48 protein-coding genes, 1 other RNA gene and 2 pseudogenes (1 of these 51 running past the window's edge) are annotated in these 57,671 nt (G+C 40.1%); 25 read left to right on the top strand and 26 right to left on the bottom strand.

All coding sequences use genetic code 11. From position 1 onward, the window contains the following. The 3 genes from JWG41_RS17280 to fusA all read right to left on the bottom strand — a co-directional run. Window positions 1-1,177, bottom strand: partial view of an amidohydrolase family protein gene (locus JWG41_RS17280; RefSeq protein WP_205271060.1) — the 5' portion only. It extends 53 nt beyond the left edge of the window; the window shows 1,177 of its 1,230 coding nt (coding positions 1-1,177); the start codon lies at window positions 1,175-1,177; its stop codon lies off the left edge, out of view. Further along, window positions 1,177-1,815, bottom strand: a complete 639-nt coding sequence (locus JWG41_RS17275; RefSeq protein WP_205271059.1) for an LIC_10271 family cell wall hydrolase — start codon at window positions 1,813-1,815, stop codon at window positions 1,177-1,179. The genes JWG41_RS17280 and JWG41_RS17275 overlap by 1 nt, the downstream gene beginning before the upstream one ends. Window positions 1,816-1,917: 102 nt before the next feature. Continuing rightward, on the bottom strand, window positions 1,918-4,038 hold the full coding sequence (gene fusA / locus JWG41_RS17270) for an elongation factor G (RefSeq protein ID WP_205271058.1): 2,121 nt from the start codon (window positions 4,036-4,038) through the stop codon (window positions 1,918-1,920). Window positions 4,039-4,164: 126 nt separating this feature from the next. On the opposite strand from fusA, the gene JWG41_RS17265 reads away from it, so the two are divergent. The 5 genes from JWG41_RS17265 to JWG41_RS17245 are packed head-to-tail and all read left to right on the top strand — an operon-like array spanning window position 4,165 to window position 8,973. Further along, window positions 4,165-5,691 carry a TrkH family potassium uptake protein gene (locus JWG41_RS17265; protein ID WP_205271057.1) on the top strand — a complete coding sequence of 509 codons (1,527 nt, stop codon included), beginning with the start codon at window positions 4,165-4,167 and terminating at the stop codon, window positions 5,689-5,691. A gap of 54 nt (window positions 5,692-5,745) precedes the next feature. Further along, on the top strand, window positions 5,746-6,771 hold the full coding sequence (locus JWG41_RS17260) for a hypothetical protein (protein WP_332461310.1): 1,026 nt from the start codon (window positions 5,746-5,748) through the stop codon (window positions 6,769-6,771). Next, window positions 6,768-7,667 (top strand): decaprenyl-phosphate phosphoribosyltransferase, encoded by a 900-nt coding sequence (locus JWG41_RS17255; RefSeq protein ID WP_205271055.1) that lies wholly within the window; start codon window positions 6,768-6,770, stop codon window positions 7,665-7,667. Before JWG41_RS17260 ends, JWG41_RS17255 begins: the two co-directional genes overlap by 4 nt. Before the next feature lie 5 nt (window positions 7,668-7,672). Beyond that, window positions 7,673-8,182 (top strand): TlpA family protein disulfide reductase, encoded by a 510-nt coding sequence (locus JWG41_RS17250; RefSeq protein WP_205271054.1) that lies wholly within the window; start codon window positions 7,673-7,675, stop codon window positions 8,180-8,182. A gap of 17 nt (window positions 8,183-8,199) precedes the next feature. Next, window positions 8,200-8,973, top strand: a complete 774-nt coding sequence (locus JWG41_RS17245; protein ID WP_205271053.1) for a hypothetical protein — start codon at window positions 8,200-8,202, stop codon at window positions 8,971-8,973. Between the two features lie 9 nt (window positions 8,974-8,982). Here the strand turns inward: JWG41_RS17245 and JWG41_RS17240 are convergent, their stop codons facing one another. Then, window positions 8,983-9,846 (bottom strand): hypothetical protein, encoded by an 864-nt coding sequence (locus JWG41_RS17240; protein ID WP_205271052.1) that lies wholly within the window; start codon window positions 9,844-9,846, stop codon window positions 8,983-8,985. Window positions 9,847-9,904: 58 nt separating this feature from the next. Here JWG41_RS17240 and JWG41_RS17235 point away from each other — a divergent pair, with 58 nt between their 5' ends. The 5 genes from JWG41_RS17235 to hemH all read left to right on the top strand — a co-directional run bounded on the left by JWG41_RS17235 (window position 9,905) and on the right by hemH (window position 15,375). Next, window positions 9,905-10,453, top strand: a complete 549-nt coding sequence (locus JWG41_RS17235; protein WP_205271051.1) for a polyhydroxyalkanoate synthesis regulator DNA-binding domain-containing protein — start codon at window positions 9,905-9,907, stop codon at window positions 10,451-10,453. A gap of 202 nt (window positions 10,454-10,655) precedes the next feature. After that, a complete protein-coding gene (locus JWG41_RS17230) occupies window positions 10,656-11,372 on the top strand; it encodes a HEAT repeat domain-containing protein (RefSeq protein WP_205271130.1) in 717 nt (238 codons plus the stop codon). Between the two features lie 66 nt (window positions 11,373-11,438). Further along, on the top strand, window positions 11,439-12,353 hold the full coding sequence (cysK, locus tag JWG41_RS17225; protein ID WP_002972008.1) for a cysteine synthase A: 915 nt from the start codon (window positions 11,439-11,441) through the stop codon (window positions 12,351-12,353). A 57-nt stretch (window positions 12,354-12,410) separates the two neighbouring features. Continuing rightward, entirely contained in the window at window positions 12,411-14,300 is a 1,890-nt protein-coding gene (gene topA / locus JWG41_RS17220; protein WP_408611788.1) for a type I DNA topoisomerase, read from the top strand. Then, window positions 14,290-15,375, top strand: coding sequence for a ferrochelatase (hemH, locus tag JWG41_RS17215; RefSeq protein ID WP_205271050.1), 1,086 nt, complete (start codon window positions 14,290-14,292; stop codon window positions 15,373-15,375). Before topA ends, hemH begins: the two co-directional genes overlap by 11 nt. Here hemH and JWG41_RS17210 read toward each other — a convergent pair. Genes JWG41_RS17210 through JWG41_RS17180 form a run of 7 tightly spaced genes read right to left on the bottom strand, consistent with a single transcriptional unit; the run spans window position 15,349 to window position 23,564 of the window. Next, a complete protein-coding gene (locus JWG41_RS17210) occupies window positions 15,349-16,560 on the bottom strand; it encodes a protoporphyrinogen/coproporphyrinogen oxidase (protein WP_205271049.1) in 1,212 nt (403 codons plus the stop codon). The genes hemH and JWG41_RS17210 overlap by 27 nt on opposite strands. Further along, window positions 16,557-17,897, bottom strand: coding sequence for an oxygen-independent coproporphyrinogen III oxidase (hemN, locus tag JWG41_RS17205; RefSeq protein WP_205271048.1), 1,341 nt, complete (start codon window positions 17,895-17,897; stop codon window positions 16,557-16,559). Before hemN ends, JWG41_RS17210 begins: the two co-directional genes overlap by 4 nt. Beyond that, window positions 17,894-18,937, bottom strand: coding sequence for a uroporphyrinogen decarboxylase family protein (locus tag JWG41_RS17200; RefSeq protein WP_205271047.1), 1,044 nt, complete (start codon window positions 18,935-18,937; stop codon window positions 17,894-17,896). Before JWG41_RS17200 ends, hemN begins: the two co-directional genes overlap by 4 nt. Continuing rightward, window positions 18,934-20,217, bottom strand: coding sequence for a glutamate-1-semialdehyde 2,1-aminomutase (gene hemL, locus JWG41_RS17195; protein WP_205271046.1), 1,284 nt, complete (start codon window positions 20,215-20,217; stop codon window positions 18,934-18,936). Before hemL ends, JWG41_RS17200 begins: the two co-directional genes overlap by 4 nt. Further along, entirely contained in the window at window positions 20,214-21,167 is a 954-nt protein-coding gene (gene hemB / locus JWG41_RS17190) for a porphobilinogen synthase (protein WP_205271045.1), read from the bottom strand. Before hemB ends, hemL begins: the two co-directional genes overlap by 4 nt. After that, complete coding sequence (locus tag JWG41_RS17185) at window positions 21,164-22,699, bottom strand: type 2 periplasmic-binding domain-containing protein (RefSeq protein ID WP_205271044.1); 1,536 nt, start codon at window positions 22,697-22,699, stop codon at window positions 21,164-21,166. Before JWG41_RS17185 ends, hemB begins: the two co-directional genes overlap by 4 nt. Next, window positions 22,692-23,564 (bottom strand): NAD(P)-binding domain-containing protein, encoded by an 873-nt coding sequence (locus JWG41_RS17180; RefSeq protein ID WP_205271043.1) that lies wholly within the window; start codon window positions 23,562-23,564, stop codon window positions 22,692-22,694. Before JWG41_RS17180 ends, JWG41_RS17185 begins: the two co-directional genes overlap by 8 nt. A 109-nt stretch (window positions 23,565-23,673) precedes the next feature. Between JWG41_RS17180 and msrB the strand changes: the two genes are divergently transcribed. Both msrB and JWG41_RS17170 read left to right on the top strand, forming a co-directional pair. Further along, window positions 23,674-24,054 carry a peptide-methionine (R)-S-oxide reductase MsrB gene (gene msrB, locus JWG41_RS17175; RefSeq protein ID WP_205271042.1) on the top strand — a complete coding sequence of 127 codons (381 nt, stop codon included), beginning with the start codon at window positions 23,674-23,676 and terminating at the stop codon, window positions 24,052-24,054. Window positions 24,055-24,191: 137 nt separating this feature from the next. Then, the gene (locus JWG41_RS17170; protein ID WP_205271041.1) at window positions 24,192-24,404 is read left to right on the top strand and encodes a hypothetical protein; all 213 of its coding nucleotides are present in this window, start codon (window positions 24,192-24,194) and stop codon (window positions 24,402-24,404) included. A 103-nt stretch (window positions 24,405-24,507) separates the two neighbouring features. Here the strand turns inward: JWG41_RS17170 and JWG41_RS17165 are convergent, their stop codons facing one another. Beyond that, complete coding sequence (locus JWG41_RS17165; RefSeq protein WP_205271040.1) at window positions 24,508-24,957, bottom strand: LEPBI_I1174 family sigma 54-regulated protein; 450 nt, start codon at window positions 24,955-24,957, stop codon at window positions 24,508-24,510. 104 nt (window positions 24,958-25,061) lie between these two features. Between JWG41_RS17165 and rnpB the strand changes: the two genes are divergently transcribed. After that, window positions 25,062-25,411: RNase P RNA component class A (rnpB, locus tag JWG41_RS17160), an RNA gene on the top strand. Between the two features lie 1,151 nt (window positions 25,412-26,562). Here the strand turns inward: rnpB and JWG41_RS21300 are convergent. Further along, window positions 26,563-26,952: pseudogene (locus tag JWG41_RS21300) on the bottom strand (nuclease-related domain-containing protein); the annotation flags it as partial. A 43-nt stretch (window positions 26,953-26,995) separates the two neighbouring features. Between JWG41_RS21300 and JWG41_RS17150 the strand changes: the two are divergent. Further along, a complete protein-coding gene (locus JWG41_RS17150; RefSeq protein ID WP_205271039.1) occupies window positions 26,996-27,601 on the top strand; it encodes an LBF_1134 family protein in 606 nt (201 codons plus the stop codon). Here the strand turns inward: JWG41_RS17150 and JWG41_RS17145 are convergent. Together JWG41_RS17145 and cobA are read right to left on the bottom strand one after the other, a co-directional pair. Further along, window positions 27,598-28,191 (bottom strand): precorrin-2 dehydrogenase/sirohydrochlorin ferrochelatase family protein, encoded by a 594-nt coding sequence (locus tag JWG41_RS17145; protein ID WP_205271038.1) that lies wholly within the window; start codon window positions 28,189-28,191, stop codon window positions 27,598-27,600. The two genes, JWG41_RS17150 and JWG41_RS17145, sit on opposite strands and share 4 nt — an antisense overlap. Continuing rightward, window positions 28,188-28,973, bottom strand: a complete 786-nt coding sequence (gene cobA / locus JWG41_RS17140; RefSeq protein WP_205271037.1) for a uroporphyrinogen-III C-methyltransferase — start codon at window positions 28,971-28,973, stop codon at window positions 28,188-28,190. Before cobA ends, JWG41_RS17145 begins: the two co-directional genes overlap by 4 nt. 165 nt (window positions 28,974-29,138) lie before the next feature. Here cobA and JWG41_RS17135 point away from each other — a divergent pair, with 165 nt between their 5' ends. Continuing rightward, complete coding sequence (locus JWG41_RS17135; protein ID WP_205271036.1) at window positions 29,139-30,899, top strand: diflavin oxidoreductase; 1,761 nt, start codon at window positions 29,139-29,141, stop codon at window positions 30,897-30,899. A gap of 7 nt (window positions 30,900-30,906) precedes the next feature. Further along, window positions 30,907-32,574, top strand: a complete 1,668-nt coding sequence (locus JWG41_RS17130; protein ID WP_205271035.1) for an NADPH-dependent assimilatory sulfite reductase hemoprotein subunit — start codon at window positions 30,907-30,909, stop codon at window positions 32,572-32,574. On the opposite strand, the gene JWG41_RS17125 is transcribed toward JWG41_RS17130, so the two are convergent. The 9 genes from JWG41_RS17125 to JWG41_RS17085 form a co-directional block, all read right to left on the bottom strand. Then, a complete protein-coding gene (locus JWG41_RS17125) occupies window positions 32,571-33,479 on the bottom strand; it encodes a bile acid:sodium symporter family protein (protein ID WP_205271034.1) in 909 nt (302 codons plus the stop codon). The genes JWG41_RS17130 and JWG41_RS17125 overlap by 4 nt on opposite strands. 1 nt (window position 33,480) lies before the next feature. After that, the gene (locus tag JWG41_RS17120) at window positions 33,481-34,551 is read right to left on the bottom strand and encodes a TauD/TfdA family dioxygenase (protein ID WP_205271033.1); all 1,071 of its coding nucleotides are present in this window, start codon (window positions 34,549-34,551) and stop codon (window positions 33,481-33,483) included. A gap of 68 nt (window positions 34,552-34,619) precedes the next feature. After that, on the bottom strand, window positions 34,620-35,852 hold the full coding sequence (locus JWG41_RS17115) for a sulfate adenylyltransferase subunit 1 (protein WP_205271032.1): 1,233 nt from the start codon (window positions 35,850-35,852) through the stop codon (window positions 34,620-34,622). Next, a complete protein-coding gene (cysD, locus tag JWG41_RS17110) occupies window positions 35,852-36,760 on the bottom strand; it encodes a sulfate adenylyltransferase subunit CysD (protein ID WP_205271031.1) in 909 nt (302 codons plus the stop codon). The genes JWG41_RS17115 and cysD overlap by 1 nt, the downstream gene beginning before the upstream one ends. 7 nt (window positions 36,761-36,767) lie before the next feature. Next, the gene (locus tag JWG41_RS17105) at window positions 36,768-37,493 is read right to left on the bottom strand and encodes a phosphoadenylyl-sulfate reductase (protein ID WP_205271030.1); all 726 of its coding nucleotides are present in this window, start codon (window positions 37,491-37,493) and stop codon (window positions 36,768-36,770) included. Between the two features lie 67 nt (window positions 37,494-37,560). Beyond that, window positions 37,561-38,625 (bottom strand): sulfate/molybdate ABC transporter ATP-binding protein, encoded by a 1,065-nt coding sequence (locus JWG41_RS17100; RefSeq protein WP_205271029.1) that lies wholly within the window; start codon window positions 38,623-38,625, stop codon window positions 37,561-37,563. Continuing rightward, window positions 38,615-39,430: a sulfate ABC transporter permease subunit CysW gene (gene cysW, locus JWG41_RS17095; protein WP_205271028.1), complete on the bottom strand. Its 816-nt coding sequence runs from the start codon at window positions 39,428-39,430 to the stop codon at window positions 38,615-38,617. The genes JWG41_RS17100 and cysW overlap by 11 nt, the downstream gene beginning before the upstream one ends. Continuing rightward, window positions 39,427-40,254 (bottom strand): sulfate ABC transporter permease subunit CysT, encoded by an 828-nt coding sequence (cysT, locus tag JWG41_RS17090; RefSeq protein WP_205271027.1) that lies wholly within the window; start codon window positions 40,252-40,254, stop codon window positions 39,427-39,429. Before cysT ends, cysW begins: the two co-directional genes overlap by 4 nt. Before the next feature lie 3 nt (window positions 40,255-40,257). Next, window positions 40,258-41,295: a sulfate ABC transporter substrate-binding protein gene (locus JWG41_RS17085; RefSeq protein WP_205271026.1), complete on the bottom strand. Its 1,038-nt coding sequence runs from the start codon at window positions 41,293-41,295 to the stop codon at window positions 40,258-40,260. A gap of 178 nt (window positions 41,296-41,473) precedes the next feature. Between JWG41_RS17085 and JWG41_RS17080 the strand changes: the two genes are divergently transcribed. The 6 genes and pseudogenes from JWG41_RS17080 (at window position 41,474) to JWG41_RS17055 (ending at window position 50,628) form a co-directional block, all read left to right on the top strand. After that, entirely contained in the window at window positions 41,474-43,111 is a 1,638-nt protein-coding gene (locus JWG41_RS17080) for a flagellar hook-length control protein FliK (protein ID WP_205271025.1), read from the top strand. A 34-nt stretch (window positions 43,112-43,145) separates the two neighbouring features. Further along, a pseudogene (locus JWG41_RS17075) lies at window positions 43,146-43,700 on the top strand (flagellar hook capping FlgD N-terminal domain-containing protein); the annotation flags it as partial. A 68-nt stretch (window positions 43,701-43,768) separates the two neighbouring features. Then, window positions 43,769-45,163, top strand: a complete 1,395-nt coding sequence (gene flgE / locus JWG41_RS17070) for a flagellar hook protein FlgE (RefSeq protein WP_205271023.1) — start codon at window positions 43,769-43,771, stop codon at window positions 45,161-45,163. A 97-nt stretch (window positions 45,164-45,260) separates the two neighbouring features. Further along, window positions 45,261-47,606, top strand: coding sequence for a tetratricopeptide repeat protein (locus JWG41_RS17065; protein WP_205271022.1), 2,346 nt, complete (start codon window positions 45,261-45,263; stop codon window positions 47,604-47,606). Continuing rightward, a complete protein-coding gene (locus tag JWG41_RS17060) occupies window positions 47,603-48,598 on the top strand; it encodes a hypothetical protein (protein WP_205271021.1) in 996 nt (331 codons plus the stop codon). The genes JWG41_RS17065 and JWG41_RS17060 overlap by 4 nt, the downstream gene beginning before the upstream one ends. Before the next feature lie 56 nt (window positions 48,599-48,654). Further along, window positions 48,655-50,628: an HD domain-containing phosphohydrolase gene (locus JWG41_RS17055; RefSeq protein ID WP_205271020.1), complete on the top strand. Its 1,974-nt coding sequence runs from the start codon at window positions 48,655-48,657 to the stop codon at window positions 50,626-50,628. Between the two features lie 58 nt (window positions 50,629-50,686). Here the strand turns inward: JWG41_RS17055 and murD are convergent, their stop codons facing one another. After that, window positions 50,687-52,081 carry a UDP-N-acetylmuramoyl-L-alanine--D-glutamate ligase gene (gene murD / locus JWG41_RS17050; RefSeq protein WP_205271019.1) on the bottom strand — a complete coding sequence of 465 codons (1,395 nt, stop codon included), beginning with the start codon at window positions 52,079-52,081 and terminating at the stop codon, window positions 50,687-50,689. Window positions 52,082-52,141: 60 nt separating this feature from the next. Between murD and JWG41_RS17045 the strand changes: the two genes are divergently transcribed. From JWG41_RS17045 to JWG41_RS17035, 3 genes are all read left to right on the top strand, one after another. Then, the gene (locus tag JWG41_RS17045; RefSeq protein WP_205271018.1) at window positions 52,142-52,474 is read left to right on the top strand and encodes an STAS domain-containing protein; all 333 of its coding nucleotides are present in this window, start codon (window positions 52,142-52,144) and stop codon (window positions 52,472-52,474) included. Window positions 52,475-52,534: 60 nt separating this feature from the next. Then, window positions 52,535-53,242 (top strand): beta/alpha barrel domain-containing protein, encoded by a 708-nt coding sequence (locus tag JWG41_RS17040; protein ID WP_232374078.1) that lies wholly within the window; start codon window positions 52,535-52,537, stop codon window positions 53,240-53,242. Window positions 53,243-53,378: 136 nt separating this feature from the next. Continuing rightward, window positions 53,379-55,061 carry a sensor histidine kinase gene (locus JWG41_RS17035; protein ID WP_205271016.1) on the top strand — a complete coding sequence of 561 codons (1,683 nt, stop codon included), beginning with the start codon at window positions 53,379-53,381 and terminating at the stop codon, window positions 55,059-55,061. On the opposite strand, the gene JWG41_RS17030 is transcribed toward JWG41_RS17035, so the two are convergent. After that, window positions 55,062-57,278 (bottom strand): ATP-binding protein, encoded by a 2,217-nt coding sequence (locus JWG41_RS17030; RefSeq protein WP_205271015.1) that lies wholly within the window; start codon window positions 57,276-57,278, stop codon window positions 55,062-55,064. Between the last annotated feature and the right edge of the window lie 393 nt (window positions 57,279-57,671).

The following is a 57,671-nucleotide window of genomic DNA, read 5'->3' as shown; positions in this document are numbered from 1 at the left end:
CTTGTTTCAAGAGTTTTTTTGGTGAACCAGCTACCAATTTAGTTTTACCATCAATGGATAATTCTTCTGTTTCTAAACCGAAATGGAGAAAGAGTGACTTGTATTCTATGGACCCATAAATGGGATACCCATCAATCACAACTAGATCAATGTGTTTCCAGGATAGTTCTGATACATTGACTTCGTTTGCATTTTTATCGTCGTTTACTATAAGTAAATCGGCAGAAAGGCCAGGCATCAGTGCATCAGGATTTCCTAATCTAAATGCTTTTCTTGGATTTTCTGTAATCATTTTGAGTAATGTGGATTCTTCTAATTCTTCCCCATACAATCCGAAGTAGATGGACTTTGCTGTTTTTAATTCCTCAAGTAAATGAACAGATCCGCTGGGAGAATAATCCGTCCCCAAACATACGTTAACTCCCATATCTAAAAAGAGTTTGATATTAGTTGTTTTTCCAAAGATATGAAGATTCGAGGTAGGGCACCATACAACGGAGGCACCTTTATCTAGGATTTTTTCGACTTCTTTTTGTCCAAAGGGTAAACAGTGAACGAGTACAGAATGTTCGCCAAGGGCATCCATTTTTTCCAGAACGCGAAGGGATTGTTTTGAATCATCATCAACTCCTTCTGCCAGATGGGTTACAAAGGGGAGTCCTGCATGTTCGGCCATTCGGTATTCTAAGGCCGGCCCTTCACCCCAACCCAAACTATAATTTCCTACGGAGTGAGCGATCGTATAATCAGAAATCAGTTTTACAGGTAAAATTCCTCGGAATGGATTTTGTACATGATGGGGGATATGATCAAAGACCGTTGTGACACCAGCAAAAAGATTTTTATAACCACCCAGATAGTATAGAACTTCTGGATCGATTTGTTGGCGTTCGGCAAAAACCCCAGAACTTTTATAAAGATTATCATAAGACAACCAGGACTGGTGTTTTTCTGTACCTCCCACTTTGGGTAAGTAACTTGCGAGTAGGTGGTCATGGGAATTGATAAAACCAGGATAGAGTTTTTTCCCTTGGAGAGAGATTGTTAGATTTTCACTACTCGGTGTGATCTTCGGTTCAATGGCAGAAATTTTTTCGCCGTTCACAAGGAGATCATTTGTTTCTAACTTCCCGTTTCTATATACCGAACCGGATTGGAAGAGGATGGAATTTGCCATTAGATGCCTCTCTCCAAAATTCGTTCGGGATTCAAACTGAGTTTTTGTTTGTTCATTTGGAAGTAGAGGCCTTTGTCTTTGGTTAAAATTCCCAATCTATCTTTTGATTTCACTTGTTGGCCTTCTGTCACTTGGATTCTTTCCAAGTTTCCATATACGGAATACAATCCGTTTTGGTGTTCTAAAATCACAAAGTTTTCATACCCATCCATATAATCTACATGCACCACTTTTCCGGGAAGGCTTGCTCTGACGAGAGAGGAGACACCTCTTTGGAATTGGATTCCTTTGTGCGGGTCATAGGTGAGTTCGGAAAATTTTTTTGCGATCCTTTCTCTTTGCACCAAAGGATGAGCTGGTTTTTCCGGGAGAACTGATTCCGGGATCACGGTTATCTTTTCCTCTCCCTTAGGAATCCGAAGAACTTCCCTTTCGTATAAATTTTCTTTGGTGGTGCGGCCATTTAACTTGGCTAAGGTTTCGGGGGCTATTTTGAATTTTCTAGCAATTCCAAACCAGGAATCACCTTTCGTGACCCGGTAGGAGGAGGGGATTTCTTGTTTTGGCGTTTGTTTGGAGTGAAGCGGAAATAGGAGAAGGAATCCCCAAAAAAATAGAATGTATCGAAGACTTCGCATCCGGTAACCCTTCTAAATGTATCGACATGTCTCAAGGAGAGGGCAATAAAAAAGGCGGGTGAACCCGCCTTTTCCAAAATCCAAGGACTGAACGAAGAGTGATTATTCTTCGTCGGACGACTTGTTGACTTTGTATTTCTTCATGAGCTCGTCCGCTACGTTTCTTGGAACAGGAGCATACTTGGCAAATTCCATTGCAAACTCTGCTTTTCCTTGAGTAGAGGAACGAAGCACTGTGGAGTAACCGAACATATCAGCAAGAGGAACTTCCGCTTCGATCTTCGCATAACCGTTTTCTTCGGTTGTGTTTAGGATCATACCACGTCTTTGGTTGACTGATGCAAGGATCGCTCCTTGGAATTCAGTAGGACCTTCTACTTCCACTCTCATGATAGGCTCGAGAATGATCGGAGCTGCTTTACCGAATCCTTGGCGGAAACCGTAACGAGCACCAATTTGGAATGCCATATCTGATGAATCCACATCATGGTAAGCACCGTCATTGATCACACAACGAACTCCAATGATAGGGAATCCAATGAGGGATCCTCTTTCTAAACAAGAACGGAAACCTTTATCACAAGATCCGATGTATTCGCGAGGGATGGATCCACCCACGATTTTATCTACGAATTCGTAATTTTTGCCTTCTTCTTGTGGGATTGGTTCGATAAAACCAGCCACACGAGAGAACTGACCTTGACCACCCGTTTGTTTTTTGTGGGTATAATCAAATTCTGCAGATTTAGTAATCGTTTCACGATACGCAACCTGTGGTGCCCCAGTGACGAGATCCACACCATATTCACGTTTCATACGTTCGATATAAACTTCTAAGTGAAGTTCCCCCATCCCTTTGATGATGGTTTGACCAGACTCTTTATCGATTTCTGTTTGAAAGGTAGGATCTTCCTTAGTGAAACGGTTGAGTGCCTTCGCAAGGTTTGGAAGTTGTTTTGATTCTTTACATTCAATCGTAAGGGAGATTACTGGGTTTGGAACAAACATGGACTCCAAAGTCACTTTTGCTTTTCCATCAGTGAAAGTATCCCCGGAAGCACAATCAATACCGAATAGAGCTACGATATCTCCAGCTTCTGCTTTCGAAATATCTTCCATATCGTTTGAGTGCATACGAACGAGACGTCCAATGTTATGGCGTTTGTTGTTAGAAGAGTTGTAGATCGTCATACCTTTTTCGAGTCTACCTTGGTAAACACGAACATAAGTTAACTGACCATAACGACCATCTTCAAGTTTGAATGCGAGACAAACCAATGGTTTTTCTGGATCTGATTCTAAACTGAATTCGTTTTCTTCGTTTCCGATTTCTTTAGCTTTGTTATCAACATCATAAGGAGAAGCAAGGTAATCTGCAACTCCGTCCAGAAGTCTTTGAACTCCTTTGTTTTTGAAAGCAGAACCCATAAATACAGGAACAAATTTAAGAGCTAGAACGCCGCGACGGATTGCTTCTTTCACACGTGCTTCAGAAGGAGTTCCTTCTAATAACTCTTCAGTAAGTTCATCACTGAAAAGTGAAACTGCATCAAGAAGAGCTTCGCGTTTTTCGTTTGCTTGGTCTTTTAATTCATCAGGGATATCGGTGATTCTGATGTCTTGACCGTTTGGACCTTCGAAGTAATAAGCTTTCATTTCGACAAGGTCAACAATCCCTTTCAGATCATTTTCCAAACCGATAGGAAGTTGAACCGCATGTGCATTTAGGAAAAGTTTTTCACGAAGTTGTTCGATGACTCTCCAAGGGTTAGCACCTGTACGGTCTAGTTTATTGATAAAAGCAACACGTGGAACGTTGTAACGTTTCATCTGACGGTCAACAGTGATGGATTGTGACTGAACGCCCGCAACCCCACAAAGAACCATAATCGCAGAGTCAAGGACACGCAAAGAACGTTCTACTTCAATCGTGAAGTCAACGTGGCCCGGAGTATCGATGATGTTGATGGAGATGTCTTTCCAAGTAGCATAAGTTGCTGCTGATTGGATAGTGATCCCTCTTTCTCTTTCGAGATCCATACTGTCCATAGTAGCACCCACACCGTCTTTACCACGAACTTCGTGAATGGCATGGATTTTGTTCGTATAAAATAAAATACGTTCGGTAAGTGTTGTCTTTCCAGAGTCAATGTGTGCAGAGATTCCGATGTTACGGATTCTGTCCAATTTAGGGTCGCGTTTTGTTTCTGTCGCAGAGGTCATATTTTCCTCAAAATAATGGTTAAAGTTGAATTGATTCTACCAAAATCTGAAATGGACGGCGTTTGTAAAGTACTTGGGATTTTTGGTCAAAGGGAAAATCCTGGAGAAAGTAGAGATTAGGGGAATATGCCACTAGCACGTTTCAGTCGATTTTTTCGAACATTGTCTTTTGCCCGAGTGGTCTGTCTCGGTTTTTTTGCCGCCATCCTTGTCGGCTCCATTGCTCTCTATGTTTCGGAAGAAGGAGAACTCTCTTATGTGGATAGTTTTTATCTTTCTGCCTCCTCTATTTGTGTGACAGGGCTTTCTCCGGTTCCCCTTTCCGGACTCAATCCATCCACCCATTGGATTATGCTTTTTCTCATCCAACTTGGTGGTCTTGGAATCATCAGTTTTACGGTAATCGTCGGATTTCTCATTACCCAAGGAATTTCCAGGAACGCTCGTTTTAAGGCCTTTGTGGGTGCCGCCATTGATACCCAGGCCGAAACCGAATCGCTTGATACCAATGAAGTGAATCGGATGTTACTCTCCATTATCAATATTTCCTTTTCTCTTGAGATTTTAGGTGCGATTGGACTTTACCTTCATATGCCGGATGGAGTGGAAGGGGGAAACACTCGTTGGTTTTTTTCCCTCTTTACGGCTGTCTCTTCCTTTAACAACGCTGGTTTTTCCGTCACGGATGATTTGAGTGCCTTACGTTTGGATCCCTTTTCATTGTACATTGTTTCCGGTCTTGTGATTTTTGGAGGGATTGGATTTCCCGTGATCATTCTTTTGGAAAAGTTTCTTCTTACTGTTTTTGTTCGGATTGCCTACCGAATTGAAGTGATGGCAGAAACTCTGATGATGGAAAAGGCATTAAAAACAGGAAATGTTCCCAGGCTTTTATTACTTCCGGCCCAGGTTTCTGCGTTTTTAGAAAATCGTATCGGAGATTATAACAAACATTTGCGGGGGGAAACCACAAGGATCCAATCCAAAGTCCTTGTTTATGGATCTTCTGCCTTGTTACTGTTTGGTTTTATTGGGATTTATTTTTTAGAAAGATCAAACCCACATACCTTTCATGGAATGGCTCTTGTTGATAAAATCTCCAATGCCTTTTTTATGTCTGTCTGTTCTCGTACTGCCGGGTTTTCTACTATGGATCTTGGCCACCTAAATGATGCCACTGTGATCATCATTACCGTTCTTATGTTTATTGGTGGGGGTCCACAAGGTACTGCAGGTGGTATTAAGATCACCACCTTTGTATTGTTACTTGCCTATTTGAAAAACGTGATCCAACCCTCAAAACCGGTCATGTTATTTGGAGAAATAGTATCCAAAAATTCGGTCGCCGTTGCCATTCGTGTTTACTTTCTTGCCACCATTGCTTTGGCGTTTATCTTTATATTTCTTGGAATTTTGGACCAAAACCAACATTCTTTGCATGTCATTTTCTTTGAACTCATCTCTTCTTTTTCCACAGTTGGTTTTAGTTTGAATCTTACTTCCCAACTGGGCGATGTCGAAAAGTTGTTTTATGCCGCAGTGATGTATGTGGGTCGGGTGGGAATTTTCACTGTTCTCATTGCTGCCACCGGTCACTCAGGGGTTCCTAAAATGGGAACCATTGACGATGGTGTGAAAATCCAAGTCGGTTAGAATGGACATAAAAATCAGTTTTAGTATTTTGAGGATAGGGAAGAGTTGGTATTTGTGAAATTACGCATTCGGGATTTATTGTTTTTGCCTTGGATGGCGCCGGTTTTAACCCCTCCGGAACTGGAATTTGAGAAACAAAAAGATTCTCGAAAAAAAGCCCTATTTCAAATAGATTCCCGATTGGAATCCGTTGAACTTCTTTTGACAAACGAAAAATGGGAAGATGCAAAACTTCTATTTCGCCAACTCGCTTATGATTTAGTTAATTTTCAATTATTAAGAACAGGGCAGAAAGAGATTCCCGTTGGGGGAAACCTTGCTGGTTTTTCCATTCCAGAGTCGGAAAAAAAATCGAAGCCATTCCGGTTTTTAGAATCATGGGAAAGACTTTCGGAACTCAATGGAAAGGAACTGGACGAAATTTTAACTTTTGCGATTGATACTTATGAATTTCTTTTGAAAGAGTCTAAAAAAGAATTTAACTCGCGTTTAACGACACCTCTCGATACCTTTCGTTGGTTTCGAAAGGTTCGCATCGGAATCATCGGTATTGTATTCTCTTTTAGTATTATTGGTTATATCTATTACCAATACAAATTTCCAGTATTGAAAGACCAAACCATCAAATTGTATACCTTCAAAAGTAAGGAAAAACCGGAAACTTCAGAATCAAGGGTTATTGCATTGCCTGTCTTAAAAAAAGACATTGGTAATTGGGTGGATTATGAATTTCCTCTTAATGAATCTATGTCTTTCTTTGGTGGACTTAGGATTGATCCTTTAGAGCAGAGAGGAATTCGTTTTGTTTTGGATCAAATCAGCGTTTTTGATTCCAAAGGAAAAGAAATTTATTCTAAAAAAATAGTAGTGAGTCCTAATTTGTTGCCAGAAGACTACCAAGATTTTTTGAAAATTGTGGATATCAAAACTGCCGGCAAACAATCACCAGGTGAAACTGTGGAAATGATCACAACAGGATCCGATCCTCAAATCCAATTGGTTTTCCCAACCATAAAGGATGCAAAATCGATTAAATTGAAAATGAAATACATTGAAGCCTATAAAGTGAAGAAAAAATGATCTACCTATATCTCAAATTAATGCGAGTTCCCCAGTGGGTGAAAAACGTAATCCTGTTTGCAGGGTTGATTTTTTCTAAAAAAATCTTTGAACTTCCTTCGTTAACAAAAGTTTGTTTGGCTTTTATTTGTTTTTCCCTAGTTGCCAGTTGCCAATATGTGTTTAACGATTTTTTAGACCAAAAAGAAGACGCAACTCACCCAGAGAAAAAAAATAGACCACTAGCGAGTGGGGAACTCGATTCAGGGATTGCTTTGGCGATTACCGGTGTGATTTTACCTGTGGCACTCATTGGTGCGTACAAATTGTCTCCAGTTTTCTTTTACCTTACTATCTTTTACCTCCTTTTCAATATGTTGTATAGCAAAGTCCTGAAACATATTGTGATTCTGGATGTGATGAGTATCTCCATTGGATTTGTTTTACGTGCCATTGCAGGTGCTGTTGTCATCGGAGTGGAATTTTCTCATTGGTTATTACTTTGTACTTTTATGTTGGCTCTCTTTTGGGGATTTTCCAAACGTAGGGGAGAGATCAATATCCTAAAAACCGATGCGGGCAAACATAGAAAGATCTTAGAAGAGTATTCGATTGAGTTTTTGGATTTGATGATGGCTGTTGTTGCGACACTCACTCTTGTGAGTTATGTGATGTATACGGTAAGTCCGGAAACAGCAAAAAGTTTAGGAACTCCTTATATGGTCTATACAGTTCCCATTGTTGTCTATGCTATCTTTCGTTCGTTATACATCATCTATATCAAGAACATGGGTCATAACCCGACCAAAGCCATCCTCACAGATGTGAGTGTTCTTGTTTCTGGGTTTATTTGGTTAGCTCTCATCTTATTTTTGATGTTTGGGAACTTATCCGGTCAACCACCAGTCTTACATTAGAGACTATGAAAATCTGGAAGCAGTTACCGTATGGATGGAAGGTGGTCTTCGCCTTTGTTTTCTTTTTTTCGACCACCCTTTGTTTTGCTTACTTTAAGGGAAGGGACACACGTCCCGGGGTTCCGATTGAAATCTTGGCCACCACTCCCACAGAAGCCAATTCCTGGAAAGGCCACCCGAAAGTGGTATATTTTTGGGCCACTTGGTGCACCATCTGTAAGGCCTATGCTCCCATTCTCGAAGCCAATTTAACCTTTTTACCCAAGTCCACCATCTTCCTTTCTGTCCTCGAAGCCGAGGATTCGGAAGAAACCAAAGAAATTATGGCAAAGCTAACCCCCGATGCCAAACATCCCATCTATTCTGCCGACTACCGAATTTTAAAAGAATGGCGAATTTCTGCCTACCCCACGACGGTTTTTCTAAATGCTGAGGGTAGGGTTGTATTTTCTGATACAGGAATCTTAAGTCCGATTGGATTTTGGCTCCGTACTTTTCTTTTGCGCTTTTTCTAATCTGTCGATGATATAACATGGATTCTTCCTTTAAACCCAAACCGCTTTTGAACAAGTCGGAACTCCGACAAATCAAACGCAGTAAAACTCGGGTCGAAGGAAAGAAGGTCATCACCGATGACGTAAAAAAACTCAAGTCCCTCAAAGTTACACCGGAACTGAGTTTCCAGGAGTCCATCGATTACTACAAAGAACCCATCTGGATCGAATACTACATTCCTAAAGAATCTCGCTTTGCTTTCGAAACCAAATATCTTTTTATCTTACTTGTAGATCCAAAAATCACAAACGATCCAAGCGACGCGGAAAGAAAACGTGCCTCTGCCAATCGTGAAATTGTAGATGTCTTTGCTTATATGGAATCCCATCCCGAAGCCATAAGACTGATTGAAGACTCGTATCATTCTACGATTTCGATGCATGAAACAGTCCATCATATCTTCAAAGCCTATAAAGAAACAGGGGCAACAGAAGATTTAAAAACGGCCTGTTATTTGACAGAAGCACTATTGAAATACGAACCTACCATTGCAGGTCTTACTTACTTTCGCGACTATGTGATTTATAACTTAAATTTTTTCATTCGCACTTTGAATCGTTTGAAGATTGAATTTGCCTTGGAAGATGCGACTGTATCGCTACTTATCAAACGCCGAAATGAACTTTGGGAATTAGAACATAAAGAAGAAGACGAAGATTTTGATTTACTCGCAGCTCTCTTTTTTGAACAGGCTTTCCCGAACCGAGGAGCCGGTGAACTTTCTAGTGATGATATGTTGCTCTTTGAATGAGTTTGTTTGTTACAAAAACCAATCAAATAAATTTAATAGATTTTGAATTTGTGGGAAGGATTGTTTTTTCTTTAAGATTGTAGTTTCTGTTAACTGCATGGCGATGGGAATTTGTTTTTCTTGGAAAGTAAAACTGAGTTTGGATACGGAATTTGAAGTTTCCTTCCAGCCATGGAACTCTTTTGATTCTTCGGAAAGTGGAAAAGAATGAAGTAAAACATTCCAAAAATCGGACTGGGAAACAAGAACTTCAGAGATGGTTCCAATCCCTGTTTTTAAATCCCTATAGAGATGTTCCTTCATAAAGTCTTTGATTCCAATGGATAAAAACTGTTTTTCTCTTTTGAGTTTGGAAAGTTCCGGAATTACCGTTCTTGGATCTAAGACATCCCAATCCAAAATGAGAAAATGACAAGGCCCTGTTTGGATTCTTTTAAAAAGAAATTCCATACTTCCTTCTGTGAAAACCGTTTGGCCCATTGCTTTTAGAAATACTGACAGATGTTTGTCGAATATGGGGTTTTTTGTGTAAACCACCCATGTCAATTTTGACAATCCTAAAGGATTTGTTGGTAGAGTATTGATTTCGGAATATGGTTTTTCCCAAAGTAGGGAGACACCAATGTTTTTATAAATTTCTTTTTCTTCTTTTGTAAAACTACCGCATAATATGGGTTCAATGCTCCAATCTAGTAATTCTTTTGTAATCTCTGGACTTGGTTTGGAGAAAAGATGAATGGAATCCGGATGGTCTTTCCAAGTTTTCTGTGTACATTCTTTTACGACGAATCCCTGTACTTGTAACCATGCGGTGATCAGATTTTTTTCCGCGTCGGGAACTTGTGTCAAAACAGCACCGAATAGAGAGTCCATTACGATTGTATTTTAGTTGACCCCCTAGGCTTGAAAGTCATTTTAAAAAGCATCTCCGATGAAGCTCCTCAAGCGATACGCCAACCGTAGGCTCTATGATCCAGAAACCAGTTCCACCATCACTTTAGAAGATGTGGCCAAGATGATCATTGGAGGAGAAGAAATCAAAGTCCAAGACAATATGACGGGAGAAGACATCACTCCTAAAATTTTAGGACAGACCTTTCTCAAAGTCAGCTTGGGGCAAAGAAACGAAGATTTTTCTAACTTTATGTTAACCTCTCTGATCAGAGAAACGGGACGGGATGTTTCGGGACTTTTCGAACGTTTGATTCTTGGAGGGATTGGTGCCAACTACCTGACCTCGGAACGATTGGAGAAAATTGTCACTTCCATGGTACAACTTGGGGAATTGCAGGAAGCAGACTTTAGCAATTATCGCGAAGATCTCCTGCGCAAAATGGCTTCTAGGGCCAGCGAGAAAAAGGAACAAATCCAAAGGGATTTGGAAAAATTCAGCCAGTCCATTTTGGAAGAAGACAAAGCCACCCTCGGCGATCTTTCCGAAAAATTAAAAGAAGTCGCAGAAAAATTAAAAGAAAATTAACAGAAATCGGTTAGAATGGCCACCCCGTGAGGTCGTTTAGAATGATTCGAATATTTAGCCGGTATTTCATTTTCCTTTTGCTGTTTTTGCGGAGAGTGAAGAGCGATTTTTTGAGATCCAACGTGCACGTCTTTCCTCTTCCAATCTAATGGAAGTTCGGGATGCAATAGACCAACTTACCTTCGTTAAATCTAATCAAGGAATCCGGGATATCATTTCCGCTATGGAAGGATCTCCCAATTTTCCAACAAGCCCTGGAAATGCACCGGCTGTAAAATTTTATGCAGCCAAGGCTTTGGGAATCAAAGGAGAGAAACTTGCGATTCCTCATTTGATCAAAACCTACCAAAAGGAATCTGCCAATATTTTAGAACACAATCCTCCGAAAACGAGGACCTGGAAGGATGGTGTGGCCGATAGCACTTCCCTTTCGAGTCCTTACTTCTATGAGGATGGAGAAATTCCGATGGCACTTGCTTGTGGAGAGATTTTGCGGGCTTTGGGTTCTTTGCCTTTAACTTCCGAATCGGAATCCACTATCAAATCGGCTCTCGTTAGTCCCAATTTTTATTTGCGAAGTTCTGCTGCCGATGCCCTCTATCTTTCTCGTAAAAAAGAGTCTTTGCCTAGTTTGGTTGAGGCACTTGGTAAGGAATCAGTTCCGTATGCAAAAATTTCCATTCTATCTGCGGTAGTGGGACTCGAACGATTGCCCAATCAAAACTACAAAGCCGTTTTGGAATCATTGACAGACAAAGACCCACAAGTCCGGGCCAAAGCTTCCGATGCCCTCCGCCGATTGGACTTTCGGATTTCGGCACCTTACTTAGAAAAGGTGATTCAGTCTGAAAATGATTCTAAAGTTTTAACACAAATGAAATCTGATTACCAATTTCTCATTTCTCTTCATACTCCGTAAGTTTTCTTAATTTTCATTGTGGACAAATCCGCTTTTTCTCCTAAAATGTGACAGAGCGGAGAAATTATGAAAATAAATAGCATTCTAGAAGCCATCGGAAATACACCTCACGTACGATTGTCGCGACTTTTTGGAACTGATCATGAAGTTTATATGAAACTCGAAAGACAAAATCCTGGTGGATCCATCAAAGACCGGATTGCTCTTGCAATGATCGAAGAAGCTGAGAAATCAGGAAAATTAAAAAAGGATTCTTTTATCGTCGAACCAACTTCAGGGAATACTGGAATTGGTCTTGCTATGGTAGCAGCTGTTAAAGGGTATGCTATCACTCTGGTGATGCCAGAACATATGTCTGTGGAAAGAAGACGGATTATGGCAGCTTACGGTGCTAAGTTTGAACTCACACCAAGGGAAAAAGGGATGCCGGGTGCTATTGCCAAAGCACAAGAAATTGTTGCTGCCAATCCTAACGCATGGATGCCACAACAGTTCGAAAACGAAGCGAACATTGCTGTTCATAGAGAAAAAACTGCGGAAGAAATTGCAAAAGATTTTCCAGAAGGTTTGGACTACATCATTACTGGAGTGGGTACAGGTGGTCATATCACTGGATGTGCGGAAAATCTAAAGAAGAGATTTCCTAAACTCAAAGTATTTGCTGTAGAACCAGAAGGATCTCCTGTTCTTAGCGGTGGAAAACCTGGTCCTCACCCATTACAGGGAATTGGAGCGGGATTCATTCCTAAAAACTGTAAAACAGAACTTTTGGATGGAATCATCACTGTGGGTAAAGACGAAGCCTTCACTATGGCTGTTCTTGCTGCAAAAAAAGAAGGAATCTTTATTGGAACTTCTTCCGGTGCAAGCCTTGCTGCCGTTTCTAAAAAACTAAAAGAAATTCCTGCAGGTTCTAAGGTTCTTACTTTCTGTTATGATACAGGAGAAAGATATTTATCTGTTGAAGGTTTGTTCGTTTAGAAGGATCTACAGATCACCAAACTATTAATAGTCGAATCACCGACAAAAGCAACAACAATCGCATCCTATTTAAGTGGGGACTGGGTTGTTGTTGCTACCAAAGGTCATATCAAAGACCTTCCTCCCAAATCTTATGGGGTGGATTTTCAAAATCACTTCGAACCTGAATACGAATGGTTAAAAGGAAAAAAAACAGTTTTTTCCGCGATAAAAGCCAAAGCTAAAGCCGCTTCTATCATCTACATTGCCAGTGACCCCGATCGGGAAGGTGAAATTATCGCCAAACACTGTTATGACGAATTAATCAAATTAAAAAAACCAATCTTTCGTCTTCGACTGAAAGAGATCTCCAAAGAAGAAGTGAACCACCAGATCCAATTGAAAGCTGGCCTTGATTTGGCTGCAATTGAATCACAAATTGCACGAAGGGTGGTGGATCGTATTTTTGGATTCGAAGTTTCTCCCGATTTATGGAAACAACTCAAAATTTCCTCTTTGTCTGCGGGGCGTGTTCAGTCCACCGTCTTACATTGGATTTGCGCAAGAGAATTGGAAATTCAAAATTTCTCCAAAGAAATCTACTACCAACTCAAACTAGGTGGTTCTGTTTCTGGGATGGATGTGGTTTTGGACCACCAAACTAAGGATAAATTAGATTCTAAATCAATACAAAGTCTCCTTTCGGAAATAGAAATTCTACCGGAACCCACTCGGTTAAAAGACATTTCCTTGTCCCAAATCAAAAAGAAAAATATCAAACGAAATCCTCCTCTAGCATTTTCTACCGCTAGTTTGCAAGAGACCAGTTTCCGTGTTTTAGGTTTTGATTCCAAAAAAACAATGAAACTGGCCCAAATGCTTTTTGAGGGAAAACGGATCGGTTCTGGGGAAAGGGTGGGGCTTATCACTTATATGCGAACCGACAGCACTCGTGTATCGGACGGAAAACGCGCATTAGGTGAGAAATATCTGAAAGCTAACTTTCCTGGTTTGGTTTCAGCGGGAAGAGTCACACCCAAAAAACAAAAAAAGTTTTCCCAAGATGCCCATGAAGCCTTGATTCCCACGAATCCAGCTTTTACTCCCGATTCGGTTGCCTCCTATTTGTCTCTTGATGAGAGAAAACTTTACCAACTCATTTGGGAACGATTTCTTGTATCACTCATGAAGCCGGAATTGGGTGAGGAAACGGTTTATGAATTCCAAAAAGGTAATCAGATCTTTCTTTATAAAAACGAATTTATTACCGATCCTGGGTTCAAGGGATTTGGAAAATCGGAAAAGAAAAAAATACAAAAGAGACTGGATTGGAAAATTGGAGATCTTTTTTTATATGAGTCTTATTCGGTCGAAGAGAAACAAACAGAACCTCCTGTCCGTTACACGCAAGGAAAGTTGGTGCAAAAAATGGAAGATACCGGTGTGGGTAGACCTTCCACTTATGGAACCATTCTTGAAACTTTAAAAACTAGAAAGTACATTGTAGAATACCATAAGTCCATTGGACCTACGGCCCTTGGAATGAAAGTCAATGATTATCTTTTCTTAAACTTCCATGATATGATTGGAGAGTCTTTTACAAAAGATTTGGAAGAAAAATTAGACCAAGTCACAAAGGATAAAGAATCGCGGATCACTCTCATTCAAAATTTTTATGAAGGTTTGGTTCGTATCTTACGAAGTCCAAGAAAAAAAACAAGTTCTGCTTTACCTGGTTCTCCAAAAAACGAAAAAGAAGGGAGCGCAAAAGTTTCACCTAATCTTAAGTTGGTGGCTGGGGCAAAATCAAAATCTCCTTCTGGTCCAATCGAATCAAATTTGAGCCAAGCAAATATTTGCCCTACCTGTAAGGAAGGTGTGGTGAAAACCAAACTCGGTAAAAAAGGAAAAACCATTTATTTTTGTTCCCGTTACCCGCATTGTGACTACATCACCTATGAAACCTAAACAAAAGAAAACTCTAGTCCTTGTGAATTTAGGTGGTCCTAGATCCACAGAGGAAATTCAAGTTTTTTTAACTGATTTGTTCACGGATCCATTTGTTTTTGATTTACCCTTACCAGAATTTTTACGACTTCCACTGGCTCGTTTCATCGCAAAGAAACGAACTCCCAAAATAAAAAAAATCTATGAGTCCATGGGGTTTGGTGGTGGTTCTCCTTTAGTGCCCGAAACCGAAAAACAAGCGGTTGCACTCGAAGGGATATTAAACAAAAAAACAGATAAGGATTGGAAAGTCAAAGTGGCGATGACCTGTGGGTTTCCTCATATTAGAGAACCCGAATTTGAAAAACCAAGTGCCGATACCATCTATCTTCCGTTATACCCACAATACTCTCGGTCTACAGTTTTATCTACCCTGTCTCATTTAGAAAGAAAGTTCCATGAATGTCCTGTCGGCAGTGGCGGTTATATTCCTAGTTTTGCATCGGATTCAAAGTTTCACCAAATCTCTGCTAGGTTTATTTTTGAATTTTTTACTGGGTCTTTAAAACCAGAAGATTTTTTACATTTCCCTAAAGAAAAACCGAGCGGTGATTGGAAAGAATTGGATTTGGTTTTTTCAGCACACGGTGTTCCGATGCGACTCATCCATAAAGGTGATCGGTATATGCAGGAAATTGAATCCTCTGTGGAAGGAATCACGGAAGAACTTCGCCTATTGGGCTTCCGCGGAAAAACACATATATCTTATCAAAGTAAGGTGGGGCCGGCTAAGTGGACCACCCCCAGTTCTATCTCTAAAATTGAGTCCCTTGGCAAAGAGGGAAAAGAAATCGCAGTTTACCCCATTAGTTTTGTGAGTGATCATTTGGAAACTTTAGAAGAGATTGGAGAGCAGTTTAAAGACCTTGCCTTAGAATCGGGTGCAAAATCTTTTACAAGGATTCCTGCTTTTGGCACCTACTTTCCGTTTATGGAATATCTCGCCGAGAAAGTATTCATAAGAGATACTAAAATCGACCATTGCGTTTGTAAGGAAATGGGGGGAGAGTCACTCCCTACTTGTCGATTCAAATAAAGACCTAAGTCCGATTCCTTTCCGATAGTTTCCAAAAAAACGAAGGTTGATTCCTTCGGATAACCACTTCGATTCTAATACATCCAGTCGCTTATTGAATAAGAATAACTTTCTATCGTAAGCTGGAAACACGCCTTCCCAAGAAGTGACGTAGACTGCTTTAGGAGAATCGTTTTTCCCTGTAATCTGTTTCCGGTCCTCTTCGAGAATGGATTCCCAAGAGGTCGTTTTTTCCTGTTTGGCGGCATTCGGATAAATCCAGGTTTCGGAATGGAGGCCATTATTGGCCCTTCCCGGAAAGATATCAGAATTGGATAATGCCCCGAGGGCTCGAATCCCTTCGTTTTTTCCAAATAGAATTCCAAAACATGGTTTTCTTGTTAGGTGTAATTTCCCAAATCTTGTGATGGTGGTAATGGAGAGCAAATTAGGAGAGTCCTTTGGTTCGATCCGATCCGCAAGGAGTGGGATTAAATTTTTTAAAGAAAGGCAAAGCCGGATTTTTCCCTTCCATGAAAGAATTTCATCTAAACTAACAAAATTGAATTTGGTTTTAATTTGTATTTTTGGTTCTAAATAAGTAACCAAATGTTTTACCAAATCTCCCATCCCTTGGGTGAAGGAAACGGTTCCATAGGATTTATTTTTGTTCTTTCTGATTTCTTGGAGAATGGTATTTGTCCCGGAACCATCCCATTTGGAAAAAATAGATTCGGCTTGGAGGGAGTCGAGCCTTGTTCCATACACACCACCGATCGCTGGTTCCATGATGTTTTTGGTGACGGAGGTTCCGAACATTTGACCTGCCCAAGTCTCCAAGTTTTGTTCTGCATCGAATTTGATTTTTTTAAATCCAATAGTGAATAGAAGTTTGAGTCCGGTAAAAATAGAAATGGGAAGTCTAGAAAGTTTTCTATTTATCCAAAAATACCTTCTTTTGGCCGCTTGGTTTGGGAAAAGGGGAATGAGTCCAATCTCATCTAACATGGATTTGATTTCATCAGTGAGTAAGATTCCATTGGCTGCTAGCTCCACAAGTCCTTCCTCTACCGACTTGGTTCCAATCACTCCACCTAATTTTTCCGAGGATTCATACAAAGTAACGGAATCCCCTCGTTTGGTATGGTGGTAGGCAAGGAATAATCCGGTAATGCCACCTCCAATGATATGGACTGGTTCACTCATATCGCTTTTGAGAATACGGGTTTTGTGGGTTGGCTTAGTTGTAATTTTTCATCGAAGGCCATGGCGACAATCCGCAAAAATGGTTTCCCTAGTTCAGTAACATTAAGTGTATTTCCTTGCCAGTGGATCAAATGATCTGATTCCATTTCTTGCAAAAAACTAACTGCATGGGATTTCATTTCACTCGGCACATTCACTTTCCAAGAAGTCATCAAATCTAAAATCAATTGTTTGCGAATTTGGTCCGAATGAGTGAGTTTATGTCCACGTAAGATGGGGATGGTTCCTTCCAAGATGGACTTTCTATATTTCATTTCTAATTTTTGGTTTTGAAAAAAAATGTCTGGAGTTTCGGAGATAGAAGAGGATCCGAGTCCTAACATAACATCCGTTTTGGATTCGCTATAACCCATAAAATTTCTATGAAGTTTGTTTGTGTGAAATGCCTTCCAAAGTTTATCATGGGGAAGAGCAAAATGATCCATTCCAATTTCTAGGTAACCTTCCTTTTCTAATAAGGATCTACCAATTTCGTATAATTCTCGTTTGACGGTAGGTTCGGGAAGGTCTTTTTCGGTAAACAGTCTTTGCGATGCCTTGATCCAAGGTACGTGAGCATAAGAATAAAAGGCAATTCGATCTGGTTTTAGTTCCAATGTCCTTTCAATGGAATATTTCATGGAATCTGAAGTTTGTTTGGGTAACCCGTAAATGAGATCAAAATTAATGGAATCAAATCCAAGAGCTCTGGCTTCCAGAGTGATGTTTTCTGTTAGTTCAAAAGGTTGGATGCGGTTTACCAGTCTTTGCACTTCAGGATCAAAATCCTGAACTCCCAAACTAATCCTTCGAAACCCAAGTTTTTGTAAAAGTTTGAGTTGGGATACTCTTGTTCTTCTAGGGTCTACTTCGATGGAATACTGCGGGTCTTCTACAGGACCTAGTTTGTTTAGAATGAATTCAATTGTAGATTGTAAATTGTAGTCGGAGAGATAAGTGGGGCTTCCTCCGCCTAAATGGAGTTCGCTTAAGTTTTTTCCCTTTAGATGAGTAACTTTTTCTGAATATAACTGTAATTCGTTTTTAATGGCAGCAACATAAGGCTCTTCGACTGTATGGTTTTTGGTAATTGAGGTATTACAGCCACAAAAAGTACAGAGTGTTTCACAAAATGGAATGTGCAGGTATAAGGCTAGTTTTGATTCTTTAGGTGCTAGATGAGTTTCTAATGATTGGATACATTCTTCCAATGTAGGGGAATCTGTCCAATAGGGTACAGTCGGATAACTTGTGTATCTTGGTGCTGGTGTGTCGTATTTTTCAAGTAGGTCTTTCATTCGCTAAATACCTTTCTTGTTTCCTCAATGAGTAAGTGGATCGAACTTTCGGGTGTGAATTGTAATACCCCATGTCCAAGTCCTGCCACCCATCCTTTTCTTTCTTCTGGGTCTAGATCTCTAATTGGTAAAAGATACTCTCTTATTTTTTGTTTGAGTATGGAGCTTTCAGCAAATAAGAGTTCTTGGTCAAAATTTCCTTGGATGAAACCTTTGCCTCCGAATTCTTTGAGTGTTTGTGGGATAGAAAACCGGTGATCCACACCAAACCCAGCCAAATTGGGGATCCCGTGGATTTGTTTTACTTGTGCTTCGGTTGCATTTTTTGCATAATAACCAATTTGTTTTGGATAGAGTTTTGTAAACTCTGTAAGCGGTTGGATTACATAACGATGAAAGTTATAAGGATCTAACATCCCCGCGGCGGTATCAAAAATCATAACGACTTCTGCACCACCTTGTAGTTGTAATTCGATATTTTCTTTTAAAAGAGGAACAAGGATGGCATAAAACTCATCCACAAAGTTTTGGTTGGTTTTGATAAAGGACATGTTCCCATCGTGTTTTCCAATGCTTGCATAAGTCATCAGAGTAAACGGACCACCCACAAATCCAATTAAGGAAACATCTTTGGGTAATACTTCACGAGTGCGAATGACAGCTTCTTTTTGGAATTTTAATCCTTCGATGGCTTCTTCCGTTGGTTTCAATTGTAACAAATCTTTTTCGGATCGGAGTGAGAATGAAAGTTTGGGACCTGGGTCATAGGTTAAACCCATACCGAGTGCCTCTAAAGGAAATAGTAGATCAGAAAATAAAATACTGACATCGAATCCAAATTCTAATACGGGACCAAGTGCAACCTCTGCTGCTAGTTCCGGTTGTTTGCAGAGTTCCATAAAACTATGCGTTTCTTTGAGTTTACGGTAGTGAGAGTGGTATCGTCCCGCTTGGCGCATAAACCAAATTGGCGGAATGTTCTGTGGAACTAAATTTAGAGCATTGGCAAATCGTTCGTTTCGAAATTGTGTGGTAATCATTTTCTTTCCTGTAATGCCTGTTTGGTTTTATTTAATGTGGCTTCGATAATTTCATCTGTATGAGCCGTTGATAAAAAGCCAACCTCATACCCGCTAGGTGCGAGATAGACACCCTTGTCTAAAAGTTTATGAAAAAATACTGAAAACTTTGTTTTGTGATCACTGGGAATTGCAGCGATCGTTCGAACCGTCTGCTTGGTTTTCCCTTTTAACCAAAAGAGACTTCCGAAAGTAACGGCTTCCCAACCCTCGTCTCCAGACTCTGCTAAAAGTTTTACAATCCCGGTGGTTAATTGTTTTGTTTTTGATTCCAAATCTGGATAAGGATTTTCATTCCAAGCTTTGGTTAAGGTTTTGAGGCCAGCACGCATTCCGATGGGATTGGCAGATAAAGTTCCTGCTTGGTAGACCGGGCCGCTCGGAGCGACTAAATCCATCAGGTCTTTTCTTCCTGCGTAGGCACCCACAGGAAAACCACCACCGATGATTTTTCCATAACAAACCAAATCAGGAACAATGCCTGTAAGTCCTGCCATTCCTTGGAAAGAAACTCGAAATCCTGAAATGACTTCATCAAACAAAAGTAATACGCCATATTTGGTTGTGAGTTCCCGACATTTTTTCAAAAATTCAATTCTTTGAGGGAGAAGTCCGTAATTGGCAGGAATGGGTTCGATGGCAAGGCAAGCAATTTCATTCCCTTGCTTTTGAAAGAGTTCTTCAAGGGCACTCTCATCATCTAACGGAAGTACAAGGGTGTTTTGAATGATTTCCGGTCCTATTCCTTTGCTATCACTGGAACTGAGGCCTGCAAGACCAGACCCTGCTTTGACGAGGAGTTGGTCTAAGTGGCCATGGTAACAACCATCAAATTTTAAAATTTTACTCCTACCGGTCGCAGCTCTTGCCACACGAAGAGCACTCATCACTGCTTCTGTTCCTGAATTTACAAATCGTATTTTTTCGGCCCAAGGGATACGACTTGTGATGAATTCGGCAAGTTCTAAGGAATACGGTTCACATGCTCCAAAAGACCAAGCCTTTCTGACTGTATCTTCCACCACCTCTTGGATTTCTGGATGCCTGTGTCCAAAAAGGAGAGGGCCAAAACTTAAACAATAATCGATGTATTCTTTTCCTTCAACTGACTTTAAATAGGCGCCACCTGCTTCACTAAAAAAAACGGGTGTTCCTCCTACAGAAGCAAAAGAACGAACGGGACTATGTACCCCACCGGGAACTACTTTTTTAGAACGAAGAAATAGTTCTTCTGAATTCATGAATACAACCTTTGTGCAATCCTTGCACCATAAGTAATTAAATAGGAAGAACCGGCCCTTCTGAAAACATCCCAAGTTTCTTTCAAACCTTCTTCAAAATTTAAGAATCCTTCTTTTGCTAAATAAACAAGACTGGCATACTCACCACTCACTTGGTAGGCGCCAGTAGGCAGTCCTGTTTTTTCTTTGATGGGACCGATAAGATCAATGGCAGTCATTCCTGGTTTGACCATAAGTAAATCAGCACCTTCTTCTTTATCTCGAATGGATGTATGGATGGCAGTATCACGATCACGAACATCGAGTTGGTATCCGCTGCGATCACCAAATTGTGGTGATGAATCGGCGGCACCACGAAAAGGACCATAGAAATTACTTTTAAATTTTGTAGAATAACTCATGATCGGAACCATGGAATGTTCGTTTGCATCCAGAATTTTTCTATGAGATCCTACGCGGCCATCCATCATATCGCTCGGAGCAATCCCATCGGCACCAGCATCTGCATAAATGAGTGCGAGATCAGAAAGTCGTTTGAGTGTTAATTCAAGATCTATATTTCCTGATTTATGAAAGTGGCAACAATGTCCGGTTGTCGTCACCGAACAGATGCAAGTATCTAACCATAAAAACATTTCCGGGAACCTTTTTTTGATCGCACTGATATTTGTATGGTAAAAGTTTTTTGGAAAACTTGTATCCGATTTGTCTTTCGGAACCATAAACAATAAAAATTGAGATACACCTGCTTTTAGGTCCGATTCAATTTGATTTAAAATAGATTTATCTGTATCACGAAAAACACCTGGCAAACCTTTGATTGGTTCTTTTTCGTCGATACCTTCTGCAAGGAAAAGTGGTTGGATCATTTTGTTGACATTGAGTGATCCCGTTTCTCCTAAGTTTCGTAAATATTGGTTGGAGCGTAAACGCAGTGTTTGTTTTTTCATGGTTTTATATACCTTTCTACCCAAGAATCAAAAGATAATGAGACAAATACTCTGGTTCCTGCGGCATCTTCACCTATCGTCTGTTTAATTTTTTTGAATGTGGATCCCGGGCCAACAAAATGAATCACATCTAGTAGTTCTGGAAATCGTTTGGTAACAATATCAAACTCGGAACCACTCCGCCAATAGGCTGCTTTGATTTTAGAAGTGTCGAAAGGGACTGGAATTTCTGGAGCTGAAACAAAATAGGTTGGGATGACTGGATAGATGCTATTTAGTTTGTCTGAGTCGACATGTGTGAGTTTCACAAAGTTTGGTTTTCTGCCCAAAAGAAGATCAATCATTGGGGGCTCACTTTCACCTAACCCATCACAGGTTCCGTTCACCCAAAAACCTCTGAGAGCGAGGTCCTTCCAAGTTGATAGTCCTGCTGACCAAAGGATTTGGTTGGTTGGGTTTACGGACAAATCTAGCGGGAAAGCATAACCTCGAGACACAAATACATCTACATCTTTGGGAATGGCGTAAGTCAGGCGTTCTCTTTGCCTTGCGGCCATTTTTGCCTTTGGTGGCCATACTTCATTACGGTCGAAGGATAAATTAGGTGCTCCTGATAATTCTTTTGTAAATAGTGTTTTTCCATCTTCGGTTTCTCCTCTAATAAAAGTTATCTTTCCGTAATCTCTTGTTAAAACAGAAACTCCAATTTTTTGATGACAACCACCACCATACTGAGATAAAATTTTTCTCTCTTCTTCTGCTGTGATTTCTGCATTGGTATCGGTGGTTTCTCTTAACAGGGACTCGAAATGTTTGTCTTCCTTTCTAATCTCAGCGCAAAGGGCACCTTGTGCTGGTGCACTGGGAAATATAGAAGATGGCATAACCATAAACAGCGATAAGTTTACGGCTTCTCTTATCAATTGTTTGACTTCTTTTAATTCGGGAACTTGATTTTCGTCATCATCGAAATTCAGGATTCGATCCAAAGCTGCTTTTGCGATTAAAATGCCACCATTTTCATGTTCCAAATACTTTCGGATTCTTGTTTGGATATTTCCTCTGACGGATTTGATATTAACCTGAAACGAATTGATGGGAGTAGGAAAGTATGTTTTTACAAAGTCTCTGATATGGTGTTCTCTTCTTGGAGAGGAAGTAAGAATTGTTATTTCTGTTGGAGCTGCGATCCACTTATTTCGTTTGAATAATAAAATGTCTCGAACGTCTTCCCGAGATAGGATGGGAACTAGGGTTGTGTCCTTACGTTCTCTTAAATCCATATCCTTCCATGAATGAATGGCGATATCAATTTTGTGATTGAGTAAATCTTCTTGAAGGTCTTTGGTAAAAATTCCCTGACCAGCAAATTGCCAAAGGGGAGTTTTTAGGTCTTTGTCACCGGCAGATTCTCTAAAGACTGTTTGGAATTCTTTTGATTTGTTTTTTTCTTGGAGAGTTTTGATGACAGACAGAATTTGAATTCGCGAAAGAAGTGAGGATCTTCCTCCGACTTTGATCGTATTAGACAAGTAAATCTTCCCATCCATTCATTATGTGTATTTGTTCTTCCTCCCGCTCCCGAGTGAGTTCCGTTAGAAAGAATTGTAAGTCCATTTTCACTGATTGGATTTGTTCATCCGTTTCTTGTAGATCACTTAGAATTTTAGAAAGAGGGATATAATTCTTATCATTGGATTCGCTGATTGCTGTTTCGCGAAAATCTAGAATTAAAGAAGAAGTTTTGATCATTGATTCCCAGTTAAACGGTAAGAAGCTAGAGGCAATGACAATGGCTTCCGTACCTGGTTTATAATCTTCCCAATGATAAGTTGTGATCGGAAATTCTTTTTGTAATTCGGCCATTCTTGTTTGATTTCGTCCGATGAGACGAACTTCTTTATCTTTGGAAACAAGATAGGGAAGGATGGAGTTTGCCAGTTTGCCTGTTCCCAGTAAAGTAATGGATTTATGTTTTTGTAAATAGGAATCAGCAACACTACCATAAGTTTGTCTTCCGATTCCTGTTAAGTATTTGGAGCGAATTTGTTTGGTGTGTTCTAAAATTTGGTCTCGCAATCGTAAGAGTGAGAGTGCAAAATTAGAATCTGTAACCTTTTCTTCTCGAAATCGATCTCGGAACTGTGCTTGGATTTCTGATTCTCCAAAAAGTTTGGACCGAAGGCCCGAAACAACCTCAAGAAGAAAACGATAGGCTTCGTAACCATGGAATACTTCGTATCCTTTGTAAAATCGCTCTGATTCCATGATGGGGAATAAGCGATGATCACCGAATGCAATCGATCTTTGGCATGTTTGCCAAACCTCTAGGCGAGAATCGTCTAAAGGATTACTGATGGGATCATTTGAATGTAATAGAATCAGGTTTGACCACATAATTTTATTCTATCAAATACAAGGTTCCAACTGTCACAAGATTGTCAGTCTCTAAAAAAATAAAATATGATATTGAAACTAAGTCTCAATTAATAAGGAATGGTTAGGAATGAACGAAGAGAATTGGAAAGAAAAACTCACTCCCTTACAATACCAAGTGACTCGAGAAAAAGGCACCGAACGACCGTTTACTGGTGAATATTACGAACATAAAGAGAAAGGTACTTACCTTTGTGTTTGTTGCGGTGAAGCGTTATTTTCTTCGGAAGCCAAATATGATTCGGGTAGTGGTTGGCCTAGTTATTATGAACCGGTTCGTAAAGAAGTCGTTGCTACCGAGTCAGACAAAGCCCACGGCATGGTGCGGACAGAAATCCTGTGTCAAAATTGCGGAGCCCACCTAGGCCATGTGTTTCCAGACGGTCCGAAACCGACGGGATTGCGATACTGCGTCAATTCGGCTTCCTTAAAGTTTGAGAAGAAACCATAAGGAAAGAATAGGAAAGATTGGAACCGCTTGGTAGTTTTATCTGCGCGGTTGGCTTTGGTGGATTCCGTTTGATGTCATTGCTAACAGCTAACCAGGTTGAACTATTTTCTAAGGGATAGCGTGCTTAGGTTTCATTTGTGAGTTGGTTTCTAAATTTGGTGGGTTATCTTTGGAAGGTGAGTTACTTTGGAAAATTGCTCACTTCCGAAACTGGTGTTTTAAAGAGAGTCACTTACTTTGGTGAGGGAAGTTCTAAGGTAAATGGCTCTGTTTTGAAAATCGATTTATCAAGAAAGGTGATTCCTTTGGAAACTGAGTTATCTTTGGCACTCGATCACTTTCGAAACTGACGTTATAAGGAAACTCAGTTACTTTATAAACCCGCGTTCTAAAGAAACCGACTCACCCTAGTAACCCGCACGCAATCTCCACCCACTGAAAAAAGTAAGTCAGTTACTCTTTCAACCAGGATACTTCCACACAGCCTTCAGGCTTTCTTGTCTCGACGGGAACTACGGCGCGGTCGAATGCTACGGCTCCCAGGTTGACACCAATACGGAGAGCAATTCGTTTTGCTAGATGGGAGTATTGGTTGGCTTCGCAGCGGTTCCCCAACCTGGATTCCAGCTTAGAGATTTGTAAGAGTAGGCCGGCGTTTCCTTCGGATTCCTTCATTCCGATCGCATGTTTCAATTGGATGGCTTTTTTTAAATCCTCCCGAGCGGAAATCAGCTCGTTTGTTTCCATCCTCTGGATGGCCCTTTCTTCCAGGGTTGCAATGACTGAGGGAATCCGAGACAACCTTGTATTTTTAAGGATATCATCCGCAGATTCATCCAAGATAGGATTTGCATGCAAACCAAAGGAAATGATGAATACTATAGCAATTTGGTATTTGATCATACAATGAGTGCCTCGCGGACTCTTTGAATATACAGAATGCATAATTTGTGCCAAGTGGAAGAAATACTCATAGACGATTTCGATAGTGACTTTCCAATGAAACTGACTCTGGCCGAGCGATCGCCTTTTTTCCGTCTTCTGGTGGGAAAGGGGAGGAAAGTCCGGACACTAGGGGACAATCGGACCGAGTAACACTTGGGCTTTTGGATTCCAGAAATGGGAACCAGGGGACGGAAAGTGCAACAGAAAGGAAACCGCCTACTTCGGTAGGTAAGGGTGAAATGGTGGGGTAAGAGCCCACCGCTCTATTTGTAAAAATAGAGGCTTGGTAAACCCTCCGATGTGCAATCTCAAGTAAACAACCGTTATGAGCTTGTCCCGCCAGGTTGTGGGTAGAGAGCATCAGATAAATGATCGCATAGAACAGAATCCGGCTTACGGGCCAGAGTCACCTTTTTTTAAAATAGTTTGGATCACCTCTTCTTCATCAGGTGGATAAAATACACAAACCAAACTTCTGATTTTCAAAATTGTTTCTGCCAATTGTGTTCTGGTTTCTGGTTGGTTCCAATTTTCAAAACCAATGATGATCCCGCAGGTTTCTTCCATTCCGGCAAATTCTTTACAAGAATAGTGTCGCATTCCGTTTTCAGTTAGGAATTGTTTCAATCCATTTTGTGATATGGATTCTTCTGATTTGTAGATCACAACAATTTCATCATTTTCTACTTCTAATACTTTTTTGGCATATCCATAACACCATCGGATTTGGTCTGTTAGGTCTTCATCCGTTTTGATAAACTGAATGTCTGATAGATTACTTTGAGTTGGCGATTCAGAAAAATCATCCAGGAGTGCATTGGCAAAATTGACTATCTCTGGCGAATTTCTGATGTTTCTTGTAATATCCCAGATATGGACAGGAAGCGAACGCCAATAAGACAAAAGTTTTGATTCTATATATTGAAAACGTCTGGTAATAAAAAGTATCCAATGTTTGTTTTCCCAAAAGAATTTAGATAGGTATAAAAAAACTTCTTTCGATTGGACATCGGTTAAACTATCTTCGATCCCATCCGCAATCAAAAGATCGATATTGTTATGATTGATTTCACTAATGTCAGAAATGAGTTCAATATTTGATTTTTCAGGAATGTTTGCGAGTTCGTCCTTCCAAATCTCATACAGAGCTTTCGCACCTTGCCATAGTAATACTTTTTTACCGGCACGAGCATTTTGTAAGGCCAACTCTCCGGCAAGGATTGATTTTCCAGAACCGGTACTTCCAAAAACCAAGTTGCGTGGGTGACGGTTGATTCCTTCCACCAATTCAAATTGTTCTTTGGTAAAAAATAATAAATTCTCTTCTTCTTTTTCCTTTTGCGATCGGAATGTTTGAAAGAAGTTTAGATTTTTTTTAATGATTTCATGAGCTCTAACCATTACCGATTCTGGGAGTGGTTCTCTATTGTATTGAAAAAGGATAGATTCTAAAATGGAATTTAGATCCATTTCATCATTTATTTCTTTTCCGCCAAACACATACAGGTGCCTATCATTTGGTAAATGGAATTCCTTTCTTTCATTTTTTAAAAAGAAGACAGCACTATCATAATATTCGGGTGGGAATAAATCTGCTAATTGGTTGTGGTTTTTAAAAAACTCTCGAATCAAATCTCTTTGTGTGACGACTTGTTCGATAGGGCTTCTATAGGATTTCCCTTCCACGGATTTCCAATCTCGCATCCGCACATTATAAAATTCCCATTCCCCTTTTTTTTGCCGCCAACGCCCATTTTTTAATTCTATGGTGATCACACCGTATGGCGAGACCACAAGGAAATCAATTTCTCGCATGGGAACATCGGGTGTGATGAGGGTAATGGAATAATAGATATTACAAGGAATGCGGATTTCCTTGGAAAAACGGGTATAATAGTGCGATTCGAGGGAAATATCTTTGGCTTTTGCGCGAAACTGTTTTGGATAAATCATTTTTTAGTTCTGCAAACTTACCACCAGTGTTTCCATTGGTGATATGAAACTGATACCACCAACCGTAATTTTCTGCCTATTGTTTTGCGCCTGCGCCGGTGGGAATATTAAAATAAAGATCAAACCAGACTTGTCTGGAGATTTGGTTTTATACCAAAAAAGGATCACAAAAAAATCAGGTGGCCTGTTTTTTGGTTCTGGCCTTGTTCCAACGGGTGAGCTTGAGATTAGCATCAAAGAGCGAGCTTACCAATTTTCCAATTACACTCATATTTTGCCACCAGGGTTTCGGTTTATCGAGTTTACCGAGGATCAAATACATGAAATTCAATTAGTTGTGGACACAAGCAAGTCTTCTCCTCTTTTGAAGGCCTTAGAAATCAACAAGGATGAAATTAATTCTATTTTGAGCGAAGCAAAACTCAGAGATGATTTACTTCGTTTTAATACACTCGTTGAGTTCATTCAGTTTGAGATCCAGTTTCCGTTCCCGATAAAGAAGGTAAAATTTGCAGACCCAAGGACTCCGGGGGAGTGGACTGCTAGATTGGATAGCAATGAAAAGATGATAGTAAACATTCCCCTACATTCGATTTGGGCCAATGAACACCAACTAACAACGATTCAGATTTATCCTGATTCCAACTAAGGTTTGTGAAAGTATTTAGAATTTAAGTTTTGAACGATTTCTTTTAAGGCGAGTCTTCTTTCGTCCTTGTCTGGAAGGAGTTCTTTTAAGTTTCTTCGCATCTCAAAAAGAGTTTCCATTAACTCATGATCTTCCTCTGGAAGGATCTCTTCAAAAAGTTTTCGGAGTGTGGAGGAAACACCAGCAAACTTTCCATCGGTAGAAATGGCAAATTGCACCGGTCCTATGGATACCGATGAGGAAGAGTAAAAATCGCAATTCTTTGGATCATCAACCGAATTCACCCAAATCCCTTTTTTTTTGGCAAGGGCTCGAAAATTTCGATTGATCAAAGGATCACTCGTTCCTAAAAAAATGATATCACGATGGTTTAGGTCATCTTCTTTGATGGGACGTTCTTCTGTGATGATGTTCGGATACTTTGTTAAAAAAGTTTTTACCTCATCACTAAAATCAATTGATATGATATGAATTTTGGCACCTGTAAATTCAAGGCCCACCAATTTTTCCAAACAAGCATTCCCACCACCAACGATGAGAATATTTCGATTCTCTAAATTTAAAAAGATTGGGTATTTTTTGAAACTCATTCCGAAAGAAGACTGATCATCGTCGATTTTTTGATTTTTTCATTCCTTTGGAGTAGGGGACGAATCACTTCCCCAACATAAAGAATACCAGGACCGTTGGATTGTTTAGAGATCTCGTTTAACACGGTACTTGCGAGAGTGGATGTAGTATAAATAGGATTTCCCGATCCGACATTTTCCGCGAGAACGATGGGAGTTGTTTCTTTGATTCCTTTCTGGATTAAAGTCTCTGCCAGTTCTTTTGTTTTTTTACTTCCCATTAAAATGACAATGGTTCCTAAAAAATTTTCCATTCCGATCCAGCTGCGTTCGTCTTCCAAAATGGTATGACCATCCAGGATGATGATCTGTCTAGAAATTTCACGAACGGTAAGTGACACACCGAGTTCAGCCGCTCCCGTTGTCACAGAACTCACCCCAGGAACAACCTCAAAAGGAATCCCTTCTTTTTCGAGACTATCGATCTCTTCGGCAAGCCTTCCAAAAATAGAAGCATCGCCTCCTTTCAAACGCACCACTCGTTTTCCCTCTAAGGCAAGTTCGACGAGTAGGGAGTTGATCTCTGTTTGGGTGCGGGCATGTTCGTTTGCTCTTTTTCCTACATAGAGGATTTGGGCGGTCTCTGGAAATAGGTCTAAAAATCCAGGATCCAAAAGGGCATCATAAAGAATGGCGTCGGCCGATTTGATTCGGTTTCGCCCACGGAGGGTCAAAAGATCAATGGGGCCTGGGCCACCGCTGACAAAACTTACAAATCCATGTTCTGTCTTATTGGAGGACATATCTGTTATACCTTGCGACATTGTAGCAAATAGTCAAGTTATTGGCTAATAATTTCTACAAAATCTCCATTTTTTTGGTTTACTTAGGCCATATCTCTGGGGAAAGATTCAATTTATCAGACTTTTTGGATGTTTTACTGGAATCCAAATCAAATATAGGTTTTTATGCTATCCGATGAGAAACGCAATCGATTTTTACAGTTACTGAAGGAATCCACAAAAGACGAATGGGTGTGGATGTCCGGATATTTGTCTGCACTCACCCAGGCAAGCATTGGGGGCAGCAGTGTTGATGTATCGCTCACTCCACCGGTCAGCATTGATTCGGGAACCGATGGAAATTTAAAAACACAACCCATCCAATGCAGCGTGGTGTATGGAACAGAAACCGGAAATTCCAAAAAACTAGGAACCGAACTTGTTAAAAAATTAAAAGAACTCGGAGTTTCTGCAAAATTAAAAAGTACAGACACATACAAAGCGAAAGATCTAAAAGAAGAAGAGTATTTGTTTGTAGTGGTATCCACTCATGGAGATGGAGAGCCACCACAGGCAGCAAAACCATTCCTTCAGATTTTATCTGAGTCAAAAGATTCATTATCAAAAGTTAAATTCGCCGTACTTGGGTTAGGTGATACAAGCTATCCTTTGTTTTGCCAAACCGGTGAAGATGTGGATTCAATGCTTGCAAAATTGGGTGCAGAACGCATCCAACCTCTTGGCAAATGCGATGTGGATTTTGAAGCAGTCTCCAAACCTTGGATGAGTGAACTCATATCCAAACTCAATGCTCATTCTAAAACTGCCACGACACAAAGTGCCAAACCAACACAAACGCCTGCGGCAAAACCGGCTTCCGGTGGTAAGGTCGTTTATGAAGGTTCTGTGGTTACCAATATTGTTTTAAATGATATTGGTGCGAGTAAATCAACAAGACATATCGAAATCAAAGCAAGCGGCACGGTCGATTATCTACCTGGGGACAGCGCTGGTTTTCTTGCTTACAATCGCGATGAGGAAGTGAATCGAATCCTTTCTTTATTAAAAACAGATCGTGAATCGCGTGTTACCTATAAAGGGGAAACATGGATGGCTTATGATTTGTTTCGTAAAAAAGTATCCGTTCGGTTTTTACCGGACCGAGTGATTCAAAAATATGCGAGCCTTGTTGGAAAAGAAATCCCTTCTGGTAAATTGGATTTGGATGTATTACTCACTCTCCATCCATCAGAAAAACAACTAGAACTCCAAACTCTTGTGGATGTTTTAGAACCCATTGTTCCTAGATATTATTCCATCGCTTCTAGCCCTTCGGCTCATGGTGAAGAAGAAGTCCATATAACAGTCGCAGAAGTAGAAATTGAAACATTCACTGGTTTAAAAACTGGTTTTTGTTCTGGTTTTTTAGCGGAATTGAAAGAAGGGGATGTGGTTCCTTTCTTTATCCAAAGAAACAATTCTTTCCGATTGCCAAGTCCTGATACAGACATCATTATGATTGGGCCAGGAACTGGTGTTGCTCCTTTTCGAAGTTTTTTATTTGAAAGGGAACAAAATTCCGGAAATGGAAGGAACTGGTTATTTTTTGGAGAACGAAATTTTGTCTCCGATTTCTATTACCAAACAGAACTATTAGAACTTATGGATACGGGCGTATTGCATAGGTTAAACGCTGCTTTCTCTAGAGATACAAAACAAAAAGTATATGTGCAAGACCGAATGGGTGAAAATGCAACAGAACTTTTGAAGTGGATCGAAAATGGAGCAGTGATTTATCTTTGCGGATCCAAAGACCCAATGAGTAAAGACGTAGACCGCAAACTCATTGAAATTCTTTCAGAAAGAACATTTGATACAGGAAAAGATGCTTCCGATTATTTAAAAGAATTGGAAGAAGCCGGTCGCTACATTAAGGACGTTTACTGAGGTAATCATGGCAGAACAAAAAAAAGAAACATTAGCAGAAAAAGTAAAACGCCTCAGTCGAGGACTTAGAGGATCACTCAGTGATAGTTTGAAGGATGAACATACTGGTTCTCTTCGCTCCGATGACCAATTATTACTTAAGTTCCATGGGATGTACCAACAAGATGATAGAGACCGCAGAGAGGAACGTGCGGCTAAAAAATTAGAACGTCTGTATTCATTTATGATTCGGTTACGAATTCCTGGCGGGATGATCGGGCCTGTTCATTGGGAAGCATTACACAATGTTGCCGGTGAAAATTCTACTGGAACCATCAAAATCACAACCCGCCAAACAGTCCAACTTCATGGAATTTTAAAATCGCAAATCAAACCAACCATCAAAGCATTTGATTCTGTATTTTTGGATTCGATTGCTGCTTGTGGGGATGTGAATCGTAACGTAACTTGTACATCTAATCCTGCTACAAGTCCCTTACACAAAGAAGTGTTTGGGTATGCGGGTGAGATTAGCCGTTCTCTTCTTCCCAAAACAAGAGCATATTATGAGATTTGGCTCGATGAAAATCTTTTAGCCGAAAAAGAAGAACCAGAAGATCCTTTGTATAAGGATGTTTACCTTCCGCGTAAGTTTAAAATCGCTATTGCGATTCCACCTTACAATGATGTGGATCTTTTTACGAATGATATTGGACTGATTGCCATCATTGAAAATGGCCAACTGATTGGGTTCAATGTAGCGGTTGGTGGCGGTCTTGGAACCACACATGGAAATGCAGATACCTATCCAAGAGTGGGAACTGTATTTGGTTTTATTCCAAAAAAAGATATCTTAAAAGTTGTATATGAAATTGTAACCGTTCAAAGAGATTTTGGAAACAGAGAAGATCGAAAACTTTCTCGTTTGAAATACACTTTGGACCGGTTGGGTGTTGAGTTCTACAAAAAAGAAGTAGAAAAGCGCATTGGATTTAGTTTTGAACCAGCCAAAGATTACAAGTTCACGCAAAGATCAGATGATTTTGGTTGGAAACAAGACGTAGCGGGTAACTGGCATTATACTGTCTTTGTTGAGAACGGTCGTGTTTGTGATGAACATGGTTATAATCTAAAAACGGCACTGCTTGAAGTTTCCAAAACAAGAAGAGCCACATTCCGTTTCACTTGTAACCAAAACCTGATCTTATCTGATATCTTTCCAAAAGATAAGGATCTTATCGAATCCATTCTCGTGAAGTTTGGTGTGCATCGGAAAACAAGTGAGATTTCCAATATTCGTAAAAATTCCATTGCTTGTGTGGCACTCAGTACTTGTTCCTTAGCACTTGCGGAAGGACAAAGGTATCTCCCAAGCCTTATCGACAAAATTGAACCTATCCTTGGAAAACATGGACTCGCAGAAGAACCCGTTTCGATTCGAATGACAGGTTGTCCCAACGGATGTGCTAGACCTTATATTTCAGAGATTGGTTTAGTTGGAACATCCTATGGAAAGTATAACTTACATTTGGGTGCTGATGCCGAAGGATACCGACTGAACAAAAAGTATAAAGATGATTTGGATGAGCCGGCGATTTTACTTGAGTTAGATGGACTCTTTGGAAGGTTCTCGAAAGAGAGAAATTCCAAAGAATCTTTTGGAGATTATATCAATCGAATTGGAATCTTAAATTAAGATTCCAATTCTTTCGGAGCAGTTTTGTTCCAATAAGTAGCAATGGCGGCACCGGCAATCAGGTGCCAAATTCCCCACCAAGCACAAATCATCGCCATTCCGCCCAGGCCATCAAAGAAACCGAACACAATCGCAAGTCCTAGGCTTGAGTTTTGAATTCCCGTTTCTATCGCTACCGTCTTTCTATCGGCGAGAGGCAATCGGAAGAGTTTCGCAAAATAATATCCGAGAGAGAGACCGGCCAAGTTCATAAGGAAAACTAGTCCAAAGAGAAGGTGGATGTATTCTTTAAAGAACTTCCAGTTGGTGGCAAGAGCTCCCACGATAAAGAAAGCCAGTAGTAAAATGGAAATCCTTTGCACGGCTCGTTTCACTGTATGTGTGAGTTTGGGGAAAAATTTTTGAAATAGAATTCCTAGTATCAGTGGGACAACAAGAAGTACAGTGATGGAAACCAAAATCTCATAGGGGCTAACGGAGATCGATTTCAGATATTCTCTGGTGACAGGAAGTAAATTCCCCCAAAAGAAAAATCCAAGAGGAGTCAGGATAAAAGAGAATGCAGACGAAAACGTGGTAAGACTCACTGAGAGTGCTAAGTTTCCTTTTGCCAAATGGGTGAAAAAGTTCGACATATTCCCACCAGGACAAGCTGCCACAAGTACCATTCCGAGAGCAAGGCCTGGATGTGGGTTGATCACCCAAATGATGAGGAGGGTGGCAACGGGTAACAGAATGTATTGGCTAAAAAGACCAACAAACGCTGGTTTGGGGTAACGTAGTAGTAGACGGAAGTCTTGGAGTTTTAGCTCCAAGGCAATTCCAAACATAATAAAACCAACGAGTGCATTGATTAGGTAAACGGAGTCTTTGTTAAAATTAAGACGAACGGCATTGATATCCATATTAGTCGGACCATCCTACGAGAATTCTACGTGGCCCATTGAATGGTAGCCTTCCATGAGAAACAGACAAATTATCGATGATGAGAACATCCCCCGTTTGCCAAGGAATGGCCACCAGATGTTTCCAGAAAACATTTGTGATGGATTTCATTTCTTTTGCAGAGATCTCTTCCCCATTTCCATAAGTTACGTGAACATCATGTGATTCTTGTCCAGAAATTCGTTTGATGAGAGTGAGAAGTGTCAGTAACAAAGCAACACCAAGAGAACGGAATGTTTTTTGTCGTTTGAAGATTTTCCAAACTTCACTCACCGCTGCTTGGTAGTGAAAGGTTTGTGAATGGTTATGCCATGCCGTGGTTTTTGCTTCTGGATGGATACGAAATCCTAATTGTTCGTTGGTTATGGTTAAGGAATCAACTCCAGACCAATCCAATTGGAATCTATTTTCATCAGAGATTTTTTTTACTTCCTTAAGATTGGTAGTTCCAAACATTTCATCCCAACGTTTGGTTTTCCATAAAGAAAACCTAGCTGTTGTAGATGGTCCATCGTATCTTCTTCTGTAACGAATTCCATGTTTTTGAATTTTTTCTTTGATTTTAGGATCTACATCTTTATAAACTTCTCGAAGGTCCGTAAGGGGAGTTTCTCCACCAGTTTCGGATGCTTTTTCTGCATAAAAAAATAAAAGTTTCGGAGGGTTGTCGAGAAAACTCATCTCGGCATGTTGCATGATTGGGTAGTGGGGAGGAAGTTCACTTGCGGTAAACACATGTTTGACGACTTGGTCCCGAGGGGAAGTTCCTAAATAGAACTCACCTAACTTTTTCTCTCCTGTTGCAAAGAGAATGGATTGGAAGTCAGTTGCCTCATGGATGGGAAAACCACGAAAGAGAACGGCACCATAAGTTCTTAGGTCCTCTCTCCATTCCTTCTGGTTTTTCTCGATCCAGTGGGTTAGATCTTGGAGATCTTTTTCCTCTCCCGGTTCATAGACAATGGGAAGTTTTGTCTCCCCGATGAAGGATTTTCGGATCCAATGGGTGGCAATCGTAGTGGCTCGGCTCATACTACTGCCATCTTATTGAACCCCGTTATTTTATAGCAAGAAAAAATCTGTTATATTGAACTAAAGTTCTACAATAACATTCCTGCCGCCACCGTCTGGTTGGTGCCTTCATCTACGAGAACAAAGCTCCCTGTGCCTCTGATTTGCGAATAAGGGTCATAGGCTACGGGTTTTGCTGTCCGAATCGTTACCTTTCCAATTTCGTTTAAGGCCAGGCTTGTTTGTTCCTTCTTTTCGTGAGTGCTTGTTTCCACTCGGTATTCCAAGGAACGAATGGAGGCTTTCACAGCATTGGTCGTTTGGCGGAGTAAATACTTGGAGCCTGGTGTCATGGCCTTCTGGTCCATCCAACAGATATGGGCTTCTAAATCTTGGGAAGTGGTAGGTTCCTGGCCAGTCACAACGAGCATATCCCCGCGGCTCACATCAATTTCATCTTCCAATCGAATGGTTACAGACATAGGTGCATAGGCTGTGGAAATAGAACCTGCATAAGTATCAATGGCTTTGATTTTGGATTTGAGTCCACTTGGCAAAACGGTGATGGAATCTCCGACAGTAAAGTGACCACTGCGAATTTGTCCCGCATAACCTCTGTAATCATGGTATTCTGTTGTTTGTGGGCGAATCACATTTTGCACAGGAAACCTTGGAGCCGGGGACTCTTCTTCTGTATGAAGTTCGATTTCTTCTAAAAATCCAAGAAGTGATTTTTCTTTCCACCAAGGCATGGAGGTTGATAGATCCACCACATTGTCTCCATTCAGTGCAGAGATGGGAAGGAAGTGGATGGATTTTAAATCTAGGTCTTTGGCAAATTCCAAATATTGGTTTTTGATATTTAAAAATACTTCTTCAGAAAAGTCTACTAGGTCCATTTTGTTGATACAAACAACAACATAAGGAATTTTAAGGAGAGATACAATATAGGAATGGCGATAGGTTTGTTCAATCACCCCTTTTCTTGCATCAATGAGTATGATCGCAAGATCAGAGTTAGATGCACCAGTTACCATATTTCTTGTGTATTGGACGTGACCCGGAGCATCAGCAATGATGAACTTTCTTTTGGGCGTATGGAAATATTTATAAGCGATGTCGATGGTGATCCCTTGTTCTCTTTCTGCTTTTAATCCGTCAGTGAGAAGTGCTAGGTTAATTTGTCCATTGACTTGTCCTGCTTTTTCAATGGCTTCAAGTTGGTCTTGGAAAATGGATTTACTATCGTATAACAATCGACCAATGAGGGTTGACTTTCCGTCATCCACACTACCTGCAGTAATAAAACGTAAAATATCCATTAAAAATATCCGCCTTTCTTTCTATCTTCCATGGCTGCTTCCGATCGTTTGTCATCCAAACGAGAGCCTCTTTCTGTAGTTCTTGAAACTTGAATTTCACGAATGATATCATCAATCGTATTGGCTTCTGATTCTACGGCCGCCGTACAAGTCATATCTCCGACAGTTCTAAACCGAACGGTTCTTGTTTCTACTTTATCGGAATTGTCTAAACTAATGAATTTTGATACCGGAAACACTAGGTCTTCTCGCCATACAATTTCTCTTTGGTGAGAAAAATACAAAGAAGGAAGTTCAATGTTTTCTTTACGGATGTATTCCCAAACATCAAGTTCTGTCCAGTTACTAATCGGGAAAACGCGAACGTTTTCTCCTACATGGATTTTCCCATTGTAGATATTCCAAAGTTCAGGCCTTTGGAGTTTTGGATCCCAAGATCCAAATTCATCTCTTACCGAAAAAATTCTTTCTTTGGCGCGAGCTTTTTCTTCATCCCGGCGAGCCCCACCAATACAAGCATCAAATTTAAATTCTGCAATGGTATCAAGGAGAGTCACTGCTTGGATTCCGTTCCGACTGGGGAACTTTCCTTTTTCTTCGACGGCTTTTCCTTGGTCGATGGAGTCTTGTACATAACGAACCACTAGTTTTTCTCCAGTGCGTTCTGCTAAATCATCTCTAAATTTAAGCGCCTCATCAAAGTTATGCCCTGTATCGATATGAACGAGTGGAAAGGGAAATTTACCGGGGCGAAAGGCCTTGAGGGCAAGATGTACGAGACAAATCGAATCTTTTCCGCCGGAAAATAAGAGAGCTGGTCTTTCAAATTGTGCTGCTACTTCTCTTAAGATGTAAATGGCTTCCGATTCTAGTTGGTCTAAATGCGAAAGTCGATGTAAATCGGTCATTTTGGTATTATCCTTTTTTTGGTGCGAGTTTACCGTCTACCCAGTGTAAACCGCATTCTTTCTTAGATTCTTGTTCCCACCACCATCGGCCTGCACGAAAGTCTTCCCCAGGTTCAATGGCTCTTGTACAAGGAGCACAGCCAATACTTGGGAAACCTCTATCGTGTAATAAATTGTAAGGTACATTGTGTTCTCGGATGTACTTCCAAGTATCTTCAAAGGACCATAGGAGTAGTGGTTGGTATTTGATTAAATTTCTTTGGGGATCAGATTCGAAAATAGACATCTCGGTTCGAAATCCCGATTGGTCTTTTCGTAGGCCAGTGACCCAAACTTCTGTATCTTTTAAAATGGTATCGAGGGGAACGAGTTTACGAATTCGGCAACATTCTTTTCGTAAGTCTTGGGAATCGTAAAAAGCATTGGGACCATTGAGTTCGACAAAACTTTGGATTTCTTTTTCATTCGGATAAAAGGCTTCGATTTTTACCCCATAACGGACGTTTGTTTTTTGCCAAACATCATAAGTCTCTTGGAAGAGGCGTCCGGTATCCAAAGTGGCAATGCGAATATCGATTTGATTTTCGAGAATGGCGTGAGTGATTGCCTGGTCTTCCAATCCAAAGCTCGTTGTGAAAACGACCTTACCGGAGAAGTCCAAACTCAATTGTTTTAAACCCTGTTCCAGAGAGAGGGAGGTATAGGTTTCTGCCAAAACTTCCAAATTTCCCATTTTTTCCAATCCTACCGTCCAATGTTTTGTATATTGGACGATTTGTAAACTATATTAGCGGAAATTACTAGATAGAGAAGTCTTCTACGTAAACTTTTGCTTTCTTAATCCTTAAATAGACAGTCTCTCCGGGCAAAAGGTTCAAGAGCCTGTAGGTTTCCTGTTCCAATACGGATTCGATGAGAGTGCCTGTATCCACTCGTTTGAGCTCCACTCGCACGTTCCTTCCTGTTGAATGGATATATTGGATGTCTGCAGCGATCCCTTGGTCCGACTCTCTTACGATTTCTACATCATAAGGACGAACATAGGCTACTGCCACGGATTCTTTTACATCCTGGTGTTCGGAACTATCTAGGTCTAAATTTCCAATTTTGGTTTTCCCTTCCTCAATTCGTCCATGGAACAAATTGACATCTCCGAGAAAATGGAAAACAAAAGGGGACTTGGGTTTGTTGTACACTTCGTCCGGGCTTCCTACTTGTTCTAGTTGTCCTTGGTTTAAGATAACAATCCGATCACTCACTTCGAGTGCTTCTTCTTGGTCATGTGTTACAAAAACGCTCGTTATGTGGATCTCATCATGAAGGCGACGTAACCAGTTTCTTAATTCCTTTCTGACCTTGGCATCGAGAGCTCCGAAGGGTTCATCCAGTAATAAAAATTTTGGTTCGATGGCAAGGGCACGGGCGAGAGCCACACGTTGGCGTTGGCCCCCTGATAATTCGTGCGGGTAACGGTTGTGAAACTTTTCCAGTTGGATGAGGGTGAGTAGTTTGGAAATTTTCTCTTGGATTTCTTTTTTCGAAGGACGTGAGGCTTTTGGTCTTACTTCCAAACCAAAACCAATGTTCTCGGCAATCGTCATATGGCGAAAGAGGGCATAGTGTTGGAAAACAAAACCCACTTCTCCATTTTCAATTTTGGACTTGGATAGATTTTCACCTACAAACTCCACTTGTCCCGAAGAAGGTTCTTCTAGACCGGCAATGATTCGGAGTAAAGTGGTTTTACCAGATCCTGAAGGACCAAGTAAAGCGACGAGTTCCCCATCGGGAATGGTAAGGTTCACACTTTTAAGAGCAGTGAACGATCCAAAGGTTTTATTGACATTACTGATTTCAATCGGCATTTTTTTGACTCGCGGTTCGTTTTTCCAAAATCAATTTAAAGATGAGTGTGAGTAGAGAAAGAAACACAAGTAAGGTGGCACAAGAAAAAGCACCTACGGAATCAAACTCATTGTATAACATTTCTATATGTAAAGGAAGTGTGGTTGTTTTTCCTCGAATATGGCCGCTGAGAACAGAAACGGCTCCAAATTCACCCATAGCTCTCGCATTACAAAGAATGATACCGTATAACAGACCCCATTTGATATTCGGAAGGATGACACGTTTGAGGAGTTGAGGAAAACTTGCACCTAGTAACATTCCTGCTTCTTCTTCTTCTCTTCCTTGGCTTTGCATAAGAGGAACCAGTTCCCGAGCTACAAAGGGGAAGGTGATAAAGACTGTGGCAAGGATCAGGCCTGGTGTATTAAAAACGATTTTGATTCCGTGTGTGGAAAGAAAATCTCCAAAGTAACCTTGCCTACCAAATAACAATAAAAAGATGAGACCAGATACCACAGGAGAAACAGCAAAGGGAGAATCAATGATGGTAACTAAAATATTTTTGCCAGGGAATTGAAACCTGGTGATAGTAAATGCTGCCGTCACACCAAAAATGGTATTTAAAATAACAGAGACAACGGAAACTTTTACGGTAAGGCCAATCGCATAGAGTGCATATTCGCCTGAAATGGAATTCCAATACTTAACATAACCTTCCGAAAAAGCTTCAGAGAATACAGTATAAATAGGCAAAAGAAGGATGATACCGGCAAGGATATAAGTCAAAAACACTAGGAAAACGGGTAAAATTCTAATTTTCATGATAGTTTTTTCGATGCCCGTTCTTGGAGTAAATTAATCAAAAACATAAAAGCAAAAGAGGTAAGTAACATCACAAGAGCAATCGAAGTTGCTTTTTCATATTCGTATTGTTCTAGTTTAGTGACGATAAGGAGGGGTAGGATTTCTGTTTTGCCAGGAATGTTTCCTGAAATAAAAACAACGGATCCGTATTCCCCGATTCCTCTAGCAAAAGCCATTCCTGTTCCTGCAAGGAGGGAAGGCCAAAGTTCAGGAAGTAATACTTTATAAAACGTTTGGAAGGGTGTGGCACCAAGACAACGTGCACTTTCTTCTAATTCTTTGGGTAACTCTTCGATGACGGGTTGCACTGTTCGTACCACAAAAGGAAATCCAATAAAAACAAGAGCAATCACAATGCCGATGGGAGTGTACGCAATTTTAATTCCCCAGGCATCAAAGTAAGATCCAATGATTCCTTTTTGTGAATAAATGGTGGTGAGTGCAATGCCTGCGACTGCTGTGGGAAGAGTGAAAGGTAAATCAATTAAGGTATCGAATAATTTTTTCAAGGGAAAGTTATACCGAACAAGAACCCAGGCAAATAAAAATCCAATGAAGAGGTTGATCAGTGCAGAAATGATTCCTACGCTGAAACTTAAATACAACGCAGAGAGAATTCTTTGGTCGGAAAAAACTTCTAGGATTCCCGAAACTCCAATCCCGAGAGAATGGAAGAAGAGTCCTAGAAGGGGGATGATCACAACCGCGGACGAGTAAAAAACTGTCAGTCCTAAACTGATTCCAAAATGTATCTTTTTATACGGCCGGGTTTCTATTAACATATTTTATTGAGTTTTGTAGATGGCATCAAAGACACCCGCATCTGCAAAATGTTTTTTCTGTGCAGAATCCCAAGTTTCGCCTAAATCGGATAGGGAAAATAATTTGATGTTTGGAAATTCTTTTGCAGAAACCTTAGCAGCCGCAGGATCAATGGGTCTAAAAAAGTGTTTAGAAATGATGGATTGTCCTTCTTTTGTGAATAGATACTCTAAGTAGGTAGTCGCTTTTTCTAAATTGCCTTTTTCCGTTGCTGTTTTTGTTACCACTGCTACTGGAGTTTCGGCTCTGATGGATTCAGATGGATAAACAACTTCTAAAGTATCTTTTCCAGATCTTTTTTCTTCATCTAAAGAGAGTTTTGCTTCATTTTCCCAAGTGATGAGAACGTCACCAATTCCTCTTTGGACAAAAGTAGTTGTGGATCCGCGAGCCCCTGTATCAAGAACAGATGTATTTTTAAAGAGTGCTTTTACGAAGTCAGTTGCTTTTTCATCAGACTTGTATTTGCGTTTTGCATAACCGTAAGCTGCCAAATAATTCCAACGAGCCCCACCACTAGTTTTTGGGTTTGGAGTGATGATAGAAACTCCTGGTTTTACAATATCATCCCAATCTTTGATTTTTTTAGGATTGGATTTACGAACCAAAAATACGATGGTTGAATAGTAAGGAACACTGTTGTTAGGAAGTTTTTTTTGCCAGTTCGCATCGATTAATCCTGATTTGCTTGCGATGCTGTCAATGTCGTAGGAAAGAGCAAGACTCACAACGTCTGCATCCAAACCGTCGATCACGGCACGCGCTTGTTTTCCCGATCCACCATGGGATTGTTGGATGGCAAATTCGTTTCCTTTTTTGGTCTTCCATTGTTTTAGGAAGGATTTATTGATTTCTTCGTACAATTCTCTCGTAGGGTCAAAGGACACATGGAGAAAAGTGGATTCTGCAGCTAGGGAAGAGAGAGTTCCGATGCTGAGGAAAATGCACAATATTGCAGAAATTGTTGGTTTTAGACTCGAAATATAGGTTATTTTTTTCATTTTTGCGCCCTTTTGATTAATAAATCAAACTCATCCTCCAATTTAGCAGATATTTGTCAAACGAAATTTATTTCGTAAAACGCATACTTTTCCCTTTCCGACATAAACCAGGAAAGGAAGAAGATAATTCTCTCAAGGAAATCTGGGGAAGTTCGATCCTTAAGGGAGAAGGCACCCCATGAACGTAAAAGTTGAAAACCAAAACTTAATTCAATTCCCACAAGTGGATTGGAAGTCCTCCAAAAGAAGCGGGGAAGAAAACCACGCGATGGCGGTGCGTGAAAGTTTTGGGGAAATTTTGGAACGTGAATTCCAAGTGCATTCCGAAAAACCGAAAAGTCCTTCTGAATACAAAACCCCTGGACAAGAGAATGGAAATACAAGTTCTCAAGTTGAAATTCCGAAATCGGAAGATCTCACAAAGCAAACGTTAAATGCTCCGGCAGAAACTAAAAAAGAAGAATCCATAGCCAAAGATAAAACCTCAGAAGAAGAAACAGAAGAGATCACTGAGGAAGAAAATTTAGACAAAGAGGCTTTGGAATATAGCCTTGGGATTGTTTCTTCCCATGTAGACTGGGACCGGTCCATGGTTTCTGCCAACCAGTTGAATGAAATGACAGTGAAGGAAAAAACTGTTTTATTATCCTTACAAAAATCCGCTGAAAAATCGACTGCCTATTCTCCGAAAGAGGGAAACGCCTTCATTGATGAAGCGAAAAAATTAGCGGAAAGTTTTTTCCTTTCCGAGAGGGCCCAAACAAACGCATCCGGTTCCGCAAAATCACAAATGCCTATGACCAAAGATTCTAATTTGGTTCCTTTTCCTAAGAGCGATAAAAAAACTTTAGAAGATAAGAAGACAAATCAAAAACCAATTTCTTTTGGAACCAAGATGGACCAAAGTCATTCTGGTTCCCAAGTTTCTGATTTGGTTTTTGCAAAAGGAAAAGAAGTTAAAGTCGAAGGGAAAGACCTTACCCAAGAACACTCTGTTCGCAAAACTGAGGGGAAATCCAAGTCATCCAAATTAGGTAAAAATGGATCAGAGACAACAGAAGTTTCTTCCGACCAAGATAAATCCAACCAAACACAGAACGCTGATAAAATGATTCGTTCTCTTGGAGTCAAAGATAAAGAATTTCAAAAACAAGATTCTAAATCCCCTTCGGCTTTGGAAAAACAAAAATCCACAGAAGCCACACTCGTTCCTAACATCCAAACAGCAACTTCCTCCAAATCAGGAGAAGAGGGTGGTCGTTCTTCCGAGGAACGTAGTTCGAAACAAGGATTTCAATTTTCTTCTTTAGAAAATAAAATTGCAAACAAACCAGAAGAGATTCGTTCCGCAGAAAAAACTGCCAAACCCAAAGAAACCAATCTCAAACAGAACTTAGATGAACTCGTCAAACAAGCGCGTTTTGATATTGTGCAAAATGGAAAGTCCAGTGCCGAGATCGTAATGAATCCAAAAGAATATGGAAGGCTTACTTTGAAAGTTACCGTTGATGGTGATAAGGTCGAAGGACGTATCCTTGTGGAATCGGAAGAGCTCCAAAAATCCCTTCAAAACGAAATCAACACTATTAAAGAAAACTTAAAAGAATCGGGTCTCGACTTACAAGCCCTCGTCATTGATTTATGGGACGATGGCAGTGGGCTTACGGATCGCAAAGAACAAAATGAACTCTACCAAACGATGGTGGACGCGGCCCGGTTTCGTAATTCTGAAAACTCAGTAGGATTAGATGAATCTACGGATCTTCTCGGTCCACCTACATTTGAAGAAACCAAGGCATTGGAATTTTTCGCATAATCACTAGTAAATATAGAAAAAAATAGAGGATCCCATGCCAGACGGAATCAAAGACTTATCAACACAAAACTCAGCAAGAACCAAATACTTTGAAGGGGACAGAACCTTCAATATTCGTAAACATTTGGAACAACTAGATAAAGAAGAAACTAGTGGTCTGAAAGGAATCGAGATTCGTGAGAAACAAAAGGAGCTTGGAAAAGACGATTTTTTAAAACTCCTTCTCACACAACTTTCTCACCAGGATCCAACAAACCCCGTGCAAGACAAAGACTTCATTGCACAAATGGCTCAGTTTTCTTCATTAGAGCAGATGAAAAACATCTCTTCTGGAATTGCGCGAATGGAATCTAAACAAAGTTATTCGGTGGTTGGTAAAATTGTATCAGGCCCGGATTTAGTGACTGGAGAAGATGTTACAGGCCTTGCTGGTGCCATTCTTTTCGATAACGAAGGGAAAACTTACGTTCGTGTGAACGGACGAATGTTAGATGTAGCAAAAATCAATTTGATTTCTGATCCATCACTTCTTAAAGCAGAGCCAGAATTCCAACGTCCCGGGAACGCACAGAATGTTCCGAATAATACATTAAAAAAACAAGAAGCTTATCAGGATTAATTCAAAAAGGTCGATAAAAAAAGAGAGGATATAACGTTATGATGAGATCACTTTACTCCGGAGTTTCCGGATTGAAAAACCACCAAGTAAGAATGGATGTTATTGGTAACAACATCTCCAACGTAAACACACACGGTTTCAAAACCGAACGAGTTACCTTCCAAGACATGATTTCACAAGAGTTACAAGGTGCGTCTGAACCAAACGAAAGGATCGGGGGAACAAACCCGAAACAAGTGGGTCTTGGTTCTCTCATTGCTGCTATCGATAAAATTATGACGCAAGGTGCTTTACAAACCACAGGGAAGAATACCGACGTTGCCGTTTCTGGTGAAGGTTTCTTTGTTGTGAAAGATGGCGACAAACAATTTTATACTCGTGCTGGTGCTTTCAACATAGATAAAAACGGATTTTATGTAAACCCTGCGAATGGTTTAAAAGTCCAAGGTTGGAACTCTCGTTTGGATGATGGTGGAAACAAATACATCAACTCCGCAGGATCTTTGGAAGACATCGTCATTCCTCTTTATTCTAAAGAACCAGCTCGTGCCACTCAAAACGTAGATTTTCAATCCAACCTCAATGCTAGTGTTGCGGCTGTTCCATCCGACGCAACAGAAGAAGACATCCAACGTTATATCAATGATCCAGATCCTCGCCAAAGAAGAGGTCACGTAACATCCATTAATGTTTATGATGAACTTGGAAACACTCGCCAAATGGGAGTGGAGTTTTACAAAATGAGAGAAAACGTATGGAAGATGCGTTTCAAATTGGAAGACTCAAGCCAAGTTTCTGTAGACGTGAGTGGAACTGGTGGGGAAAACACAAAAGTTTCGGGAAACCAAGAACTGGAAGTATCCTTCACACCAGATGGTAAAATCATCTCCGTTTCTGATGGAGTGGATTCTCAAACTACAGGAAAACTCAAAGCCGATATTTCTTTCCGCATTCCAGGAAACCCAACCGCACAAAAATTCAGTTTGAATTTAGGGGAAGCGGGTCTTGTGGGAGGAATCACACAATTCTCTTCTGACTTCACAACAAAAGCAGTAAAACAAGACGGATACACTATGGGATATATGGAGTCTTTCTCCATTGACAACACAGGAACTGTGACCGGTGTTTTTTCGAATGGGGTTCGTCAACCACTCGCAAGGATTGCTCTCGCTAACTTTACAAACCCTGCCGGTCTCAATAAAGAAGGGGATACTATGTATAGTTACTCTTTGAACTCCGGGGATGCAAACATTGGTGAGGCAGGAAGCCAAGGTCGTGGAAAGATCAACGCAGGTCTTCTTGAGATGTCAAACGTTGACCTCTCTGACCAGTTTACGGATATGATTGTGACCCAAAGGGGATTCCAAGCCAACTCCCGAACCATTGTAACCTCAGACCAAATGATCCAGGAAGTTCTCGGTCTCAAACGATAAGATTCCTGAACTAGCGGGGGAAACCCCGTTTTTTCCTTGAGTTCTGCAAAATTCTAAGAAAAATAGGTCAAACTAAACTTTTTAGAATTTGCTTAACTTGTCCCGCTTTCAAAAAAATACCCTCCTTACCTTTTGTTTATTGGCGTTTGTCGCCTACGCACCGTTATACTATTCAATTCGCAGTGCGATTAAAAAAGAAACCTTACCCGTTACTTATGATTCTGCAGAGACTGTAACCTTTCTTAGTTTAGAAGAATGGGAAGTTACGGGAAAAGTTTCCGATCGCCAAACTCTCCAAGTCCTAACTCAGTTGATTGATTTTGAATTTAAAAAATTAACGGGTGGGGTGTATTTAGGAAGAGAGAACACACTCTCTATTTCGAAAAAGAACCGCTCCCAATTTGTTTTATACGGGTCTTTCGAATGGGAAGAGAAGGGGATTCGTTTCACTCCTAAACTCAAATCCACAGAACAAAAAGCTACGTTTTCGGGTAAGTCCATCCTTGTTCCTTATGAAGAACGAGGAAAACTAGTTTCTCTCATTTATCAGTCACTCTCGCATCTTTTGGATGAGACCATTCGTTTGCATCGTTTGTTAAAACGCTCTCCTGAATGGAAAATTCCTTCGGCAGATGGATTCCTTTCGGAATCAGAATTCGTTCGTTTGAGTGAATATAACCCCGCTTTATCCCTTGAGGAGAGGACATTCCTTCTCAAATCGCTCGAATTCCCTTCCGAATATTTACAGTATCTTAAATTCCAATCCAGTTTAGAAAAACGCTCAGAGGAATCTTTAAAGGAAGTTTGGCGGACGGCCGGTGGCAATTCCAATCTATCTTCTTATACAAAGTTTTCGATTGCAAAGTACATTGCTGAGTTCTATTTTTTCAAAAAAGAATTTGGTAAGGTGATCGAGTTTGCAAGTGCTGCTAGGAAAGAAAGAGAAGTTTCCCAATCAGTATTTCATAGTGACTATGCCGATACGATTTCCCTTCTCGGGAAGGCATTGGTTTTAGATGGCAAAAAAGAAGAGGCCGTGTATTATCTTACCTCTGCCAGAAAACTTTACGAAACTTTGGGACTTCTGAAAGATCCGTCCTCCATCGAAAATTCTTATTTTTATGGACTTCTTTTATACGAACTTTCCCAAACGGAGCTCGCTTCCTATGAATTATCTTCGATTCATGGCGGGCTCACTTCTCCTTTAGAACAAATTTATTTGGATTATAACTTAGCCAAGGTATATTACGATTTAGGTCGTTACGATGCGGCCTTGTCCTTGTTACAAGACCAAAGGAAACTAATTTTAGCTGAAGGTTTTCCCAATCACGATATTGCTTTGTATTCCTATAATTTATACGGCGCTTCCTTATACAAATCTGGGAAATGGAGTGTTGCCAAATCCATCTGGGAATCACTCGTCAATGCAAAATCCATTTATGGAATCGAAGAGAAACCATACCATCGTTATGCGTTATTTAACTTAGCAGTTCTTTCTAAACTAAAAAACAACCCAGAACAAACAGAAAGTTTTTACAAACAATACGTAAGGCTCTCCCCATACGGACAAATCGTTGACCTACCGGCAAGCGATCGATTTGAAATCGGAAAACCGATTTATCCTTATACTTGGGATGTTCCTAGCCAAAATTCCTTTGTAGACTTAGAAGAAAGAACCATTCGTTCGTATACGGGTCGTTATTTGTTTAATGGGCAAGATGAGGAAATTCGTGCCAGAACCTATGAAAACCGATTGGAAGATACCAACCTCTTTTTGGACGATTTGTTGAATGCAAAAGCTTTTCTTTCGAAACCCATGTCGATCCTTCGTAAAACTTTGTTTGGTGACTTAAAACGTTTTGAAAAGGGAAATCAAATTGTATTTTTTGATATTGGGCCTGCGCTGAACCATCCGGAGTATCCTGGTGTCACTTCCCTTGCCGTAGCCAAACACTTTTCCGGAATGGAAGTCGTATTATGGGAGTTACCCGGGGAAGTGGATCTGTTTTTAAAAAAAGTAAAACCGGAATTAAAGGACAGATTGTATTCCTTTCCGAATATCCGAATTCTTTCTGCTGACGGGGTGGGCGAGTTTCAAACTTTATATTCCGATCCGAACAATTGGATTTTAAGAAACAGGCCCGTTCCGAATTTAAAAGGAAAAACCATCATCATTCGTGCTGCCAACTCGATTGATATCTATGAACCTTATACAAAAATCCTTCCGCATTTCCAAAACATCGGGAAGGAATTAAAAGCAAGTCCGGTTTTATATTTTTTCAACCGCAGTATCCTCTTAAAACCTGCGGGAACTGAAAAGTTCATTCTAATTGGAAACCAATCCATTCGGGGGTTTCATCATAACTTTCAAAGTTTGGACCGCAATGGGGAACCACCTTATTCCATCCTTCCCTTTACTGTCAGTGAGGAGATACAACCATGAATTTAGTGGAAACAGAATTTCTCTTTTGTATCCTTTCTGGTTTCTTTTTATTCCATTCTCTATCTCGAATTACGGAAGAATGGAAACGTAAAGATTTACTCTTCCAGTGGACTGCTATAACAGCACTTGGATTTTTCCTCACGGAATCACTGGGAAAATGGGGAATCCAATCAGAGCTTTGGAATACAGATTCATTTTTCTCATACATCACAAAAAGTAATCTATTGCTTTTCCTTTCCTATTCTTCCTTAGAAGAAAGGATATTCACTTTAAAACCCATTCGCCGTATTTTTGTTTCGATCTTTTTATTTTCTTTTTGGGTCGGGATCTTGTTTGGGATTCAATTCTTTCAAACGACCATCCTTGTCCAAGACAATACATCCATCCTGCCCTTGGCGATTTCTCTCGGTGCCTTAGTTTGGACAAGGGAGATGTTCTGGTCTTTGGAAAATACAGACAATTCTAAGTTAGTTGATGATACTTCGCGGTTTGTTTATTTGAGTTTTTTACCAGTAGCCTTTTTGGTTCTTTCTCCCTGGAAAGCCGATTGGAGTTTTTACAAACAAGTAGCAGCACTCCTTATGTATGGGATCTCTTCTCATGTCGGATTTCAATTGGTTTCCAAATTCAAAAAGGAAGTGGTTGGATTTGAGTCCGAGATCGGAATTTGGATTGGTGCCATTGCCTTTTCCACCTGTCTTGGAACAGAAATTGTAGTGGTTCTCCCTTTGAGTCTCCTTTCCGGAATCTTTGGACGGCTGCTTTATTCTTACCTATCGTCCCTCTCTTGGTCAGAGCCGGGGATTCGGGGCGTGGTTTCTTTTCTTTACCCCTCTGTTTTGGGAATTTTTCTACCCTTCTTACTTGTGGAACCAAGCGGGTGGGTGCATTCACCCTATGTATTGTTAGGGGTCCAAGTCCTGTATTTCCTAAGTTTTTATTTGGCCGCCAGTCTTTGTTTTGGGATCATCCTTCTAAACAAACAAAAGTAAGATCAATTTTGTAAAAAACAATCGACAGTCGATTTTTTCATGTCGATAGTAAGTCTGTGACCAAATCTTCGGATTCGAAATTCATCATCACGGATGATCCTTTTTTTGAAGGCAAAATCGCCGATTATTCCAAAAAAATCAAAGCTAAGGTTTTGACGCTTTCTCAGTTGGATCAAATTGAATCCGACGCTAATGGCCATATCGCCAAAGTATTGTTCTATCTCTCTCGGTATGAATTGGAAGCCAAACACAAAGAGATCCACCAATTCTTAAAAAACCATCCCACCATTATGTCGAACTTTATTGTTCGAGCCCCCATTGATTATACGGGCTATATTGCCCTTTCTATTGAAGAAGATTTATTTTTTTCCAATGTTCCTGATGACGCCCCACTGATCTTCTTAGTGAAGGCTCTTGCCAATGCTTTCACTAGCCTCCAGATGGTGGTCGATAAATTCGAATTACAAAAACGGATCAATGTTTCTACAAATGAAATTTCCAAACTCACAAAAATTGGAATTAGTCTCGCCAACGAAAAAGATTTCACAAAGTTACTTCGTGATATTTTGAATTCGGCCCGTGAAATTTCGAATTCCGATTCGGGATCTTTGTATTTGGTGGAAAAAGATGAAAGGGGAAATCCGAGAAACTTAAGATTCAAAATCTCCGCTCTCGATTTGAGTTCCGATGAATTTATATTACCCATTAACAAAAAAAGTATCGCCGGTTATGTAGCTTTTACAGGTAAACAATTAAATATTCCTAATGTGTACGAATTGTCCGGTGGAGAGGAATATAAGTTCAACAGTGATTTTGATAAAATGAGTAATTATTATTCAAAATCAATGTTGGTGGTTCCCATGAAGGATCACCATGATGAAGTGGTCGGTGTCATCCAACTCATCAACCGAAAGAAAAATTTTCAAACCAAACTCACTTTAGAGGAAATGAAAACCAATTCTATTTTGGAATATGATAAGTATTCGGAAGAGTTGGTGATGGCTGTGGCAGGGCAGGCGGCTGTTGCCATCCAAAACAATAATTTGGTTCATGACATTGAAACCTTGTTCGAAGGGTTTGTCACTGCCAGTGTTTCTGCCATTGAATCTAGGGATCCAACTACCTCGGGTCACTCCTTTCGTGTGGCCCAGTATACAGTGGGTCTTGCCGAATCGGTCAGTGCCATCCAATCAGGTCGATTTAAAGATATTTATTTTAATGAATCCCAAGTAAAAGAAATTCGTTATGCCTCTCTCCTTCATGATTTTGGAAAAGTAGGTGTTCGGGAAAAGGTTTTGGTGAAAGCCAAAAAACTAGAAGACTATGAACTAGATTTAATTCGATGGCGTTTCCAATTTATCTTAAAGGATGTGGAAGCAAAACTCTCTCAAAAGAAAATTGAATATCTAAAAAAACACGGTAACAACGGTTATCCGGAGTTTGAGAAGTCAATCCACCTGGAATATACTTTGGAAAAAGAAAAATTGGAAGAGATGGTGCGAGTGATCGCGGAATCCAATGAACCTTCTATTTTAGAAGAAGGGAATTCTAACTTTTTGGAAGAGATCTCTAAAATGAGTTATCATACTACGGATGGTAGCCAACTGAATTTACTAATGCCCAAAGAATTTAGTTTTTTATCCATTCGTCGTGGTTCTTTGGATTTTGAGGAAAGGCGAGAAATCGAATCCCATGTGGAACATACCTTTCAATTTTTATCCAAAATCCCTTGGACTCGGGAATTAAAAATGGTTCCTGCCATTGCCCACGGCCACCATGAGAAATTAAATGGATCGGGATACCCTAGAGGTCTCTCTGCTGTAGAGATTCCCGTACAGGCGAAGATGATGGCCATTGCCGATATCTTTGATGCCCTCACAGACCAAGACCGCCCCTATAAAAAGGCGGTGCCACTAGACCGTGCCTTTGACATTTTAAAAATGGAAGTGAGAGACCAACATATCGATGGGGATCTTTTGGATATTTTTATCGGAAGTAAGACTTACGAAAAAATTCTACACAAAAGATAAAAACTAACTTTAGCCAGCGTCATTTTCCAAACTCACAAATCGTTAGTAGAATGCAATGTTAGGTGAAGGTCTCTTGTATTAAACTTTCGAAATGGTTTCCTCGTTCTTCAAAGTTCTTATACAAATCAAAACTCGCACCGGCCGGAGAAAAAATCACGGACAGGATAGAATTGTCTCCAGCACTTTTGGTTTCAATTGCCAAATCCAATTTTGTTTTTAGATCTTTGATTAGAGTGGGTAAGTCAGGAAAGTAATTAGCGATAAGTCCAGCCTCTTCGAATTCCGATTTCCAAACTTCCACCGCCTTTCCGTAAACCCAGATTGGACATTCCAATTCTTTCCATCGTTTGAGAAACAAATCCACTGGTTCTGTTTTCGGAATTCCACCGAGAATCAAAAATAATCCATCCCCTTTTTTGAATCCTGAGATTCCTGAAAGCATGGAATGTAGATTTGTGGATTTGGAATCATTAATGAATTGAATCTCTCTGTATTTTTGTTGGAAACCAGAACTATCCATTCTGTTGAATCGATGAGGAAGTCCTTGGAAAGATTCAAATTGGTTTTGAATCTCTTTTTCCTCCATACCCATCGTTTCTGCAAGGGCAATGGCAAAACATAAATTCATAAGGTTGTGTTTTCCTTTCAAAGGAAACTTGGTTGTATCATAGATATGACTTTGTGTATGGATTTGGTTTGTTTCTAAACTAACAAAGTAGTTTTGGTTTTCACCTACTAGTTGTAAGTTGGAAGAACTAGGACTTCCTGTCGGAAGAAATTGGAAAAAGTTCGGATTCACAAAAGATTTATGATTCGGGTCATCCAAATTTTGAATTTTCCATTTTGCCTCAGCATAAGACTCCATTGTTTTATGCCTTTCTAGGTGGTCTGAAGCCAAATTTAAAATGGCCGATGCCGCAAGTTTTAAGTTAGGTGAGTCGTCCAACTGGTAACTTGAAAGTTCCAAAACCACTAAATCTAAAGCCTCCAAACAAAAGGAGGTAAACGGGACACCAATATTGCCTCCCATTTTTGAATTTGGGAATTTTGATTTTAGAATGTGAAAGGTAAGAGCTGTTGTGGTGGATTTTCCATCTGTCCCTGTAATTCCAATGACAGGGCCTTTGTAAAAAACACGTGCCAAAGTAATTTCACTTAACGTTGGTATCTCTCTTTGTTTGGCTTCTTCCAAGATGGGATGGTTCGGAAGGATGCCTGGGCTTTTGATGATACAGTCAATTCCTTCTAATGCCTTCTGTGGGTGATTGTCTGACAAAACTTCCGCATACAATGGGGAGTTGGCTTTCTCCGGAAACTTGTCTGCCAGTTTGCATATTTTCCCTTGAGAGATTAATAATTTGGCAGAGGAGTCCCCTGAGGATCCGCCACCTAAAATCAAGAATTTTTGGAATTTACCGAGGTCAGAAGCCGATGGAATCGATTGAGAAAACATTGATTGACACTCCGCTAAAATACGATGATTTTGTAAAATCATATCAGGTTGGGTAAATCGGTGCTGAAACACGAAGTGAAAGACGGAAAACTAGTCGTTTATCTGGAAGGTCGATTGGACGTTTCTGTGGCAAATGAAGTGGAAGAGGGCCTTTTGGAACTCATCGATAATGCTGGGCATAGAAAGGTTCTTTTGAACATGAAAGACGTTGAATACATGTCTTCCTCTGGATTCAGAGCTTGTATCTCCACTCTCCGCAAACTTAATTCGAAAGAGGGATCCTTAAAAATCTCCAATATCAAACCCGCAGTCAAACGTATCTTTGATGTCATTGAATTGACTTCGCTTTTTGATATTTATGATTCAGAAGATGCTGCCCTAAAAGCATTTTAAGCGGGGTCCTTGAATCCTGTCTTACATAAGATAGTAGAGACCAAACACGAGGAAATCCGCATGGGAAGGGGGAAGTCCCTTCCTCCTCGTAAGATTCCCGTGCGCCCTTGGGAATCTCACCTCAAAACCAATTCTATCTCCGTCATAGCCGAATGCAAAAAAGGAAGTCCAAGTTCTGGAATCCTTAGGCCAGATTACCACCCTGTCGAAATTGCATCCATTTACGAATCCTCAGGGGCAGGTGCGATCTCTGTCCTCACTGACTCGCAGTATTTTTTTGGTTCTCTCGCTGATCTTGCCTCTGTAGCAGAGGCAGTCAAAATTCCAGTCATCCGAAAGGACTTTATTTTGGATCCCCTTCAAATTGATGAAGCCTATGCCTATGGTGCCTCGGCGATTTTACTCATCGTTCGTATCCTCTCGCCAAAGGAACTGACTTCCTTACACCAATACGCCAAGGGACTTGGTCTTTCTGTCCTTGTGGAAACACACAATAAGGATGAGGTAAAAACGGCCCTTGATTCTGGAGCCACTACCATTGGAATCAATACCCGGGATCTAGATACATTCGAAATTCATAAAAATCTAATAGAAGACATTGCCAAGGAATTAGATAGTTCCATCATCCGTGTGGCTGAATCTGGAATTGAAAGTTATGCAGATTGGCAAAAATACAAGGGAATCGTTGATTCTATGTTAGTTGGAACATACTTTATGAAAAGTAAGGACATCGCAAAAGACTTTCATTCCCTTCTTGTCGGAAACTAAATCTTCTGCTTTTTTAGTACATTCTAAGTAATTTTGTTCCTGGTATCCGATTGGATTTTGGGTATTTCTCTCATTGTCTAGAAATTTCGAAGATAATTTCGCTTTTCTCCTATCGTCCTTCCACTAATCTATCCGCATGAACTGGAAGCAGTCCTTCAAGGGATTCGTTTTATTCCTACTCTATATAGGAACTGCCAAACTGGGGATGGAATTTTTTTCCTTCCAACCGGTGAACTTGGCTGTCCTCTGGATCCCCTCCGGGATTGGACTCATCGGCTGTTTGTTCTTTGGATATTCATTTTTGCCTGTTGTTTGGCTTGCGAGTTTTCTTGCCAACAAAGACGGCCTCATCAGTAGCCAACATGGGTTAGACACGTTTACATTGTATCTTAGCATTTGCCTGACTGCCGGAGTCGATACTTTACAATCCACCTTAGCGTATACATTTTGGATTCGAAAAATCCGTAAAGGTCTTAGTTCCGCAAAAGATAATTTCTACTTTGTGGCTTACGTATGTTTTCTCTCGAGTGTAATTTCGATTCTTTGCCTTGGTGGAGTTTTATATTCCTTTGGATATTTTTATAAACTAAATTTTTCTGAAATGATTCGCACATTGATTGTAATTATCTTTGGCGATACCATCGGTATTTTTATCACAGTTCCTTTCTTTATGGCTTGGAGAAAGTTTCGATTTGAAGACCTATCGATTCGACTCATCCTTTGGACTTTTACATTTATATTTGTCCAAGCAATCATCGTTTATCATTTTCCCTATCTTTTCTTTTTATCTTTTTTGATTCTGATTTATTTAGGATACCGATTTCAAATTAGAGGGGTTACTTTAGGAGTATTTCTATTGTATTTGTCGAGTATACTCATGACTCGAATGGGGGTAGGTCCATTTGTTTATCCCGGAGTTTTTGATTCGTATATCTATTTAATTTCTTTTCTCATTCCTTTTTCGATTCTGTCCGAGTTCATCACCTTACAATACCAACGTCTCATCACCTATCGATTTGAATTGGAAAAGAAAGTTTTTGATCGAACGAAACTACTTCGAAAACAAGTTTTTGAAAAGAACAATGCCATTGAAGCCTTACACAATTCAGAAAAATTACTCAGTGAGTCCAATCGCACAAAAGATATATTTTTTTCCATCATCGCTCACGATTTAAGAAATCCATTAGGGGCTTTCAAACAACTGGCAGAGATTATGTATGAGGATTTTGATTCGCATACCGATTTGGAAAAGAAAGATACCATATTTGAAATCCAAAATTCCGCCTCCATGTTGTATGGGCTTTTGGAACAACTTTTGGATTGGGCAAGGACCCAAACAGGGAATATGCCTTTTCGGCCAAAACAGGTAAACCTGATCAATCTGATCTCAAAAATTACGGAACAAATCGAATCTACAATTAAGAAAAAATCCATCCGTATCATTACAGAAATTCCCTCGGAGTTGGCTTATATTTATGCTGATTCAGAAATGATCCAAGCTGTTCTCCGGAACTTAATCACGAATTCCATTAAGTTTACGAATGAAAATGGTGAAATTAAAGTGATCGCCAAACAAGATGAAGATGGAATTCGCGTAGAATGTCATGACAATGGGGTCGGGATGGGAAGTTCTGATTTGGAGAAATTGTTTCGTGTGGATGCGCAAGTTACTAGTATTGGTTTGGAAGGAGAGAAGGGAACAGGCCTCGGTCTTATCCTTTGTAGTGAATTTATCAAACTACATGGTGGTGAAATTTGGGCCACCAGTGAAAAAGGAAAAGGGACTATTGTTAGTTTTCGTTTGCCGGACAAACGTTAATCATTCGGTTGTTTGCGGAAGGAGAATGGTAAAGACTGTTTTTCCCGGTTTTGTTTCTAACTCTATGATTCCTTTGTGTTTCTCTATCACTTGTTTTGTTATATAAAGACCAAGCCCTGTCCCTTCCCCTACGGGTTTGGTTGTAAAAAAGGGATCAAAAATTTTTGATTCTATGTCTTTCGGAATTCCAACACCAGAATCTTCGATAGAAACAAAAACATAAACATTCCCATTGTTTTCCTTTTTGCCAATTTTGATTTTTAAGGTTCCTTTTCCATTCATGGATTGGATCGCATTTTGAATCATGTTTGTCCAAACTTGATTTAATTCGTCCGGATAACATTCAATTGGTGGTATTTCTTCGAAATCAGTAGTTAGTTCGATTCCTCGTTTTACAGAACTTTCAAAGATGGTGAGAAGCATATCCAAGGAATCGGAAAGTTTGATGGTTTGTTTTTCTCCTTTGGGATCAAAATGGGTAAACTTCTTTAAGGACTCGGCAATTTTAATGGCACGGTTTGCTGCGATTCGAATGGTTTTGGTTCCTTGTAGGATGGAAACAACCCGTTCTCCTATCAGAAAAAAAGCGGCCCCATTTTTGTTTGTGATAACAGGAATCCAATCATTGGGAACTTCTCGAAGTCCAAGTGATACAAAAAGATCGGCCTTCGTTTCCACATCAGTGAGTCCCAAACTTTCTAAGTATTTGCCTAAATCACGTTTGGTTTGTCTGGCTTCTTTTGTAGAGATGGATTCGTTTTGTGTTAAAGCAAGTTCAACTAATGATAAAAATGCGGGATAGGTCTCTTTGGGAATGGGATTTGTTTCGGGGAGGAGCCGAAAATGTTCTGTCATTCTTTCTGCTATGGCTTCGCTAGATGCTATCACCGCACTCAGTGGCGAGTTGATATCGTGGGCGACACTTGCCACCATCACACCAAGAGAGGACATCTTTTCTGATTGGACCAGTTGGTATTTCGCTGCTTTTAAGTTTAACTCTGCAGTCAGGATTTCATTCGATATATGTTTGGATAAAAACAAAGATTGAAAGAACACAAATAGTAAAATTCCATAAGAAAGCAACATGGGCTGTGTTTTATGAAGTAAAGATAAGATGATATCGTTACTCGCACAACCAATGAGTAGAATTGAAGAGAGTCCCAGATAAATGTATCCATATCTTTTGTCTTTCATGTAACGCATGATGAGATAGATGGCGATGAGAAGTAAGGACGTGAGTGCCGTTAAAACATAGAGGTGGAGATAACTAATTGTATAGATGGGACCAAATATGGTGATGCATACTGGGATCAGTAAGATGCCTGCCACTCCATGAATGATATAACTTGGTAAATATTCACGAGTGAGACTATAAAAATAATAAAGCCCTGATATGGCTCCTGCATACTGACTAAAGAAATTGATTCGAAAGACGAGTTCGCTAGAGCTTTCACCCAAGATGAGAAATAAAGCCCTGGTTCCTGTGGCAAGAATTTGTAATGCCATAATCTGGCAAAACAGAAAGAAATATAATGATCCAATGATCCTGCCGCGAGTAAAAAATACTCCCAACTGATAAAGTCCTAAAAAGAATAAGCCACCAACAATTAATGATTCTTCGAATATTTTTTTGTCTCTAGCATTTGCTAGGTATTCACTTTTTCCTAACATTGGAAGGAAACGGATTCCTCCCGCTTGATAGAAGCGATTTCGAAAAAGAATGGTTAGGTGAATCGGCTCATCGTTTGTTTTTAAAAGAACGATTTGTTTGGGTCTACGATCGAACTCATCCCCGTCTCCATATATATTCCCAACGGAACCGATCAAATTTCCATTTTGATATATATTACAATCTGAGAATACAACATTAAAATCAAGAACTAAGATTGTTGGTTCCTTCGGAGGAATGATGGTGAAGAAATAACTTCCGACCCCAAGTCCTGTTTCTGTACTCGTTTTGTTTGGGTTATAAGAATTCCAATGGGGTAAGTCTGGAATGGTGACAAAAATTGTATTGGGACCTTCTTGAAAATCCAACTGGCCCGGAGTGAACTTCCATTCACCAGCTAGAGGAATTACTGGTTCATTTGCAAAGGAATGGTTTGATAGATTCAGAACTCCGCGTTCCAATTTGGGAGAGTCTGTTTCCAGATTCATACAAGAATGAATGGAAAACCAAATCAAGCAGAGAGTAGATAGAGTGTAAAATGGTTTCATTGTTTCTTTCGTCTCTACTCGTATGCGCAATGGATCAAGGATAGAATCGACCATTAACAAACTCTTTTTTCGAAAAGGGTCAAGTTTATTTTTATGTTACACAGTGTTCATAAAAATAAATTAAGGATAACTACTGAAATAAATTACCTCTAATTTTATAGCAAAACTAGTGTTTGGTTGTATAAGCGGTGCCGAAATTTGGTCAGAAACGAAGTTCGTTTTTATTTGAATGAAGAAGAAACTTTTACCTATCGACTGATCTATTGAAGATAACGCATTGATTTCTGATTCTTTGAGGCTTGAAAAAAAGGTAAAGAATCTGGATAATTTTTATAAAATGGGTTTGACTTGGGGTGTACATTCCCAATGATGGTGAAACGGTGATTGAGTTAA

Source organism: Leptospira chreensis, from assembly GCF_016919165.1.
GTDB classification, from domain to species: Bacteria; Spirochaetota; Leptospiria; order Leptospirales; family Leptospiraceae; genus Leptospira_A; species Leptospira_A chreensis.
The sequence above is the reverse complement of the archived record's forward strand: the minus strand, read 5'-3'. Positions and strand labels throughout refer to the sequence as shown.

Bases quoted from the DNA above. Each gene is read 5' to 3' on its own strand.
- JWG41_RS17275 (WP_205271059.1), bottom strand. From the start codon at position 1,815: ATGCGAAGTCTTCGATACATTCTATTTTTTTGGGGATTCCTTCTCCTA.
- fusA (WP_205271058.1), bottom strand. From the start codon at position 4,038: ATGACCTCTGCGACAGAAACAAAACGCGACCCTAAATTGGACAGAATC.
- JWG41_RS17265 (WP_205271057.1), top strand. From the start codon at position 4,165: ATGCCACTAGCACGTTTCAGTCGATTTTTTCGAACATTGTCTTTTGCC.
- JWG41_RS17255 (WP_205271055.1), top strand. From the start codon at position 6,768: ATGATCTACCTATATCTCAAATTAATGCGAGTTCCCCAGTGGGTGAAA.
- JWG41_RS17250 (WP_205271054.1), top strand. From the start codon at position 7,673: ATGAAAATCTGGAAGCAGTTACCGTATGGATGGAAGGTGGTCTTCGCC.
- JWG41_RS17245 (WP_205271053.1), top strand. From the start codon at position 8,200: ATGGATTCTTCCTTTAAACCCAAACCGCTTTTGAACAAGTCGGAACTC.
- JWG41_RS17240 (WP_205271052.1), bottom strand. From the start codon at position 9,846: ATGGACTCTCTATTCGGTGCTGTTTTGACACAAGTTCCCGACGCGGAA.
- JWG41_RS17235 (WP_205271051.1), top strand. From the start codon at position 9,905: ATGAAGCTCCTCAAGCGATACGCCAACCGTAGGCTCTATGATCCAGAA.
- cysK (WP_002972008.1), top strand. From the start codon at position 11,439: ATGAAAATAAATAGCATTCTAGAAGCCATCGGAAATACACCTCACGTA.
- hemH (WP_205271050.1), top strand. From the start codon at position 14,290: ATGAAACCTAAACAAAAGAAAACTCTAGTCCTTGTGAATTTAGGTGGT.
- JWG41_RS17210 (WP_205271049.1), bottom strand. From the start codon at position 16,560: ATGAGTGAACCAGTCCATATCATTGGAGGTGGCATTACCGGATTATTC.
- hemN (WP_205271048.1), bottom strand. From the start codon at position 17,897: ATGAAAGACCTACTTGAAAAATACGACACACCAGCACCAAGATACACA.
- JWG41_RS17200 (WP_205271047.1), bottom strand. From the start codon at position 18,937: ATGATTACCACACAATTTCGAAACGAACGATTTGCCAATGCTCTAAAT.
- hemL (WP_205271046.1), bottom strand. From the start codon at position 20,217: ATGAATTCAGAAGAACTATTTCTTCGTTCTAAAAAAGTAGTTCCCGGT.
- hemB (WP_205271045.1), bottom strand. From the start codon at position 21,167: ATGAAAAAACAAACACTGCGTTTACGCTCCAACCAATATTTACGAAAC.
- JWG41_RS17180 (WP_205271043.1), bottom strand. From the start codon at position 23,564: ATGTGGTCAAACCTGATTCTATTACATTCAAATGATCCCATCAGTAAT.
- msrB (WP_205271042.1), top strand. From the start codon at position 23,674: ATGAACGAAGAGAATTGGAAAGAAAAACTCACTCCCTTACAATACCAA.
- JWG41_RS17165 (WP_205271040.1), bottom strand. From the start codon at position 24,957: ATGATCAAATACCAAATTGCTATAGTATTCATCATTTCCTTTGGTTTG.
- JWG41_RS17150 (WP_205271039.1), top strand. From the start codon at position 26,996: ATGAAACTGATACCACCAACCGTAATTTTCTGCCTATTGTTTTGCGCC.
- JWG41_RS17145 (WP_205271038.1), bottom strand. From the start codon at position 28,191: ATGAGTTTCAAAAAATACCCAATCTTTTTAAATTTAGAGAATCGAAAT.
- cobA (WP_205271037.1), bottom strand. From the start codon at position 28,973: ATGTCCTCCAATAAGACAGAACATGGATTTGTAAGTTTTGTCAGCGGT.
- JWG41_RS17135 (WP_205271036.1), top strand. From the start codon at position 29,139: ATGCTATCCGATGAGAAACGCAATCGATTTTTACAGTTACTGAAGGAA.
- JWG41_RS17130 (WP_205271035.1), top strand. From the start codon at position 30,907: ATGGCAGAACAAAAAAAAGAAACATTAGCAGAAAAAGTAAAACGCCTC.
- JWG41_RS17125 (WP_205271034.1), bottom strand. From the start codon at position 33,479: ATGGATATCAATGCCGTTCGTCTTAATTTTAACAAAGACTCCGTTTAC.
- JWG41_RS17120 (WP_205271033.1), bottom strand. From the start codon at position 34,551: ATGAGCCGAGCCACTACGATTGCCACCCATTGGATCCGAAAATCCTTC.
- JWG41_RS17115 (WP_205271032.1), bottom strand. From the start codon at position 35,852: ATGGATATTTTACGTTTTATTACTGCAGGTAGTGTGGATGACGGAAAG.
- cysD (WP_205271031.1), bottom strand. From the start codon at position 36,760: ATGACCGATTTACATCGACTTTCGCATTTAGACCAACTAGAATCGGAA.
- JWG41_RS17105 (WP_205271030.1), bottom strand. From the start codon at position 37,493: ATGGGAAATTTGGAAGTTTTGGCAGAAACCTATACCTCCCTCTCTCTG.
- JWG41_RS17100 (WP_205271029.1), bottom strand. From the start codon at position 38,625: ATGCCGATTGAAATCAGTAATGTCAATAAAACCTTTGGATCGTTCACT.
- cysW (WP_205271028.1), bottom strand. From the start codon at position 39,430: ATGAAAATTAGAATTTTACCCGTTTTCCTAGTGTTTTTGACTTATATC.
- cysT (WP_205271027.1), bottom strand. From the start codon at position 40,254: ATGTTAATAGAAACCCGGCCGTATAAAAAGATACATTTTGGAATCAGT.
- JWG41_RS17085 (WP_205271026.1), bottom strand. From the start codon at position 41,295: ATGAAAAAAATAACCTATATTTCGAGTCTAAAACCAACAATTTCTGCA.
- JWG41_RS17080 (WP_205271025.1), top strand. From the start codon at position 41,474: ATGAACGTAAAAGTTGAAAACCAAAACTTAATTCAATTCCCACAAGTG.
- flgE (WP_205271023.1), top strand. From the start codon at position 43,769: ATGATGAGATCACTTTACTCCGGAGTTTCCGGATTGAAAAACCACCAA.
- JWG41_RS17060 (WP_205271021.1), top strand. From the start codon at position 47,603: ATGAATTTAGTGGAAACAGAATTTCTCTTTTGTATCCTTTCTGGTTTC.
- murD (WP_205271019.1), bottom strand. From the start codon at position 52,081: ATGTTTTCTCAATCGATTCCATCGGCTTCTGACCTCGGTAAATTCCAA.
- JWG41_RS17040 (WP_232374078.1), top strand. From the start codon at position 52,535: ATGGGAAGGGGGAAGTCCCTTCCTCCTCGTAAGATTCCCGTGCGCCCT.
- JWG41_RS17035 (WP_205271016.1), top strand. From the start codon at position 53,379: ATGAACTGGAAGCAGTCCTTCAAGGGATTCGTTTTATTCCTACTCTAT.
- JWG41_RS17030 (WP_205271015.1), bottom strand. From the start codon at position 57,278: ATGAAACCATTTTACACTCTATCTACTCTCTGCTTGATTTGGTTTTCC.